We start from the raw sequence: 57,089 nt of genomic DNA on the forward strand, positions 1-57,089 counted from the left end.
TGCGCCGTTTCCGCCGCGGTCTGCGCATTGGTCGCCTTGATGGTCAGGGTCGCGATGCGCCGGCGTGCGGCGCTGAGTCGGTCGCCCGCCGCGGTGCCGTTGGCGCGCTCGCTGGCGAGCTTGCTGAGCACCCCGCCCTGTTGCCGCATCACCATGTCGGCGACCGACAGCTTCGAGGTGACGTCACCGTGGCTGGTCAGGATGTTCAGGGTCAGCTGCAGGTTGCCGAGGCCGCCGGACATGTAGCTCTGGCGGGCGATGCCACCGACCAGGATCTTGGACTTGGCCTGCTGGACCTTGTTGGTGGCCAGTGCGCTCTTGTTCTTGCTCTCGTCCGCCTTGGCGATCGCCAGCTCGGAGCGCATGTCCCGCAGGTGGTTGTTGGCCTTGGTCAGCCGGGTGTTGGCGGACTTCAGTTTCTGCTGGGCGCCGGCGACCTTCTTGTCGGTCCTCACCAGTGCGTTGTTGACCTTCACCAGCTGCGCCGAGGTGTCGTCCAGGTTCTGCTGGGTGGCGGCGACCTTGCCGTCGGCCTTCTTCTTCTGGTCGTCGACATCGGCCGAGGCGGGCGCGACGATCGCGGTGGTCATCACGGCGACGGCGCATGCCCCGGCGATCAGCCGCCCGCGGCGGAGAGAATGGTGGTTGTACGACGACATACCGACTCCTCAGACCCTCAGATAACGACGCAGGGTGAACCACGCGGTTGCCAACGCGATCACGATCGCGCCGGCAAACAGCCAGGGAGCGAAGTCCCACACGTCTGCAGTGCCGATCATGCTGACCAGCTCACCGTTGGTCGATCCGCTGCTGTTGAACAAGCCCTCCACGCCGTAATGCACCAGGGCCCAGAGCAATCCGACCGCGAGTCCTGCGCCGACGAGGGTCGCCAGCAGGATCTCCAGGACGAACGGCAGATAGATCACCGTCGACGACGCCCCGACCAGCCGCATGATGCTGACCTGCCGTCGCCGGGTATAGGCGACCTGACGAATCGTGGTGGTGATCAACAGGATCGCGCAGATGACCATCACCACCGCGAGCGCGACCGCGCCCACGCTGATCACCTTCAGCAACTTGAAGAAAGTGCCGAGCACGTTGCTCTGATCGCTGACCGCTTCGACACCCGGCTGGCCGTCGAAGGACGCCACGACCTCGTTGTACTTGTCGGGATCGGAGAGCTTCACCCGGTATGACGAGGGCATCGAGTCGGCGCTGATGTCCGACATGTAGGGACTGTGCCGGAACTGTTTCTTGAAGCGGTCGTAGGCCTGCTGCGCGCTCTCGTAGTAGACGTGCTGCACCAGCGGCTTCATGCCGTCCAGCTGACTCTTGACCTGGTCCTTCTGGGCCTGGGTCGCTGCGCCGTCGGCACAGGACTCGGCCTGCGTCGACTGCGGCGTGCAGAAGAAGATCGAGACCTGGACCTTGTCGTACCAGAAGCCCTTGGCCGTGCTGACCTCGCGCTGGGCGAGCAGGCCCGCGCCGAGGAAGAAGAGCGAGACCATCGACACGAGGATGACCGAGACGATCATCGAGGCGTTGCGGCGGATGCCGTTGCCGACCTCACCGAGCAGGAATGTCAAACGCATCGGATCAGTCCTTGTCCCGCTCGCGGGAAACGTGTGACGCGTAGCCGCCGCGGGCCTCGTCGCGCACGAGTTCGCCGTCCTTCAGCTCAAGCACGCGCTTCTTGAAGACATCGACGATGCCCTGGTCGTGGGTCGCCATGACGACGGTCGTGCCGGTCTTGTTGATGCGGTCCAGGACGCTGACGATCTCGTTGCTGGTCTCCGGGTCGAGGTTGCCGGTCGGCTCGTCGGCCAGCAGGATCGGGGGCTTCTTCACCACGGCACGTGCGATCGCGACCCGTTGCTGCTCACCGCCGGACAGTTCGTGGGGCAAGCGCCCCGCCATACCGTCCAGGCCGACGAGGTCGAGGGTCTCGGGGACAAGTTGCTTGATCTGGTGACGCTTGCTGCCCAGGACGCGCAGCACGAAGGCGACGTTCTGGTAGACGGTCTTGCCCTCCAGCAGGCGGAAGTCCTGGAAGACGACGCCGATGTCGCGCCGCAGCGCCGGAACCTTGCGCTCCGGCATCGGCACCAGGTCACGCCCGGCGACCAGGACCGAACCCGCGCTCGGAGTGATCTCCCGGGTGATCAGGCGCATCAGGGTCGACTTGCCCGATCCCGAAGCGCCGACGACGAAGACGAATTCACCCCGGTCGATGTCGAGGCTCACGTCGTCGAGAGCGGCGGAACCGCGTGCGGCATACCGCTTGGTGACGTGTTCGAAACGAATCATGTGAGACGGGAGGCCTTTTCGGGGGTCAGGTGACTGGCCGAAACACCGTATGTCGGTGCCCGTCATCGATGGGTCAGGCGCGCCCGGAAGTCACAAATTCCCCAGGAGTCACAGGGTTCGCGTCATACCCGTGCACAACTGACAACGGTCGCCGGTTCGGGACGCGAAACCGCCCGAGACGCGTGCACAAGTGACAACGGTCGCCGATTCGGGACGCGAAACCGCCCAAACCCCGTGCACAACTGACAACGGTCGCCGGAACGGCACACGATCACACCCGAGACCCGTGCACAACTGACAACGGTCGCCAGAACGGCACACCGGTTGGTCGTCCCCGGGTCAGCCTTCGGCGTTCGCCTTCTCCTGGTTGCGCTTCCAGCGGATGCCGGCCTCCATGAAGTCGTCGATGTCGCCATCGAAGACCGCGTCGGTCTTGCCGACCTCGTGCTCGGTGCGCAGGTCCTTGACCATCTGGTAAGGGTGCAGCACGTAGGAGCGCATCTGATCACCCCAGCTGGCCTTGATGTCGCCGGCCAGTTCCTTCTTCTCCGCGGCCTCCTGCTGCTGGCGGATCAGCAGCAGCCGGGACTGCATGACGCGCAGCGCGGCGGCGCGGTTCTGGATCTGCGACTTCTCGTTCTGCATCGAGACGACGGTGCCGGTCGGGATGTGCGTCATACGGACCGCGGAGTCGGTGGTGTTGACGCTCTGCCCGCCCGGCCCCGAGGAACGGAAGACGTCGATCTTGAGCTCGTTGTCGGGGATCTCGATGGAGTCGGTCTGCTCGATCAGCGGCACCACCTCGACGGCGGCGAACGAGGTCTGCCGGCGGCCCTGGTTGTCGAACGGGCTGATCCGGACGAGGCGGTGGGTGCCGGCCTCGACCGACAGGTTGCCGTAGGCGTAGGGCACGTTGACCTCGAAGGTCGCGGACTTCAGGCCGGCCTCCTCGGCATACGAGGTGTCCATGACCTTCGTCGGGTAGCCGTGCCGCTCGGCCCAGCGCAGGTACATGCGCATCAGCATCTCGGCGAAGTCGGCTGCGTCGACGCCGCCGGCGCCGGCGCGGATCGTCACGACAGCCTCGCGCTGGTCGTATTCGCCGGCCAGCAGCGTGCGGACCTCGAGCTCCCCGACAGCCTTGTGCAGGTCGGTGAGCTCCTTCTCGGCCTCGGCGAGCGTGTCGGCGTCGTTCTCCTCCTGCGCCATCTCGACCAGCACTTCGAGGTCGTCGATGCGCTGGTCCATGGTCTCCACGCGCTCGAGCTCGGCGTTGGCGCGCGACAGCTTGCTGGTCACCTGCTGGGCGTGCTCGGGGTCGTCCCAGAGGTCGGGCGCACCAGACTGCTGCTCCAGGTCCGTGATCTGAGCGCGCAGTGTGTCGAGGTCGGTCACCCCGCGGACGGTGTCCATGGTGGTGCGCAACGCCTTGATCTCGGCAGGAAAGTCAGTAGCCACAACGCCACAGCCTACGGCGTCACCAGCCTTCCCTCGTATGCCGGGAGCGTGGCCCACCACAGCCCGTCGTGGCAGGCGGTCACCCGACGTCGGCGTGAGCGCGTGACTGCACGGTGATGTGCACGTCGCCGAACATGCCGGACATGATGCCGCCGAGCACCGGCGGATGGACGACTGCCGCCACCCGCACGACTGCGGTGCGCGAGTCCTGTGCACCCGTGCCGTCGGAGATGCGCCAGCCCGTGACGTGCGCGGGGACGTCCTCGCGGGCCAGCGTGGCGCCGGCCGAACGCTGCACGGACTGATCGGAAAGCGTCAGGTCGGAGCCGAGTCCGCCCTTGTAGAGACTGCTCTCATCGACCGCATCCGCGGCGTTCGCCGCAGCGGCATCGGCCGCGTCGAGCACCTGCATCCGCGCGAGCTGTATGGCGGTGACGTTGACCCCGCCGACGATCAGGACCGCGAGGATGCCGAACAACCCGGCGATCAGCAGGACCACCCGGCCGCGCTCGTCATCGCGGTCCGGAAGCCGGGCGCGCAGGCGCTGCAGCGAACTCATCGGCGGGCCCGGTAGTGGTCGACGACTTCGGCGTGGCGGGAGTGCAGGTGGATGCTCGACGGCACCACCCCGCGCAGGAAGTCCGGGATCAACGGCAGCTCGACGTCCAGGTCGGTGACTCCCTCGATGACCGAGTCGGGGCTCAGGCACGGGTGCTTGCTGCAGCGCATCTGCACCTTTCCTTCCCCGCGAAAACCCTGGTCCGCGAAGGCCATGGCCGCAGCCGCCTGCGATCGGGTCTCCCCTGCTGCATCACCGTCAGCCGTCACGAACATCCGGGAGGACTCCCGTGCGGCGGCCGCGACGGCATACGTGCCGGCCTGCAGCCTGGCGAGCGTGATGACGAGGTAGAAGACGGGCAGTGTCAGCAGCAGCCCGATGACGATGAATTCGATCAGTGCGCTCCCCCGGTCGTCGGCACCACCCAGTCGCTCCCGCAACCGCCGGGCCACAGCTGTATGACGAAAGCCCCTCATTGCGCCTCCGCATACGCCCGCCCGGACACGGTCAGCGACTGCGACGGGCCGAAGGGTCCGACGATCGGCAGCGGTGCCCGTACGGTGACCTTGACGACCTGCGCGCCGCCTTCGAGCTCGGTCGTGGCCGAGACGTTCGAGGCGTACTTGTCGGCGAGGCTCGCGCGGATCAGCTCGGCAGCGCGCTGGGCGCCCATGGCCGGTGTTGCATCGGCGCGCGCGCCGTAGCGTGCGCCCTCGGCGGCGTTCTCGATCAGCGTGTTGCGGACGTAGAGCGAGAAGCCCACTTGGAACGCCGCGAGGAAGAAGATCACCACGAGAGCGCCGACGAGCGCGAATTCAGCTGTGGCTGAACCGCTTTCATCGCCCTTCCGCTGGTGTCGAACATCGCGCGGGCGGTCTGCCCGCACGCTCTACTTCTTTCCGGTGACGCCGTTGACCGCGCTGCTGAACAACGAGGTGAGGGCATCCTGTGCGGTCGCCCAGAGCACGGTGACGAGACCTGCGGTCATGATGGTGATCAGCACCCAGCCCGGCACGTCACCACGCTCGCTGCTCTCCACGCTGTCGATCCGCTGTTGGAGTGACTGCATCACTCGGATGATCCGCATCTGCAGTTTCGCGATGACGGTCATGGTTCCTCCTGAGGTTGAATTCTGTTGTGTGACGGGTCAAATGGACATGTTGAGGACCCCGAGTCCGGGGAAGATCGCGAACAGCACGGTCACGGGCAGCACGAGGAAGACGACCGGAACCATCATCATCAGCTCGCGGCGACCGCCGAGTTCGATGAGTTGCTGCTTGCTGGAGTCACGGGCATCCTGAGCTTGGGCGCGCATGACGTCGGCCAGGGGCGTCCCGCGCTCGACGGCGATCACGACACCGTCGACGAAGCGCGCGAGGCTCGGCACTCCCGAGCGGTCGGCAAGGCCCTGCAGCGCTTGCGGCAGTGACGAGCCGGCCCGCGCGTCGACCAGGCAGCGGGCGAGCTCTCCGGACAACTCACCGGAGGAGAGGTTCGCGACGCGTTCCAGCGCAGCGGCAGCGCCCTCCCCGGCTGTCACTGCGAGCGCGAGCATCTCTGCAACGGCAGGGAATTCGGCAAGAATCTGCTGCTCGCGCTGCTCTGCTGCACGGGTCAGCATCTGGTCACGCGCGACGACGCCGACCGCGAATGCGATCAACAGGATCATGATTGCGCGCACCGGCGAGCCGTCCCCGCCGACGAACGTCAGCGAGACATAACAGCCGCCCACCACCATCGCCACGATCCCCCACAGCGCCTGCTGGGCACGGAACCCCTCGAGGTCCGGCGGCTGGCCGGCCCGCTCGAGACGGACCCGGACGGACGTCGCGCCACCCAGGACCTGGTCGACCACGCCACCCAACCGCCGTAGCAGCGGTGCGAGGACGTGGTTGACGTCCAACCGGTCGGTCGGCGTCGACAGCAGTCGCGACGGCATCGGAGTGTCCCGGACATACGGCTCGATCCGGGAGTGCAGGTCGGGCTTGCGGTGCATCGGCAGCCCGACATAGACCAGCAGGAGTCCGACACCGGCGACGAGGCCGAGCAGCGCGCCGAACCACGCGTAGGTGGCGATCACCGCAGCACCCGCGCTTCGACCGGGAGTCGCCCGATACGCCGCATGACGCGGTAGGCGACGAGGGTGACCGCGGTGCCAATGATCAGCACGACGACGCCGCTCGGCTGACGGTATGCCGCAAGTGAGTCACCGCGAGTTGCCAGCATTGCCAACACGATCCACGGCGCCGCAACAGCGAGCCGGGCCGCGTTGACCGTCCACGACTGGCGGGCCTCGAGCTCGGCGCGCGTGCGTGCGTCCTCGCGCAGGAAGGTGGACAGAGTGCGCAACAGCTTGCCCAGGTCGGTGCCGCCGACCTCGCGGGCGATCCGCAACGACTCAACCAGCCGGTCCGCGACCGGGTCACTGAGCCGGGCCTTCAACGCGTCGAGGCATTCGTGGAATCGCCCGGTCGCGCGGTAGTCGTGGGCGAATTCGGCGAACGCCGGACGCAGCTCCTCCGGGCCACGAATCGCCAACTGCGAGAGCGACTCCGGCAGGGCCAGGCCGGCACGCACCGCGGACGCGATGTGGTCGACGACGTCGGGCCAGAGGTCGCGCAGTTGACTGCGCCGGCGGCGGGCCTTGCCGCGCACCACCGCGATCGGTCCGTATGCCGCAATCGCCGCGAACGCCACCGCAATGGCCGGCACGGCGGTCGCAGCCATCACGATCATCAGCACGACTGCCCCGAGGGCACCGGACATCCACAGCAAGCGCGTCAGGGTGAGTCCGTTGATGGCGGACTGCACGACCTCGTCCTCGAGCTGCTCGCGCAACGTGGTGCGCGACCGTTTCGTGGGTGTCTCGTCACGCGGCCAGAACGACCACCAGATGCACAGCAGCCCCGCGCCGAACATGAGCGGAAAGACTGTGTTCATTGCGGATTCACCGGTCCCCGAGCAGCTCGGCGACGTCATACCCGGCACGGTGGAACTGCTCCTCGTGCGTAGGGAATCCGCTGCCACGCACCAGTCGCCCGTCGCGCTGCACGAAGATGTCGGCCAGTTCGACGACGTCGCCTTCGACCCGTCCGGGCACAGCGACGATCTCACGCACCCGGCGCGTGCCGTCCCGGTCCAGGGCGATCTGCACCACCAGGTCGATCGACGCTGCGACGGTCGGCACGACGAAGGTCGAGCTGACGTTGGGCCCGGCCAGCAGCGGCAGCGTGCACATCTTGACGATCGCCTCGCGCGCGGAGTTGGCGTGCAGGGTCGCCATACCCGGCAGCCCGGAGTTGAGCGCGATGAGCAGATCCAGGCTCTCCTCCTGCCGAACCTCGCCGACGATGATGCGGGAGGGGCGCATGCGCAACGCTTCCTTGACCAGCCGGCGCAGCGGGATCTCGCCGGTGCCCTCGAGGCTCGGCTGACGACACTGCAATGCCGCCCAGTCACGCAGGCTCAGCTGCAGCTCGAAGACCTCCTCGCACGACACCACCCGCTCCATCGACGGTATGGCGCTGGCCAGGCAGTTGAGGGTGGTCGTCTTGCCGGCCTGGGTCCCTCCGGCGACCAGGATGTTGAGGCCGGACGAGACGGCCGCACCCAGGAAGCGGGCGGCCGGCGCGGTGAGGGTGCCGAGCCGCACCAGATCGTCCAGGTGGCGCGCACGTGCCACGAACTTGCGGATGTTGATCAGCCAGTGGCTGCGGGTGATGTCCGGGATCGCGACGTGCAGGCGGCTGCCGTCCGGCAGGGTGGCGTCGACGAAAGGCGACGAGAGGTCGATCCGCCGACCACTCGGCTTCAGCATCCGCTCCACGAGCGTGCGGACCTGCTCGGACGTCAGGATCGTGGCGGTCAGCTCGGGGACACCGTGCCGCGCCACGAAAACGCGCTCGGGCTCGTTGATCCAGATCTCCTCGATCGTCGGATCGTCCAGGTAGGGCTGCAGCGGCCCGTAGCCGAGCACGGCGTCGAGTACGCGCTGGGTCGCCTTCTCGCGGTCGCCGAGGGGCACCAGCCCGCCGTGCAGGCTGCGCTCCTCGTAGTCCTGCACCGCGTCCCGGACCAGGCCGTGCAACACCTGCTGGTCACGAGCCGGATCGAGGCGCTGCCGACGGATCAGCTCCCGAATCTCGTCCTCGATGACATCTGCGCCATCCATCGGACTCCTCCCCTGAAACTTGCGCCCACGTCCGCGGTGAACGTGCATATACAACACATGAACCGGCCGCGTATGGCGTTTTCGGCAAAAAGCTTTACCTACGCCATACCTTCACGACCAGCACCTGGACACCTGCACAGCACTGTGCGCCGGTCGATCTCCCCTGAGCATGTCCCATCCGTGCGGCCCGTGGAGGTTATCCACAGGCCGAAATGCCGGCACAGCGGGTATGCGCCCGGCGCTTGCGATCAGGCGAGGGGAGCACGTCCGGAACGTTCGTTATCCACAAGGCGCGCCTCTGCCACAGCGGTTTGCTCGGCAATCGGCAAACAATCAACTCATGCCGCCATCGACACCCGAACCGCATCGTGCTTCCAGCCGCGCACTTCGCCTGCACCTCGTGAGTGTCGCCTCCGAGCCCGTCATCGTCTGTGTCCGTGCCCCGGAAGGCACCACCTGGTCGGCCGCGCGCGACGCGATCCGCGGTTGCGGCATCGCCGTCCCCGATCAGCTGTATGCCGGCAACCGACTCCTCACCGACGACACGCTGCTGGGCCGGCAGCCGCTGCTCAACGGCGTGCAGCTCGGTTCACGGCCGACGGCCGCCGAGTCCCGCCACCTGCTCGAGCTGGTCGTCACCGAGGGGCCGGACGTCGGCGCGCGCACTGCCCTCGGCGTCCAGGTGCAGCGCATCGGTCGAGCGCCGGCCAACACGCTGACGCTGCACGACCCCGACCTGTCGCGCACCCACCTGATCGTCGGGCTGGACCAGGGCCGCGCGATGGTCTCCGACGCCGGCTCGACCAACGGCAGCCACATCGACGGCCGGTCGCTCGTCGCCGCGGAGCCGACCGAGCTGCGGGCCGGGCAACGCCTGCGCGCCGGCTCCACGACATTCGCGCTGGAACGCTCCCTCAGTGCCGATGACACGGTTGAGACGGACGAATCCTGCCGCGTGCCCTTCCAGCGCGCTCCGCGAATCCCGTTGCAGATAAACGAAACAACGCTCGAGCGGCCGACCAAGCCGACTCCTCCCGAGCGACACAAGCTGCCGTGGCCGGTCATCGTCCTGCCCGCCGTACTCGCGATCGCCATGGTCCTGGTCATGCACAACGCGATGTTCCTGATGTTCGCGTTCCTCGGCCCCGTGATGATGATCGGCCAGCACATCTCGGACCGGCAGGGCGGCTCCAGCAAGGCCAAGGCGCAACGGGCGGAGTATGCCGAGAAGCTGCGCCGCCTGCAGGAGGACAAGGCCTCCGCCGTCGAGACCGAGCTCGGCCTCCGGCGCCGCCTGGCGCCCCCGATCAGTGACACTCTCCGCGCTGCGACAGCACGTGATGGCCGGCTCTGGTCACGCTCGCCGTCGCACCACGACTACCTGCACTGCCGGGTGGGCACCGGTCGCATCCCGAGCAAGGTGCAGGTTTCCGGGGACGGCCGCAGCGTCGAGACGTTGTCGTTGATGGATGCGCCGATCACGTTCTCCCTCAACCACTCCCGCGTGATCGGCGTGAGTGGGCCGGCAGGTGAGCGGGCCAGGATGGTGCATGGGCTGCTGCTGCAAGTGGCGACCTGGCAGTCGCCGCACTTCGTGCGCATCGTGGTCGTGTGTGACACCGCCGCGACACGGAACCGGTGGTCCTGGGCGGCGGCGCTGCCGCACGTGACCGGTGCGCCCCATGCCGCGAGCACCATCGTCGACGTCGAGACCGACGAAAGTGCCTGCACCCGCATGCTTTCCGAGCTGCTCCCAGCGAAGGACGACCGGATCTCGGTGCGCAACGAGGACCCGCCGGTCGGCACTCTCGTCATACTCGATGACTGCGCGCGACTCGGCAACCGGCCGGAGGTGACTGCCCTGCTTCGCGACGCCGAACGCGCGGGCGTCGCACTGATCGCGGTCGGCGACGCCGCCGACCTCCCCGCGGAGTGCGACGTCTCGATCCATGTCACCAGCAGCACTGCCGTCACGGTCGCCGGAGCAGTCAATGCCGAGGGTTGCCCGGACCTGCCCGAGCTCACCGTCACGCGTGCCGTCGCGACGAAACTGGCCGGCATCCGCGATGCCACCCCCGACGTCGATTCCGGCTCGATCCCGGACCGCGCCGCGTTGCTGGACGTATGGCGCGCCGGCGGCTGCGACGCGACCGAAGCACGCAGCGTCGCCGAGCACTGGCGTATGGCGCCACGATCGACCGTCGCTCCGCTGGGACTCAGCGGCGACGGCGTGCTGCGGATCGACCTGGCCACCGACGGCCCGCACGGCCTGATCGCGGGCACCACCGGTGCGGGCAAGTCGGAGTTGCTGCAGAGCCTCGTCACGTCGCTGGCGCTGGCCAACCGGCCGGACGAGATGGTCTTCGTGTTGGTCGACTACAAGGGCGGCGCCGCGTTCCAGGACTGCGCGGGACTGCCGCACACGGTCGGGCTGGTCACCGATCTGGACGTCCACCTGACTGCGCGGGCGCTGACGTCACTGGGCGCGGAAGTACGTCGGCGGGAGCAACTGCTCGCCCGCGTCGGCGCCAAGGACATCGAGGATTATCAACGCATCCCGAGCGTCGCGCCGCTTCCTCGACTGGTGCTCGTCATCGACGAGTTCAGGGTCCTGGCCGAGGAGATGCCCGACTTCATCTCCGGGCTGGTCCGTCTCGCCGCAGTGGGTCGCTCGCTCGGCATACACCTCGTGCTGGCGACGCAGCGGCCGGCCGGTGTGGTGTCGGCCGACATACGCGCCAACGTCAATCTGCGGATCGCGCTGCGCGTGCGTGACGGCGCCGACTCGCAGGACGTGATCGATGCCGCTGATGCAGCGCAGCTCCCGGCCGCCCTGCCCGGACGCGCGATCGTGCGCACCGGTGGCGGGCGACCGGTCACCTTCCAGACGGCGCGGATCGGCGGTCGTAGTTCCGGCGACGGGGCCGAGATCGAGGTGTCCGTCGCCGACACCGGCGGCGGCGCGCCGATGCGACGTACCGCGACGGCCGAGCCGGACGGTCCGACCGACCTCCGTCGCGTCGTCGCGGCGATCACCGAGGCGACGCAAGAGCTCGCCGTCGCCGTGCCCGACTCACCGTGGCTGCCGCCCCTGCCGGCGGCGGTCACCATCGACGACCTGCGCGGAGCGCCATACAGGGTCGGCGGCGAGCCCTGTGGGGCCGAGGCGATTGCGTTCGGGCTGATGGATGTTCCGCAGGAGCAGCTCACCCGGCCGATCGCATGGGATCTCGATGCCGACGGACATCTGGCGATCGTCGGTGGCCCGCGCAGTGGCCGGACTTCCCTGCTGCGGACCATCGCCGTGTCGGCGGCGCAGCGCTGGCCGCACGGAGGTCTGGCGGTCTACGTGGTCGACACGGGATCGAACCTCGGCGCCTTGAACGCGCTGCCGCAGGTGGGTGCGGTCATCGAACGTGACGACGCCGGCCGGATCAACCAGTTGGTCCAGTGGCTCATCGGCGAAATACGCTCTCGTCAGCAGCAATTCGCCCGCGACGAGGCCAGTGGATTCTCCGAGCACGTGCGGGCCGGCGGCACGCTGCCACGCATCCTGTTGCTCATCGACGGCTGGGAGACGCTGACCGAGATCAGCGAGGAGACGACCCTGGGCCGGCTGACCGACGAGCTGCTCCAGCTCCTGCGGGACGGCTCCGCCGTCGGGTTGTATGCCGCCGCGACCGGCGGGCGCGCCCTGGCGACCGGCCGCGTGGTGAGCAGCTTCCCCCGCAAGCTCGTGCTGCGGTTGGCAGACTCCGGCGATGCAGTCCTGCTCGGCATGCGGGAGACGGATTTCCCCGAGTCGATGCCACCGGGACGCGCGCTGGTCTGTCCGGACAAGCTCGAGCTACAGGTGGCGACCCCCATTGCGAACCTCGCGGGAGCAGCTGTCGCACAACACATTTCGTCGCTGAGCAAGCAGATGGACGCCAGCGGCGTGCGACGATTCGCGGCCATGCCGGAGCAGTGTGGTCGCGACGAGCTACCGCGAACCGATGGCCAGCTGATGCTCGGCGTCGGCGGCACCGAGATCGGACCGGTGGGGCTGCCGCTCGGCAGCTTCCGGGAGCTGGCCGCCCTCATAGCGGGTCCGCCGCGCAGTGGGCGGAGCACCGCGCTGGTGACGATCGCGCACCAGCTCTCCGACCGGCCGGTGTGCTGGATCTCGGGCCATGGCACTCCACCGCCGCTGCCGCCGGGCACCGACGTCCTCGACCTGACCGACCCGAACGCGTTCGCGGCATGGCTCAACCAGCATCCGGGCGGTGCGGTGCTCGTCGATGACGTCGATGAGCTGATCGGGTCACCCGTCGACGACCTGCTGACCGACTACCTGCAACACGGCCGGCGGTACGGCGGGATCGTCTGTGCCAGTGGGCGGTCCGACACCCTCGCCAATGCCTACCGGGGCGCGGTCGCCGAGCTGCGCCGCAAGCAGACCGGCGTGATCCTGCAGCCGGGCCGCCGCGACGGTGACCTGCTCGGCGCGACCCTCGGGCCGGCCGGTCGCCCGGCGCCGGGACGTGGCTCTCTCGTCATACGCAGTCGGGCCGTGCCGATCCAGGTTGCGGCCTAACCTGGCCGAGTGACGGCAATGGGGGTCACAGTCCGAGCTTGAGCTCCTGACGGCGCTGCTGCACCAGCAACGCGCGCAGCCCGGCGTCACCGGCGCTGAAGCCGCGGGTCGCGCCGGCCGGTATGTGCACGAGAGCGCCTGGCTGCAAAGGGATTTGGCCGACCTCGGTGACCAGCGCGCCATCGCCGGAGAGCACGTGCACCAGCACGTCCGTGCCCGGGCCGCGGTGGGGCTCCAGCGCCACGCCGGGCTGCACCTCGAGCACGCTCGCGTCCAGGTCGCGGTCGCGCGCGCCGAGGCGCCATACGGCACCGTCGACGCCGGGCTCGCCGCCCAGCTCATCGGCCCGCCCGAGCAGGCGGGGCGTCGGCGCACTCGCGCGCCGGGTGATGCGGATCTGCCAGTCACGCATCTCCTGATTGAGGTATTCCCAGTCGTAGCCGCCCGGCCACTCCGCCTCGAACTCCTCGTGCAGGTGCTTCGGGTCGTGGTCGTTGACCAGCACGAAGGCATCGCCGACTGCGAGGTCCTTGAACGTCGCGAAGATCGTCGGGTGCTTGTCCGGCTTGCGCATACCGCGCACGTCGAGGGTCTGGGTGGTCGCGGCTTGGTCGGACATCGCGCTACTTTCGGTTCGAGGTTTTTCACAACAGGAGGTTGTGTAAATTCTAGGCATGACAGATTCCGCCCTCGCCCTCGGTGCGCTCGCCGATCAACTCCTCGCCCGCGCGGGCGAGGCCAGCAGTGGTCGCGCGACGCAGGCGATCCCCGCCGCTCCGGACGGCGGGGTGCTGACGACCGTCGCGCTCGCACTGCTTGCCGGACAACAACTGTCCGAGCACGAGAACCCGGGCGAGGCGTTCCTGCAGGTGATCCGGGGGCGCGTGCGACTCACCGCCGGTGACGCGCAGTGGGAGCTCGGCGAAGGTGACATGATCGCCATACCCCAGCGCCGGCACGGTGTCGTCGCACTCGCCGACTCGGTGGCGCTGCTGACGATCTCGAAAGGGACGTCATGAGTTCCACGCGTGCGCAGATCCTGCGCGTACTGCGTGCGAGCTCTGAGCCGCTCACCATCGCGGACGTGGCACGGCAGACCGGCGTGCACGCCAATACCGTGCGATTCCACCTGGATTCGCTGCTCGAAGCACATCAGGTCGAGCACGTCGTCATCCCGCCCTCGGGCCGTGGCCGGCCGGCGACCCGAGTGCGTGCCGTCGCTGCGATGGACCGCGGCGGGCCACGTGGCTACGAGTCCCTGGCCGAAGCGCTGCTGCTGGACATCAGGTCCCGCCGCAGCCCGGCCGAGCACGCGCGTCGTGCCGGACGCGCCTGGGGTTCGCGCCTCGCCTCCGGTCAGGAGTATGCCGAAAAGTCCTCTCCCGTCACGGGATTGCTCGACGCCCTTGATGAGCTGGGCTTCGCGCCCGAGCAGGACACACCCGACGAGATCAGCCTGCGGCACTGCCCGTTCCTGGAGCTGACCACGCCCGACGGCGGGCTCGTGTGCGCCATACATCTGGGGTTGATGCAGGGCGTGCTCGACGGCTCCGGAACAACCGTCGAGCGACTGGACCCCTTCGTCGAACCGGACCGGTGTTGTGCCCGCCTGACAACGGGACCCGTTCAGGCCGCGGTGTAACCGCCGTCGACCGGCAGCACCGCACCCGTGATGTATGACGACGCCGGCGAGCCCAGGAAGAAGATCGCTTCGGCCACTTCCGAGGGTTGCGCCAGTCGTTGCATCGGGATCGTCGCTGCGCGCTGGGCCCGATAGGCCTCCGGGTCCGAGTGTCGCTGGATGCCCGCCTCGATGATCGGGGTCTCGGTGAGCCCCGGAGCCGCGATGTTCACCCGGATGTTCCGAGGCGCGAGCTCGACGGCGGCGCCTTTGCCCAGCATGACGAGTCCGCCCTTGGCAGCGGTGTACATGGCTTGGCCGGGGATCCCGACCAGACCGAGCCGGGAGCTGACGAGCACGATCTGCCCGCCGCCCTCGCGGATCCGCGGCACTGCGTGCTTGAGCACGGAGAAGACGCTGAGGACATTCGCTTCGAGCAACTCGAGTGCCTTCCCCACCTCCATCTCGGTGAGTGCGCCATCGGCCTGCAGGCCGTGACAGGCAATGACCGAATCGATCGGGCCGAGCTCCGCAACTGCCTCGTCCATGACCTGGGCGACGAACGTCTCGTCATTGAGGTCACCGGCGAGGTACCGCTCCACCGGCCGCAACGTCGACGGGGGTTCGGCGCGCCGGCCGGTGAGGAACAGCTTCGCACCGGACGCCCGGAATCGCTCGGCCACGGCCTCGCCGATCCCGCTGGACGCACCGGTGATCAACACGTTCAACACTCGACCTGCCGAATCATGCTCTGCCGCAGCCGGATCGACACGCTCGCGATCCCGTTCCGTCCCGCTCATCGGCGCACCTCGCACACCAGCTGCACCTCAACGGGACTGTTCCTGGGTAACCCGGCGACGCCGATCGCCGTACGTGCGTGGCGCCCGTGCTCACCCAACACCTGGACCAACAGCTCGCTCCCGGCATCGGCGACCCTCGACTGGTCAGCAAAGCCCGGAGCGCTCAGGACGAACGCCAACATGTGCACGATCCGGAGCCGCTCGAGGGCGCCCGCCGCGTCGGCCCCGACAGCCAGGGCGTTCAAGGTCGCTCGCACCATCATCGCGCGAGCCGTGTCCACGTCGACCGTGTCTCCTACGGCCCCGGTGACGGGTAGTTTCCCGTCGACGTAGGGGAGCTGGCCGGAGAGGTGGATCCGGCCGTCGGCGGATGCTCGCCAGTCGAGGTATTTCGGGTCCTCCACGACCTCGGGCAAGGTCAGGCCCAGCGCCGCGAGGGCGGCCGCCGGATCTGTTTCGGTATCGGACAGCGAGTGCACAGTCATGTCGAGTCTCTCTTCGGACGGACGGGATGCGGGATCAGTTCAGCTGGCCTTGCGCGTCCACGGTCCAGCGACCAAGCAGCTCACCGGCCGTGTTCGAGATGATCAGTTCCTCGAAGCTGTTGACCACCGGGCAGACGTGATGCGGCACGACCGGGATCCGTTCACCGACGGCCGGCCGCGATCCGGTCTCGGGCAACTGCAGGAACCCGTGGTACTCGTTCAGCAGCCTGAGGTATCCGTCATACGCGGGCACCTGCCCGTAGCCGCGCTCCGGATTGCCTTCTCGCGCCAGGGCTTTGGTCCCGGCGTCGACGATGACATCTGAGTGGCCCTGGTCGCTCACGACGGTGCTCGCGACGAACAGGCCGATGTCCTCGGGTCCGCAATCCCCCAGTCGGACGTTGTCGTGGTCGTTGAACACATACTCGCCCGGCCTGATCTCGGTGATGACCTCGTCGGTGCAGAACTCGGCGGTGGGCGTCGAGCCGGCACTCACGACGGTGGCCTCGATACCGCGCTCGGCGAGCGACCCCACCGCCGTGCGCAGCGCGTCGGCCTGGTCCCGTGCTGCTCCTTCGCGCGCGCCGACCGTTCCGCCGTGGCCGGGATAAGTGAAGACGCCCAACACCGCGAGGCCGCGCTCGCGCGCCAGCGCCGCAAGACGGCCCGCATCATGTGGCGGCACGCCCGATCTCCGTGCACCGCAATCGATTTCGACAACGACACCGAGCCGGCCCGCCCGGTCACCCATCGCTGCCGCGAGCTGCTCGATCGCCCCGACGCTTTCGACTCCGACGCTGAGCCGGGTCCGGTCCGCGAGGGTGCGTAGCCGCTCGGCTTTGGCACCCGCCGCCCAGAGTGGATACGCCAGGAAGATGTCCTCGCACCCGGCGCGCGCGAAGATCTCCGCCTCGCTGAGATTGCCGGCGGTCAGGCCGGAGGCACCGGCCGCCAGCTGCATCCGGCCGATCTCCACACACTTGTGCGTCTTCACATGTGGGCGGAGCCGCTTCCCGTGGCTGTCGGCCCACTCCTGCATCCGGCGGATGTTCTCCTCCACCACATCGAGCAGGACGACGGGCGCGGGCGTGCTCACCCGGTCGCCCAGCGCATCGAGAACTGCCGAGAACCGTTCCACCTCGCGTCACCCACCGATCGATCGAGGCATCGCCAGATAGCGGGTCTCGAGGAATTCCTCGATGCCGGTGCGACCACCTTCGCGACCGAGCCCGGACTCCTTGACACCACCGAAAGGAGCGGCAGGGTTCGAGACCAGGCCGGTGTTGATGCCGAGCATGCCGACCTCGATCGACTCCTGCAACCGGAAGGCCCGATCGATGTCGCGAGTGAAGGCGTAGCCGACCAGACCCCAGTCCGTGTCGTTGGCCAGTTGCACGACCTGGTCCTCGTCCTCGAACGGGATGAGCGCAGCTACCGGACCGAAGATCTCCTGCGACATCAGGTCCGAAGTGGGTTCGACATCCGCCAGAACCGTTGGTGCGTAGAAGAATCCGTCACCTTCGAGCGGCGCGCCGCCACAGACGACTCGCGCGCCGCGGTCCACGGCGTCGGTCACCAGCGACGCGACCTTCTCGACCGCCTTGGGTTCGATGAGCGGTCCGACGTCGGTGCCGTCCGTCATACCGTCGCCCACGGTCAGTGCGCCCATCCGCTCGGCGAGCCGGCGCGCGAACTCGTCCATCACGCCGCGGTGCACGAAGAAGCGGTTCGCCGCGGTGCACGCCTCACCCATGTTGCGCAGCTTGGCGACCATCGCGCCCTCGACCGCGGCATCGAGGTCAGCGTCGTCGAAGACGATGAACGGCGCGTTGCCGCCCAGCTCCATCGAGGAGCGCATGACGTGCTCGCTCGCCTGCTCCAACAGCCGCACACCGACTGCGGTGGACCCGGTGAAGGACACCTTGCGTGCCTTGCCGCTGCGCAGCCACGGCTCGACCACCGAACCCGGATCCGACGAGCACACGACATTCAGCACGCCGGACGGCAGGCCGGCCTCCTGCAGAATCTCCACCAGCGCAAAGGAACTCAGCGGCGTCAGGTGTGCCGGCTTGAAGACCATGGTGCACCCCGCCGCGATGGCCGGGCCGATCTTGCGCGTCCCCATCGCCAGCGGGAAGTTCCACGGCGTCACCAGCACGCACGGGCCGACCGGTGCCTTGGTCACGATGATCCGGGTGCGGCCGTCACCGCTGACCGTGGCATCGCCGCCGATCCGCACGGCTTCCTCGGAGAACCAGCGGAAGAACTCCGCGGCATACGCGACCTCGCCGCGCGCCTCGGCGAACGGCTTGCCCATCTCGGTGGTGATGATCGTGGCGAGCTCGTCCTGCCGCTGCATCATCAAGTCGTACGCCCTGCGCAGGATCTCGCTGCGCGCTCGCGGCGCCGTGCGCGCCCACGTGTGCTGGGTCCGCGCCGCCACGTCGAGCGCCCGGTCGGCATCCTCCGGGCCGCCGTCCGCGATCGTGGCGATGATCTCCTCCGTGCTGGGATTGACCACGTCGCAACGCTTTCCGGACGCGGCGTCGACCCATTGGCCGTCGATGAACAGACCGGTCGGGACGGACTGGACGAGGTCGTGGACCTCGCTGGTGACGGTCATGCGGGCTCCTGGTGCGGTCGTCCCTGCGGTCGTGCGGGTGGTCATCGGGTCACCGCGTCGGCGAGTGCGAGCGCGAACCGCTCGAGTCCGAGGTCGATCTCCTGCGCGGTCACCACGAGGGCCGGGATCAGGCGTACGACGTTGCCGGCGGGCCCGCAGGTCAGGGTCAGCAGCCCGTGCGTGGTGGTGGCCTGCTGCACGGCCGCCGCCGTCGCGGGGTCCGGCTCGCCCGATGCGTCGGTGAACTCGATGCCCTGCATGAGCCCGAGCCCCCGAACGTCAGCGATGGCGTCGTACTTCGCCTGCAGCACGGTCAGGCCGTCCTGCAGTTGCTCGCCACGCACGCGTGCGTTCTCGACCAGTCCTTCATCGCGTATGACGTCCAGCGTCGCGCAGCCCGCGGCTGCGGCCACCGCGTTGCCGCCATACGTTCCTCCCTGCGATCCGGGCCAACCCTTCGACATGAGCTCCGTCGATGCCGCGATCGCGCTGATCGGGAAGCCGGACGCGATTCCCTTGGCAGTGATGACGATGTCGGGATCGCCGGAGGAGTACTGGTGTCCCCAGAACTTCCCGGTGCGTCCGCAGCCGGCCTGCACCTCGTCGAGAATGAGCACGATGCCGTGCCGGTCGGCGCGCTCGCGCAGGCCCTCGAGGAAGGCCGGTGGCGTCGGGATGTAGCCGCCGTCGCCGAGCACCGGCTCGATCAGGAAGGCAGCGGTGTCGTTCGGCGCGGTGCGGCTCAGCAGCAGGTAGTCCAGTTCGCGCAACGCGAACTCGACGGCCTCGGCCTCGTTCCACCCGTAGCGCAACGCATACGGGAACGGGGCCATGTGAACGCCCGACATCAACGGTGCGAAGCCCGCCGAGAAGCGCGTCCCCGCCGTCGTGAGCGAGGCTGCCGCCACGGTCCGCCCGTGGAAACCACCTTGGAAGACAACGATGTTCGGGCGCCCGGTCGCCATCCGCGCGAGTCGGATCGCGGCCTCGACCGCCTCGGATCCGGAGTTGGCGTAGAACACCGAGTCGAGCGCCGGCGGCAGCACCTCGCCGAGCTTGTCGGTCAGCTCGAGCAGCGGCTTGTGCATCACGGTCGTGTACTGCGCGTGGATCACCTTGCCGGTCTGTTCGCGCGCCGCCTCGACGACTCGCGGGTGGCAGTGGCCGGTGCTGGTGACACCGATGCCGGTGGTGAAGTCGAGGTAGTCACGATCGTCGGTGCCGTGGATCCAGCTGCCGGAGGCATGCTCGACGACGACCGGGGTTGCTTGTTTCAGAAGGGGACTCAGCGATGCCATGGGATTCCTTCGTAGGTTCCGGAAGAAGAGGGTCAGCGGTGGAAGAGGTCAGGAGGAGGCGATGGCCCGCAGCACGGCAGCGGTGAACTCCTCGGTGCCGGCCGAGCCGCCGAGGTCGGCCGTGCGGATCCCGGCTGCCATGACCTCGTCGATCGCCGTCATCAGGCCGGTCGCCGCGGTGCGCTCGCCGAGGTGGTCCAGCATCATCGACGCCGACCACAGCTGGCCGGTGGGATTGGCGATGCCCTTGCCGGCGATGTCCGGCGCGGAGCCGTGGATCGGCTCGAACATCGACGGGTGCTCGCGAGGCGGGTTGATGTTCGCGCTGGGCGCGATGCCGATCGAACCGGCGAGCGCGGCGATCAGATCCGAGAGGATGTCGCCGAAGAGATTGGACGCGACGATCACATCGAAATCGTGTGGCCGCAGCACCAGCGCCGCGGTCAACGCGTCGATGAGGACACTGGTGAGTTCCACCCCGTCGAAGTCCGCGACCACCGAGGTGACCACCTCGTCCCAGAACGGCATCGAGTGGATGATGCCGTTGGATTTCGTTGCGGACGTTAGTGATCCGTTCCGCGACGCGGCGAGCTCGGCCGCGTAGCGCGCCACGCGGGTCACGCCCGTGCGGGTGAACACCGCTTCCTGCAGGGCGAACTCCTCGGTCGCACCGCGATAGGCGCGGCCACCGATCGCGGAGTACTCCCCCTCGACGTTCTCCCGCACGACGACGATGTCCAGGTCCTCGACATCGCGCAACGGTGAGACGACTCCGGGCAGCACCCGGACCGGTCGCAGGTTGATGTACTGCAGGAACTCGCGCCGGATCGGGATCAGCAGTCCCCACAGCGTTTCGTGGTCCGGCAGCTCCGGATGTCCGACCGCGCCCAGCAGGATGGCGTCGCCGTCCGAGAGCTGCTCGATCCCGTCGACCGGCATCATCCGGCCGTGTTCGAAGAAGTATGCCGAGCCCCAGTCGCGATCCCGCCAGGTGACGTCGAAACCGTGCCGGTCGGCGAGGGCGTCGACGACGCGGGTGGCGGCGGGGACGACCTCCTGGCCGATCCCGTCGCCCGCGATGAGGTCGACCGTGTAGGTGCGTGCGTCCGTCATACTCCTGCTCCTTTCCCTGTTGTCCGCATCGGTGGCGCACTGCGCGCCATGAGCAACTGCTGCTCGTGCCTCACGCGCCGAGCACCCGAGGCAGGTCGGCTATATCGGTGATGCGTTCGTATCCCAGCCAGGGCTGGTCCGGTTCGAATCCACGATCGACGAAGATCTTCTGGGAGATCCCCATGTCATGAGCGGGTCGAAGGTCGTACTGCGGGCTGGACGACACGTGCACGATCTGGTCCCGCTCTACGCCGAGCCGGTCCAGCAGATACTCGAAGGCCCGCAACCTCGGCTTGTAGACACCCATCTCCTCCGCCGTGATGACGACCTCGAACGGTGCATCCAGGTGCTCGACCAACTGGTGGACGTGTGCGTCGTCGGTGTTGGTGATGATGACCAGCCGGAAGGCTTTCGCCAGGCGCTGTAGAGCGGCCGGCACGCCCGGGTGCGGTCCCCGGGACGGAAGCTGCTCGTAGACCGCACCGCCGTCACCCGGCCGATAGTCGAGACCGAAGATGCGGGTGGACCGGCGCAATGACTGCTCCACTATCTGGTGGAACGGCTTCCATTCGCCCATGCACTCGTCGATCCGGAGCTGTCCGGTGAGGCGGAGGAACGCGCGCTCCACCTCCTGGGGAATCCGGTCGGCCATCACTTCTCGGATGGCATCGTTGATCCGGAAATTGATCAGCGTCCCGTTCATGTCGAAGGTCACGAACTCGGGCTCGGCAGCCAGTTGCATCAGGTCTCCAGGTGTCGTGGTTGCTTCAGGGCCGCCTGCGTACGACGGTCGGTCGTGGTCGGTTCAGTCCGCCGTGGACAGCAGGACGCACTTCGGTGCCGTCAGCTCGAGAGTTGCCGAGCGGATGCCTTCGCGACCGATCCCGGAGTGCCCGAATCCGCCGAACGGCATGCTGTCGAGGCGGAAGTCGCTCGTGTCGTTGACGAGCACCGCACCAGCGATGATCCCCGCGGAGATGCGCGTCGCGTTCTCCAGGGACTTGGTGAAAACGCCTGCCTGCAAAGCGAATTGGGAGTCATTGGCACGACGTACGGCTTCCGCCGCCGACGCGACCGGCTCCACGATCACGACCGGCCCGAAGACCTCTTCCCGTAGGATCGGTGCGTCGGGCGCGACGCCGGTCAGCACGGTCGGCCGGTAGAAGTTGCCGTCCGCGTGCCCGCCGGTGAGGAGCCGGGCTCCGTGCTCGACCGCGTCGTCAACCAGGCCCGCAACCCGTCGGGTGGCTTGCGCACTGACCAGGGGTCCGACGTCGGTCGTGGCGTCGAGCTTGGAGCCGACCCGCAGCGACCGCGCACCCGAGACGACCCCGCGCAGCACCTGCTCGAAGGCCGGTTGCTCCACGAGGACACGCTGGACCGACAGACAGTTCTGACCGGCCACACCGAAGGCGCCGGACACGATCCGCTTCACGGCCAGATCCAGATCCGCGTCCGCGCAGACGATCGTCGCGTTGTTGCCGCCCAGCTCCATCAGCAGCTTCTTCACACCCGCGCTGCGGGTGATCGCTTCACCCGTGCGGGTGCCACCGGTGAAGGAGACGACGGCGACATCGGGATGGGCCACCAGCGCCTCGCCAACCTCCGGGCCGCCGCACACCACCGACAGTCGCGCGGGCGGCATACCCGCCTCCAGCAGGACCTCCGCCAGGTGCAGTGCTGTCAGCGGCGTCTGGTCGGAGGGCTTCAGCACCACGGCCGCGCCGGCGAGCACGACCGGAGCCAGCTTGTGCGCCACCAGATTCAGCGGATCGTTGAAACTGCTGATCGCGCCGACGACCCCGAGGGGCTCACGGGTGAACCAGCCGGTCCGGCCGGCGCCCCGCGCGCTCGCGTCGAGCTGCAGCACCTCACCGGTCAGCACATCACCCGATGCGGCAGCTGTCCGCAGCGTCTCGACACACCGGGCCACTTCGGCACGTGCCTCGGCGAGTGTCTTGACGCCCTCGGCACCGATGATCGCCGCGAAGAACTCGCTGCGCTCGAGTACGGCGTCGGCCGCTCGCGCGAGTGTGGCCGTCCGGGCGTGCAACGGCCAGTCATGGCACATAGATTCGGCTGCTGCGCGCACCGCAGCATCGACGTCCTGCGCCGAGCACCGCGCCACCCGTCCGACCATTCGCCCGTCCTGCGGATCGTGCACCGGCAGGTCGAGGGGCGCACTGCGCCATACACCTGCGATCAGGGCGCCTCCGAGCGGAGCCGTGTGCATCGCAGGCGTCTGCTCGCCGACCACGGTCATCCTTTGCCTCCACGCACCAGGTTCCACTTGTCCCTGACGTGGGCACCCGCACCGATGAGCGGCAGGAACCACGGAGGTCCGACATGCCCTGGTACTGCACGGAATCCGACCTTCTCGAACGGCAGGTCGGAGCGTTTGCCGAGCAACTTGCGGGCAACCTGCTGTCCCGAGTGGGTCGCCATCTGCACTCCGTGGCCGCTGTAGCCGAGGCTGTAGTGGACACCGTCGTGTTCGCCGACGTGGACCATCTGGTCCCGGCTGATGTCGACCAGGCCGCCCCACGTGTAGTCGATCTCCACCTCGGACAACTGCGGGAAGATCTCCGTCATCGCCTTGCGCAGGATGCGGGCACTGCGCAGGTCCGAATCCGGACTGGACAACGCGAACCGGGCACGACCGCCGAACAGCATCCGGTTGTCCGGGGTGCGCCGGAAGTAGTACGTCAGCATCTTGGCGTCGGACGCCATCCGGTCGTGCGGCAGCAGCTCGGCCGCCCGAGCCGCACCGAGCGGCTCGGTGCAGATGATGAAACTGCCGACCGGTATGACGCGCCGCTGCATCCAGGGTGTGAGCGCCGACGTGTAACCACTGGTCGCGACGAGCACGTCGTCGGCCAGGACCGGGCCACGAGACGTCTGCACCAGGTGGCGCCCGCCGTCGCGCTCGAGGGACAGAACCGGGGCGTTCTCACAGATGGTGGCGCCCGCCGCCAGCGCGGCCGACGCGAGTCCGCTCACGAACTTGCCGATGTGCAGCCCTGCTCCGAGCGGATCGACCATGCCACCGTGATAGAAGTCGGAGCCGATCTCCTTGCGGATGTCATCCGGCCCGAGCACCTGCAGTTCCGGCAGGTCGCCGATGGCGGCAACCTCCCGCTGGGTGGCGCGCATCCCCTCCACATCACGCGGGGTGAGCGCGAGGGACAGCTTCCCGCAGCGGGAGAAGTCACAGTCGATCGAGTGCTCTCGCACCAGTGCCTCGACGGTGCTGATGGCCTTGTCGTATTCGAGGTAGTACTCCACCGCCCTTGCGCGCCCGTAGCGCGAAACCGCTTGCCCGAAGCCGATGGCGAGCCCGGTCGTCGCCATACCCGCGTTGCGGTTGGAGGCTCCCCAGCCGACGTGATGGGACTCCAGCACGGCGACCCGTGCGCCACCGCGGGCAAGTTCGAGTGCGGCCGAGAGGCCGGTGAGGCCGGCACCGATCACCGCGACGTCAACCTGCTCGGGGACGGCTGTATGCCGGAAGTCGCCGGGCGGCGTGGCCGTGTCCTGCCAGTACGAGACGAGCTTCATCGTCGTCAGTCGATCCCGAGCATCTGGTTCAGCTCGTCGAGCGAGTCGACGTCGACGTACTCGTAGGAGTGGGCGGCGGGGTCGTAACCGCGGCGCAGCATCACCAGGTTGGGGAAGCCCAGGTCGCGCATCGGCATGATGTCGTAGCGCGTGTGCGAGGACACGTGCAGGAAGTCCTCCGGCTTCGCGTCCAGCTGGTCGACCATGTACTCGAACGCCTGGTACCGCGGCTTGTAGTAGCCGGCCTGTTCGGCGGTGAAGACCGCGTGGAACGGCGCGCCCAGCTTCGGCACCGACGCATCGAGAAATGCGGTGTCCGCGTTGGACAGGATCACCAACGGGTACTTCTCCGCCATCTTCGCCAGCGGTGTCGGCACGTCGTCGTGGGCCTCCCACGACATGACGGCGTCGCCGAACAGGTCGCCGGCGTTCGGGTCGGACTCCAGCTTCCACTTGCGGCAGGCACGATCGAAGGACTCCTGCAACACCTCGCGGTAGGGGTGGTAGGCGTCCATCACCTGGTCGTAGCGGTACTTGCTGAACGTGTGCCGGAACGCCGGCCAGTCGGCGTCACTGATCCGGTCGCCGACGATCTTCTTCGTCGTGGCGTCGATCTGGTAGTTGATGAGCGTGCCGTAGCAGTCGAAGGACACGTACTTCGGGCGGTAGTTGATCACGGTGAGCGCTCCCTGTTCTCAGTTCCGTTGGTGAGTGCGTTCTGGGTATGCCGACGCAGTGCTGCGTGGCGCGATGGAGACACTAGCGGGATTTTTCGTCATTGTCGACAATATTCAGCATACCGTTGACAGCATGCAGCCGACATCACTACATTTCTCGGAATCCACCGATGAGGAGCAGGAACTGTGGACTCAGAACTCCGGCTCGCGCCGTTGCAATTCACCTCGACCACCGAGCGCGTCTACACCGAGTTGCGGCGGCTGATCATTTCCGGGCTGCTCGCGCCGGGTCAGGCGCTCAACGAGAAGGCGGTCGCAGACCAGCTCGGCGTGTCCCGGTCCCCCGTGCGCGAAGCGTTCCAGCGGCTGGTGACGGAGCGGTTGCTGCTCGCCGAGCGCAACAAGAGCATGACCGTCAAGGAGTTCACCGATGCCGACATCCGTGAGATCTACGACGCCCGGATCGCCATCGAGAGCCATGCAGCCCGTAGGATCATCGCCGCCGGCCAGGAGCACATCGACCGCACCATCGAGAAGCTGGAGGAATCACTGCATGCCCTTCGGGACCAGCTCGATGACGGCGATCGGCTGGCAGTGGCGCAGGCTGACCTCGGTTTCCACCAGGCACTGGTGAAATGCGGCGGCAACTCCCGCCTCATGGCGGCATACGACCTCTTGTCGGCCGAAACGGTCACGTGCATGGCGTGGCTGGAGAACGTCCGCCCCTCGGGCGACGAATTGATGCAGGACCACCGCGACTTCATCGACGCACTCCGTGCGCACGATCCGAAGAAGATCACCGCAATCATCGCCCAGCACCTGTCGCGGGCGAATTCGAACCTCGCGGCCAGCACACCGGCCGAGCGAGCCATCACCAATCCGGCCGTCGGGCCGCACAGCTGATCAGGAGATCCCATGAAGAATCGAGTCATCTCACTTGTTGCCGTGACGTGTATGGCGCTCGGCACGGCCGCCTGCTCCAGCTCGAGCGGAACCTCGGCAGCGGGCTCCTCGGCCGGAGCCCCCGGCGGGGCCACAACCACCGCGAAGGGGACGATCGGCGACATCTCGAAGGGCGTGAAGCCCGATCCGGCCGCGGTGAAGCTGCTGCCTGCGGCGGTGAAGTCGAAGGGATCGATCTCGGTCGCCATGGATCTGCAGTATCCGCCGACCTCGTTCCTGTCCACCGACAACCAGCCGGAGGGCTACAACGTCGACATCGCGCGGCTCATCGCCGCGAAGCTCGGGCTCAAGCTGAAGATCAAGAACATCTCCTTCGACACGATCATCCCGGGACTGACCGGCGGGCGCTTCGACTTCACCACCACGAACATGTCCGCCAGCGCGGACCGGGTGAAGGTCCTGGACATGATCAACTACTGGAAGGACGGGTCGTCCCTCGCCACGAAGGCCGGTAACCCGTTGCACCTGTCGATCAACAACAGGTCCATCTGCGGCAAGAGCATCGCCGTGATGAAGGGCACGACCCAGGAACAGACCTACCTGCCGGCACTGTCCAAGAAGTGCACGGCCGCCGGCAAGACCGCAGTCACCTCAGTGGTGCTGCCCAACGTCAACGCGGCGCTGACCCAGCTGGCCTCCGGCCGGATCGACGGAATCTTCTACGACACCCCGTCACTCGCCTACGCCGTCCAGCAGCACGGCACCACCTTCGACGTCGCTCCCCAGCAGTACGACAAGCCCGCGTCGCTCGGCACCGACCTCGTGGCCATCGGCCTGGCGAAGCACTCACCGCTGACCAAGGCCATGCAGAAGGCGATGCAATCCGTCATGGACAGCCCGTCGTACAAGGAGGCTCTGAACAACTGGGGCCTGGGAGCCGGCGCCATCAAGACCGCGAGCATCGCCAAGTCCCCGGCGAGTTGATCGAGCATGGACGCCACCGACAAGCCCCGAGTCCATCGCCGCGGACCATATGAATACGCGATGTGGGCCGTGTGCCTGCTCATCACGGCCGGCATCGCCTACACACTGATCACCAACCCGCGCTACCAATGGCACACGATCGGGCACTACCTCACCGCCGGATCCGTGCTCAGTGGGTTGTGGTTGACGATCTGGCTGACCGTGCTGGTGATGGTGATCTCCACCGTCCTCGGGCTGCTCATCGCGGTCATGCGCGCCTCGAAGATCCTGCCGGTCCGCATCCTCGCGATGTGTTACATCAATCTGTTCCGCGGAACACCGGTGCTCGTCCAGCTCATCCTCTGGTTCAACATCGCCGCGCTCTACCCGAACATCCGGATCGGCATACCCCTGACGCCGATCGGTGGTCAGTTGAACACCAACGCGCTGATCAGCGCGACCACGGCGGCGATCATCGGACTGTCCCTGAACGAAGCGGCCTACATGGCCGAAATCATCCGCGGCGGCTTCAACTCCGTGCCCAAGGGACAACTCGAGGCGGCCGACACGCTCGGCATGAGCGAGGGGATGAAGATGCGCAAGATCATCATTCCGCAAGCCATGCCGAGCGTCATACCGGCGACCGGCAACCAACTGATCAGCATGTTGAAGGAGACCTCCCTGGTCAGCGTGCTCGGCGTCGCCGACCTCCTGCAGAGCGTGCAACTGATCTACGCCCGGACCTACGAGACGATCCCGATGCTGCTGGTCGCCTGCATCTGGTACCTCGTCGTGTCCCTCCTGCTGAACTACCCACAGTCGAAGATCGAGGCCCACTACGGCAAGTCGACTCGTGCCATCAGCCGCAAGAAAGTCCTGACGGAGGTGCCCGCATGAGCAACAGCAACGCAGCCACATCCGCCGAGCCGTTCCGCCCTGCCGGACTGGGCGAGGCCGACGGCCCCGGCACGGTGCACATCCGCAAGCTGGTGAAGTCGTTCGGGCCGCACACGGTCCTTCGGGACATCAACATCGACATCGCCTCCGGTGAGGTGTGCGTGCTGATCGGTCCGAGCGGGTCCGGCAAGTCCACCCTGCTGCGCTGCATCGACGGGCTCGAGCAGATCGACTCCGGTGTGCTGAAGGTCAACGGCGAACACCTCGGGTATGTCGAGGAGGCGACCCACTACCGGCCGCTCCCCCGTGCGGAGCTGCGCCGGCAGCGGACGCAGATCGGCATGGTCTTCCAGTCGTTCAATCTCTTCCCGAACATGACGGCACTGGAGAACATCACCGTCGGCCAGACGCTCATCAAGCGGACGTCCAAGAGTGAGGCCAAGAAACACGCACAGGAGCTGCTCGCACGGGTCGGGCTCGAGGGCCACGATGCGCACTACCCGTCCCAGTTGTCCGGCGGCCAGCAGCAGCGCGTCGCCATCGCCCGATCGCTGGCCATGGATCCCCAGGTGATGCTGTTCGACGAGCCGACCTCGGCACTCGACCCCGAGCTGGTCGGTGATGTGCTCGACGTCATCAAGCAACTGGCCGACGACGGTATGACGATGCTCGTCACCACTCACGAGATGGGCTTCGCCCGCGAGGTCGCCAACAGCCTGCTGTTCATGGCCGACGGCTACATCGTCGAGCGCGGCGATCCGCGAGAGGTCCTCGCCAACCCGCGCGAGCCACGCACCCAACAATTCCTGAAGAAGGTCCTGTGACCGTGACCGACGCACACATCGGCGTGATCGGCACCGGCAGCATCGGCAGTATGGCGCTGTGGCAGACCGCCCTGCGCGACTCCTCGGTGCTCGGCTTCGAGGCGAAAACCCCCGCGCATCCCCGCAGTGCTGTCGGCGGCGACTCCCGCCTGTTCCGGATGACCTATCGCGGCACCGACCCCTATTACCCGATCCTGGAACGCTCCCGGCAGTTGTGGGGCGAGCTCGAGGAGCAGTCGGGCCGCTCGGTGCTCGGTCGCTGCGGTGGACTGTCGATCGGACACCGCGACGGCGATTACATCCCGGCATTGCTGGACTCGATCAACGCCTGCGGCGCGGAGCATCGCGTGTTGAGCCGGGACGAGATGGCCGACCGCTATCCGCAGCACGACCTGGACGCGGATGAGGTCGCGGTGTTCGACCCGCACGCCGGCTACCTCAAGACCGACACGGCGGTGCTGTCGGCGCTGGAGTGCGCGGGCGATCGCGGCGCGACGATCCTGACCGACACCGAGATCACCTCGGTGACCGAGGTCGACGACCACGTCCGCATCACCGCCGGCGACCGGGTCTGGACCGTCGACCGGGTGATCGTCACCGGCGGTGCGTGGGCCGGATCGCTGCTCCCCTCCGCCCTGGCCGACAGCGTCTACCCGACGCGGATCCTGCTCACCTGGTTCGAAGCCCGTGATGCGGCGGACTTCGCTCCCGAGGTCTTCCCGATCTTCATCCGGATCGCCCGCGGCACCTCGATGTATGGCGCACCCTCACTGGACGGGACGACGGTCAAGGCGAGCCTCGACGGCCGCGCGACCCGGACCGAGGACCCGGACCGCCTGCTGCGGGTGCCGAAGGCAGCGGAGATGGAGGAGGTACGACACGCGGCCGCGAGCTACTTCCCGGGCCTCATCCCGTATGTCGTGCGGGCCGACACCTATCCCGATCTCTACACCACGGACAGCGCTCCGCTGCTGGGCTTCGCTCCGGGATCCGAACGCATAGTGCTGGCAACGGGTTTCAGCGGTGCGGGGTTCAAGATGGCTAGCGGGTACGGCGCAATCGCCGCCGACCTCGCGCTCACCGGCAACCCGAGGAGCGCGCCCGCGTTCACCGATCCGGCGCGATTCGTCTGAGCTGCGTTACAGCTTGTCGCCGCGCAGGCAGTTGCCCAGTGACACGATGAACCGGTCCACATCGTCCTCGGTGCTGTATGGCGCCAGGCCGATCCGCAGGCCGCTGTCGATCCCCATCCGACGGGCCGGCTCGTAGGCGTAGAAGGTGCCCGCGGGCGCGTCGATCCCGTCGACCTCGAGATAGTCGGAAACTTCGGTGGCAGAACGGTTTTCGAATGTCATGAAGAGCGTCGGCGTGCGCCGGCCGGCACGGGAGTGCACCGTCACCTGCGGCAGCTGCGCCAGACCCGCCTCCAGTCGCTGGCGCAGTGCGTCCTCGTGCTCGTGCAGGGCACCCAACGAGGCCCGCAGCCGGTCGCGCCGGCCTCCGTCGCCGGGGACGAGACCGGCGAGGAAATCGACCGCTGCGGTGGTTCCGGCGAGCAATTCGTAAGGGAGAGTGCCCAATTCGAAGCGCTCGGGCACGTCATCGGTCGACGGGCGCAGCTTGTCGGGCGCGAGATCGCGCAGCAGGTCGGCCCGGCCGGTCAGCACCCCACAGTGCGGCCCGAGGAACTTGTACGGCGAACAGACGTAGAGGTCCGCGCCGAGCGCCGGAACGTCGACGAAGTCGTGCGCGGTGTGGTGGACCCCGTCGACATACAGGAGTGCGGGTGTGCGGTGGACGGCCTGCGCGATCGCGGCGATATCCGGTTGCGTACCAATGAGATTCGACGCTGCGGTGACCGCGACCAGCCGGGTCCGTTGCGACAGCTGACCGGTGATCGACGCGAGGTCGAGCTCCCCGGTGGCCGGGTCGAAGTCGGCCCACCGCACCTGCACCCCGGCACGTTCGGCCGCGAGCAGCCACGGGCCGACGTTGGCGTCGTGGTCCAGCCGGCTGACGATGATCTCGTCGCCGGAGCCCCACTGCGCCGACAGGGTGCGAGACATCTCGAAGGTCAACGCCGTCGCGCTGCGCCCGAACGCAACCGTGTCCGGATCGACGCCGAGCAGGTCGCCCATCGCGGCGCGGGCGCCCCGCACGATGTCGTCCGCGTTGCGCTCGGCCGGAGTGCGGCTGCCACGGTTGGACAGCGGAGAGGTCAGTGCGTCATACATGGCCCGGGCGACCGGTTCGGGAGTCTGGGTGCCGCCGGGCGCATCGAAGTGCGCGCGCCCGCTGCGCAGCGACGGGAAGCGTTCGCGCACCGCCGTCACGTCATACCGCTGGGTCATCGTTGGTCGGTCCATGCCAAGGCCTTTCACGCTGCGGGTGCACGTCCTGCCCTCAGCATTCCAGCCGTTCAGGGCACCGCCGCACCTGGGCGGCGCTCCTCCCCGCTACGCTCCACCGGCTCCTCGCCAGCACGCGAGGTGGTCAGACTCGGTGGCTCGCTGTGGCCGTCGCGACCGAGCTGTGCTGCCAGCCCGCCTCGTCCGCGGTCGAGACGACCAAACCCCCGAGCATGAAGGCGATGAGTACGGCGACGAGCGCTCCGGTGGGGAGCGCCGGCAGCCACCGCCGCCAGCCGGTGGCCGCTGCCGTCATACCGTGGAATTCGTGGGTGAGCGCATGCCCCTTGCCTCGGCTGAGCAGCCACTGGTTCACCGGCACGGCGACGAAGAACGCTGCGGTCAGCGAGATCATCATGCCGACCCAGAAGACGACGTTCACCAACCCGGCGTTCATCGCTCCGGGCAACAACACCATGACCAGGTTGTCGGTCACCTCCATCGCGGCGATGGACAGCGTGTCGGCAGCCAGGACGACGCTCAGCGCGGCGAGCGGCGCAACGCCGACCTTGAGCAACGGCAGTGTGGAGAGCGAGTACCCGAAGACGAACGCCAGCCCGATCGAGATCGCGACCGACCAGCCGTTGCCCAGGCCCGCTGCCTGGGCGATCATCATTCCGGCGATCTCCCCGATGGCGCACCCCGTCAGGCAGTGCAGCGTCGCCGCTACCGCCATCGACAGGCTCGCGCTCGGGTGATGCCCGTGGCTGTCTGCGGGGTGGTGATCATGCTGGTGCTGCTCACTCATCGGTGTCTCCTCCGCCTGCGACTGCATGACAACAACGGACAACGCATACCCCATGGGGGTATATTCCGCCGAGGCGCCCGCAGCCCCGGTCAGGTGGGCTCGACCGTCTTCACCATCACGCAGTTCTTCAGCCCCTTGGGCCGGTCGTAGGTGAAGCCGAGTCGTTCGTAGAGCCGACGGGTCCCGCTGTAGAGGAACGACGACGACATCTTCTTGGTCTGGTTCGTCAGGTCGTGCGGGTAACTTTCGACCCGCCCGCCGCCGGCCTGCGCGATCAGGTCGAGTGCGCCTTGGATCACCAGCTCCGACATACCTTTTCGTCGATAGCGCTTGTCGACGAAGACACAGTCGATGCGGTAATCCGGGTCGACCGTCGTGGTCGCTTCGTATTCCTTATTGTGCTTCATCGCGGGCAACTCGACGGGTGTGCCGAATTCGGCCCACGCGATCGCCTCGTCGCCGTCCATCACCAGCGCGGCGTGCGCCACGCCCTCGTCGACCAGGCGTTTCTTGATCGCCCGGTTCCCCTCGTAGGTCTCGCCCCTGCCCTCGCAGCTCGGGTGACCGCCGTGGAACCACGTGCACCAGCATCCGCCGAAGATGCCGTTGTGCCGCTCCACCAGCGCTTCGAAGGCCGGCCACGTCTCAGGGCTCAGCGGCTCGATGCGGTATGACGACTCGGTGGTCATGCAGAAAAAACGTAGTGCGTTGCAGGGTCGGCCGCAGGTGGTCGCATGGAAAAAGTCCCTGACCGGCATTCCTGCCGGTCAGGGACTTTCATTTTGTAGCGGGGGCAGGATTTGAACCTGCGACCTCCGGGTTATGAGCCCGGCGAGCTACCGAGCTGCTCCACCCCGCGTCGGTGAACACAACACTACGCGACCGCGGCCGGAGCGCCAAATCGAGGACTCGGCGGGCCGCTCGGCGGGCTTGCGCCGGGCCGAACGTGCGCCATACAGCCCGATCGGCATGGCGGAACTCCCTACTTGCCGTCGGTCGACTTGGGCGCGGGCGAACTCGATGGTGCCGCGCCGCCCTGTGCCTCGATGGCGCGCTCGATGGCCGCCTTCAGCTTCTTCTGGTCCTCGCCGTATGCCGCGAAGTCGCCGTTCTTGAGGTCCTTCTCACCCTGCGAATACCACTTGTTCGCAGCTGCGAGCGCACTCTTGAGCTCGGGGTTGTCGGTCTTGGAAGACTTCGACGGTTTCGAGGACGGCGAGCTCGACGGTGACGGCGACGGCTTCTTCGACGGAGTCGACGACTGCCCCGAATCCCCCGCACTGGCACCGGAATCCCCGCCGAACAGTTCGTTCAGTGCCCCGTCCAGCGTCGTGTCCCAGGCCAGCTTGTCGCCGAAGCCGACGACGACGGCCTTCAACAGCGGGAACGACGTGTTGCCCGCCGCACGGACGTAGATCGGCTCGACATACAGCAGCCCACCGCCGACCGGCAGGGTGAGCAGGTTGCCCTCCTGCACCTCGGAACCGACCTGCTTGTTGTAGGTCAGGAACTGCGCCAGGGTCTGCTTGGTGGTCGGTGAGACGGCCTGCGAGGAGTTGATGTCGTTCTGGAACTGCCCCGGGCCCTTCACCGTGACGTTGCGGGGCATCTCCAGGATGCGGAACGTGCCGTAACCAGCGCTCTTCTTGCCCGGTGTGGATCCGGCATCCGCGTCGACCGTCATGAACGCCGCGAGGTTCTGCCGGTCACCGGTCGGGATGAAGGTCGAGGTCAGCGAGAACGTCGGCGACTTCTGGTCCGGCATCGCCACCGACAGGTAGTAGGGCGGCTGCTGTTCGCGGTTGCCGCGCGCCGGGTCGGTCGGGATCTGCCACTGGTCGTTGCCCTGGAAGAACTGCCCGGCATCGGTCACGTGGTACTTCGTCAGCAGCTCCCGCTGCACCTTGAAGAGATCCTCCGGGTAGCGCAGGTGCGACATCAGCCCCGCCGGGATCTTCGACATCGACTTCACCGTGCCGGGGAACGCGCTCATCCACGCCTTCAGCACCGGGTCCTTCTTGTCCCAGGCATACATCGTCACCTTGCCGGTGTAGGCGTCGACCGTCGCCTTGACCGAGTTGCGAATGTAGTTGACGCGACCGCCGGCCAGCCTGCGCAGGTTGTCCGAGGACGAGGTGAGCGCGTCGGTGGTCGCGTTGCCGAGCGACTGCAGTTGCGAGTTGGGGTAGTGCGCGGAGGTCGTGTAGCCGTCGACCACCCACTGCACGTGACCGCCCTCGACGACCGGGTAGGGGTCCCCGTCGACCGTCAGCCACGGGGCGACCTTCTTCACCCGGTCCACCGGGTTGCGGGTGTCCAGCACCCGCGACTCGGAATTGATCCCGCCGGAGAAGAGGAAGTTCAGGTCGTGGAACTTCACGGCATACGCCAGCTTGCGGTTCCACGAACCGACGCCGACACCGCCGTCGCCGGTGTAGGTCGTGCGCTGCTCCCCGCCCGAGGAGGTGCGCGGGTAGTCCAGCTCCCGCTTGGGCCCGCCCGCGGGCCCGCCGACGATCGAGAAGCGCGGCGACGACTCACCGAAATAGATGCGCGGCTCGAAGTCGCCCAGCTTGCCGACCGGCGGGATGTCGGACTCCATGAAGACCGGCTGGCCGTCGTCCGTGCGTTCGTTGCCGTATGCCGCCACGACGCCGAACCCGTGCGTGTAGACCGTGTGGTCGTTGACCCAGTTTCGTTGCGAGGCGGGCACACCGTCGAGGTCGAGCTCGCGCACGCCGACGACCGCGTCGTCGATCTGTCCGTCGACCTTGTAGCGGTCGACATCCAGCGTGTTGCCGAACTGGTAGTAGTTGCGCTGCCCCTGCAGCTGCCGGAACGTCGGTGACACGATCGAGGGGTCCACCAGCCGGATGCCCGGCACCGTCTCGGCATCCTGCGCGAGCTGCCCGGCACTGGTCTTCTTGGTCGGCGTGTAGGACGTGACCTTCACCTTGTCGAGGCCGTAGGCCTTCTTGGTCGCCTCGATGTTCTGGGCGATGTATGGCGACTGCAGCGACTGCTCCGTCGGGCGCACCTTGAAGCGCTGCACCAGTGCCGGGTAGATGGCGCCCAGCACGATCGCGCACACGATCAGCAGCACCAGCCCGACGACCGGCAACCGCCAGGTCCGCGTCCAGATCGTCGCGACGAACAACGCCGCGCAGATCACCGCCGCACCGGCGAGCATCGCCTTGGCCGGGAGCACGGCGTTCTGGGCGGTGTAGTCGATACCGGTGAAGAGTGAGTTGTCCGTCGTCGTCAGGTTGTAGCGGCCCAGCCAGTAGGCGACCGCACGCACGAGCACCAGCACCGCCAGGAGCAGTGACAGGTGGATCCGTGCTGACCCTGTGGTGCGAACTCCCTTGTCGCGCAACGCGATCCCGCCATACAGGTAATGCATGACGACCGCTGCGATGAGCGACAGGATCAGTGCCATGGTGACGAAGCCGATCACCACCTGCAGCCACGGCAGGGTGAAGACGTAGAAGCCGATGTCCTTGTGGAACTCCGGGTCCTTGCTGCCGAAACTCTGCCGGTTGAGCCAGAGCAGCGCCGTCTTCCACTGGCCGATCGCCGCGGATCCGGTGAACAGCGCGAAGACCAGCGGCACCAGCCAGAACGCCGCCTTGCGGAAGGGCTCGATCGCCTCGCGGTAACGGTCCATGCTGTCCAGCTCGGCGGTGACGGGTGCATAGATCGGCCGCTGCCGGTAGGCCAGCCACATGCTGACCCAGATCAGCCCGCCGGTCAGGGCGGCGCCGACGATGAACATCGTTGTCTTGGTGAGGTATTCGGTCCGGAACACCGACGAATAGCCGATGCTCTTGAACCACAGCTGGTTGGTCCACACGTTGGCCCAGACCTGCGCGAGCACGAGGACGGCGATCACCGCCGCGGCGAGGATGATCACCCGTCGCGCTCCGACGGGTCCGAAGCGGCGCACCATCATGCCCGCGTGCTGGTCGCGCTCGCCGCTGTCGGCCGGCTCGTCCGAAGAAGTCAACGTGGGCCTCGTGTCCAAGGGTGCTGGGGTGATGCTGGGTTGAAAGGACAACTTAACCCGCGGACTTATGAACCGAACTGTCCGCCGGGCAGATACGGCAGATCGTCACCGTGATGACACCATGAGAGGCATGCCGTCCGACGAGTCCGCACCCAAGGCCAAGCACGTCCTCAGCCCGCTGGGCGAATGCGCGATCGACACCGAGCGACACGTCGCGTCGGCCGGATGGGATCAACCCCCGAGGCTCTTCGCGATCGCACGCAACGGTGATCTGCTGGCTCGCGAGCCGGGCCTGGCCGGCCAGTTGCACGGCGCCGACCCCTCGGCATACAGCACCATCGAGCAGGAGGGGCTGCCGCAGACCTCGAACATCGAGAGCCTGCTGCGGCAACTCGCCTGGCCGGCCGAGGTCGACGGTGTGGCGCTGGCCCTGGAGCGGATCGTCGTCCCGCCGGAGGCGGAGCAGGACCTACCGCAGAACCCCGAGGCCGCGGCCGAGGCGCTGGCGGCCCACCCCGACCGCGCCGACGTGCGGTTGCTGGTGGCGGTGCTGCGCGACGGCGAGTCGATCTGCTTGCTGCGGCAGCGTTCTCATGACGCCGACGACCAGGTCGCCGTCGGACGGGACATCGCTCCCGGCCTCGTCCACGCACTGCAGGTCACCCTGGAGGAGTAGGCGCCGCGCGTCAGCAGCCGGGGAAGCCCGAGGTCTTGCCCGCAGCGATCTTCTTCAGCGCGGCGAGCGCGTCCTTGAGGTTGTCGATCTTGATCACCGTCAGGCCCGACGGGACATGACCCTTGGCCTCGGTGCAGTCGCTGTTGGGGGCCAGGAAGAACTTCGCGCCGGCCCGCTTGGCGCCCAGCATCTTCTGCCGGATCCCGCCGATCGGGCCGACCGAGCCGTCCTCGCTCATCGTGCCCGTGCCGGCCACCTGGTGGCCGCCGGTCAGCGCGCCGGGCGTGAGCAGGTCGTAGATCGCCAGGGTGAACATCGTGCCCGCCGAGGGACCGCCGACGTTGCCGGCGTTGACCTTCACGTCATACGGGAACTTGTATGACGGTGAGATGGCGATGCCGAAGACCGCGTGACCGTCGTCCCCCGCGCTCGTCGGCACCTTCAGGTGCAGTGTCTTCGAGCCACGCTTGACGGTGACCGGCACGGTGTCGCCGGCCTTCACTTTTGCCATCACGGTCGAGACGGACTTCAGGCTGGTCACCTTGTGCCCGTCCAGCTCGACCAGTACGTCCTTGGCCTTCAGCTTGCCCTCGGCCGCGGCACCTGCCTGCAGCTGCACGACCTTGACCGACTCCGGCACGGTGACACCCGCTGCCCGCATCGCCACGACCTCGGCGGTCTGCTGCGAGTTGGTCATCTCCGCGGTGCTCTGCTGCTCGACCTGCTTGGAGGTCACTCCCTTGGGGAACCACATCTCCTCGGGGTAGATCTCGGCATCGTCGTCGAGGTACTTGGCGCGCAACCACTCCATGACACTGACGGGGTACTGCGGGCCGCCGGCCATCGACACCGTCGTGAAGTCGAGGGTGCCCGACGTCGGGTAGGTCTTGGCACCCTTGACCTCGATCACCGGCTTGTCGCCCGCCTTGCCCAGGGTGTTGGTGACCGGGCCGGGACGCATGATGACCTTGGGCACGTGGATCAGGTTGAGCGCCGCGATCGCGACCACCAGCACCGCTCCGACGACCAGCAACCCGATGTTGCGGCCGCTCAACGACTTCTTGGTCCCGATCGGGTTGCCGCCCTGCACGTCGGCTGCGGGGGCCGGCCCCGCTCCCGGACCGTTCGCCCCCGATTCATTCGCATCTGTCATCGATCTACAGCCCGACCCATTCGTCACTTCCGTCGCGGAACACCTGGTGCTTCCAGATCGGCACCTGTGCTTTGAGGGTGTCGATCATCTCCTTACAAACTGTGAGCGCCGCACCGCGGTGCGGGGCACTGACCGCAACCACGACCGCGGTGTCGCCGATCGCCAGGCGCCCGACGCGATGGACCGCCGCCAGCGCGGTGATCTCGTCGGTCAGCACCGATTCGGCGACGTCGCGCAGCGTGTCGACCGCGCTCGGATGTGCCGAGTAGTCCAGCAGCTCAACGGCTTTGGCGTGGTCCTGCTGGCGGACCGTGCCCACGAACAACGCGACGCCGCCGGCCGCCGGGTCGCTGACGGCGGACAGCGCTTCGTCCACCGACAGCGCGGTGTCGCGCAGGTCGACGAGACGCACCCGTGGGTCTGGCACCGTCATACGTCGTCTCCTGATTCTGCTTCGAGCGAACACGTGCCGGGCGGCGGAACCACGCCGGCCGCTTCGTGGTTGTCTAGTGCAGAGCCTATTCACCGCTTCCGGCGCGCACACGCCGCGTGCCGCATCCGGGCATCGGCAGGACGGAGAAGACGATGTCGAACAACCCACCCGAGCTCCCTGATGACCAGTCCGGCGACGACGACCAGCAGCCGGACCTGTCCGAACTGTTGCGGTCGATCCTCGGCGGCGACTCCGACAACGACCAGCTCGCCGGTGCCCTGGAACAGATGGGTGTGCAGGGCATGAACCCACAGATGATGGAAGCACTGCAGAACCAGCTGCAGGCGATGATGTCCGGTCCCGTCGACGGCCCCGTCAATCTGGAGCTGGCGACCGACGTTGCCCGCAAGACCGTCTCCGCCGCCGGTGACTCCAGCGTCGGCGCGGCGACCGTGCGCGATGTGGAGCAGGTCGTCCAGGTCGCCAACCTGTGGCTCGACGAGGTCACCGAGTTCGCGGCGGTCGGGCCCGCCAAGGCGCTCAGCCGCGCCGAATGGGTGGAGCAGACGATGCCGATGTGGCGTCAGCTGGTCGAGCCGGTCGCGGGCGGTGTCAACAGCGCGATCGAGCGTGCGATGGGCGAGCAGTTGCGCCGGCTGGACCCGCACGACGCGGAGCAGATGGGCCTGCCGCCGGGCATCGACCCCTCCGCGATGATGGGCCAGATGCAGCCGATGATGGCGCGGATGAGCGCAGGCATGTTCGGCGCGCAGATCGGCCAGGCCGTGGGTGCACTCGCCGGCGAGCTGGTCAGCGGCACCGAGGTCGGGCTCCCCCTCACCGACGGCATCGCGATGCTTCCGGCAAACGTCAAGGACTTCGCCGAGGGCCTCGAGGTCGACGGCGGAGAGGTCCACCTCTACCTCGCGGTCCGCGAGGCGGCGCGTGCCCGGCTGTTCGCCGCGGTGCCGTGGCTCGGCCCGGCCCTGATCGCCGCCGTGCAGTCGTATGCCGGGGACATCTCGATCGACAGCGAGGGCATCGAACGCGCCGTCGCCGACGCCGACACCTCGGATCCGGCAGCGATGCAGGAGGCCCTGCAGGGATCGCTGTTCAGCCCCGAACCCTCCGAGGCGCAACAGCGCGCGCTCGCCCACCTGGAGACCCTGCTGGCCCTCGTCGAGGGCTGGGTGGAGGTCGTCACCAATGAAGCCGCCGGCAAACACCTGCCGCACACCGTGCAGTTGTCCGAGGCCGTGCGCCGCCGTCGTGCGTCCGGCGGTCCGGCCGAGCGCGTCTTCGCCTCCCTGGTGGGTCTGGAGCTGCGCCCGCGTCGATTGCGTGATGCCGCAGCGGTATTCACCGAGTTGGAGAAGGCCCTGGGCGCGGTCGAGCGGGATGGCGCGTGGAAGCACCCCGACTTCGCGCCGGCCACCGCGGATCTGGACGACCCGAGCGGATACGTCCGGCGCCGCCAGTCCCCCGACGCACCCGCCGCGCAGCCCGACGAGGTCGACACCGCCCTCGAGGCGCTGCTGGCCCAGGGCACCGCGGAGTTGGATGCCGAGCGCGGCGACACCAGGGACCACCGGGACGGGAACGACGACACCGACGACGACACCGACGATGACACCGGCGATGACAGCCAGCACGGCCCCGGCAAGGACGACGCGTGACCTCAGCCGACCCGCGTCAGGCCCTGCGGTCCGACGCGTTCGCGCTGTTGCGCGCGGCCGCGCCGGGGCCGGCGCGGGACGCATTCGAGGCACACCTGGCGGCATACGAGGACGGGCTGTGGCGTGACGGCCCGCCGGAGCATTTCACCGCCAGCGCCGTGGTCTTCTCCGCCGACGGGAGCCAGGTGCTGCTGGTGCTGCACAAGAAGGCGAGGCTGTGGCTGCAGCCGGGCGGGCACTTCGAGCGGGGCGACCGGACGGTTGCCGGCGCCGCGCTGCGTGAGGCGGCCGAGGAGTCCGGCATCGACGGGCTGACACCGGTGCCCGGTGCGCTGTTCCTGCACCGGCACGACCTGGCCGCGGCATTCGGGCGCTGCACCGCGCACTGGGACCTGCGGATCGCCGCAGTCGCCCCGGAGGGCGCCGCGGTCGTCGTCTCCGACGAGTCCGACGACGTGCGCTGGTGGCCGGTGGACTCGTTGCCCGAGCCGACCGACCCGGACCTGGCCGACTGCATCGTGGCGCTGCGGGAGCAGCTCGTCTCAGCCTGACTCGCCCTCGGAGCCCGCCGGCAGCACGTCCGAGTCGTCCTCGCGCGATGTGTCGAGGCCGGCGCCGAAGGCCACACCGTCGAGATATCCGCGAGCCCGCTCCAGCCGCGGGTAGGCCTCCAGCAGTGACCAGAAACTCTTGCCGTGGTCGGGTTGCAGCAGGTGGGCCAGCTCGTGCAACAGCACGTAGTCACTGACGTATTCGGGCATCCCCTGCAGGCGGTCGGAGAGCCGGATGGTGCCGTTGGCCGGCGTGCAGGAGCCCCAGCGCGCCTGCTGGTTGGTGACCCAGCGCACCGACACCGGGTGGGCGAGGCCGCCGAGGTAGCGGGTCGACAGCTGCACCGCGCGCTGCATCAGCTCGGAGTCGGTGCTGCGACCCCGATCCGCGGCAGCCTGGACCTTGCGGACCATGTCGGCGACGAGGCGCTCCTCGTCCTTCTTGGACAGTCGGGCGGGCACCATCACGACGATGCGATTGCCGTCACGGTATGCCGACACAGTGCGACGCCGGCGCGCGGAGCGCCGCACTTCCACTTCGGGTGTCGCCGACGTCATACGTCGAACCTAAGCGATGGTGCCGACAATGGCGACCATTTCAGCCGCCGCCACACCCGCTGGGTGCCTCCTCTCACCCGGGCAGGCGCAGCACACAGCCGCCGGGCTCGGAGAACGGCTCGATGCGACCGTCGTCGGCGGTGCCGCCGAGCGCCTCGGCCGCGCCCTGCACCATGCCGAGGTGCACCTGGCAGATGACCTCCGGGCGGGCGCGGGCCGCGTCCAGCAGCGGACAGGTCCGCAGGATCACCTCGCCACCGTCCCGCTCGGCCGGTGAGAAGCCCAGCCGGGTCAGCAGCGCCAGCAACTCCGCCCGGCGACGGGCACGCGAGCGCTGCGGTCCGGTGGCCAGCTCGGCGCCCCAGGCGCGGCCGACCCGGCGCGCATCATCCGATGCGTTCTCGCTGTGCGCAGCCAGGTGTGTCGCGAATACCGTTGCGAGTGTTCGGTAATCGTCGGCCAGCTCGCCGACCGCACCGGCGAGCGCGCTGCGACCCGCCTCGTTCAGCGTGTATTCCACCGCCGGCCGGCCGCGCCCCGACTGCCTGGTCGACTCCGTCACCAGCCCGCGCTCCGCGAGCGCCTTCAGGTGCCGGCGCGTCATGTTCGCGTGCAGCTCGACCTGACCGGCGACCCGCGCAACATCCAGTGGCCCCTCGTCGAGCGCTCGCAGACAACGGATCTGGGGATCGCTGAGGTCGTCCTCGGGCAGGACGGGTGACGGTCCGTGACCGGCAACGATTGCCTTCGGGAGACCGTCGGCTGTATTTTTCACACTGTCAGTGTATTAAGTCGGGACCACGTACGAGAGACATCGCGATGACTGAACTGCCGATCACCGAGGTCCACAGCTGCCGCTGCGGCTGCTCCGACAACGCCGACCTGCCCGAACTCGACACTCGCACCATCCCGCACGCGCTGCGGCACGGAGCCGTCTTCGGCGCCCTCGCCACGCTGCGCCCGGGGCAGGGCCTGGTGCTGATCGCCTCGCACGACCCCAAGCCTCTGGTCGCCCAGATCGCCGAGGGCACGGACGGCGCCATCGCCGTCAGTTACCTGGTCGAGGGCCCGGAAGCCTGGCACCTGCGGATGATTCGCCGCTGAGCACGACCGCGGAGTGACGCGGCCCGGCGGGCCTGTGGACAAGTTCTGCGCGAGACAGTCGTCCGGTGACACGGTGTCTCCTTTCGCCGACAGCGGCGATCGAAGGAGGACGTGTCATGACCATCCCGCGAAGTTCTCCCCCGCTGCGCTCCGCCGATACGTCGCAGGGACCCCGCTCGAGTGCTCGACCGCAGGTGGTGACCCGTCCGGAACTGCCGCCGGAGCTCGCGCTGCACCGTCGGAGCACCGGCGCCGTGCTCGTGCGGGGTCCCGGCGCCGGCTCGCTCGTGCTGAACGGCCTCACCGAGGCCGAGACGACCGCGGTGGTCGGGCTGACCGCCGCACAGCGGGCACACGGGGCGGTCGACCACCGTGCCGCGCCGTCGGTGCGCTGGTCCCAGGTGTTGCACTTCGTCCACGAGGCGGCCGCACTGCTGGCACCGGTCGGTTCGGCCACCGGGCAGGTCGTCGTCCTCGGCGAGGGGCCGCTGCCGGATGAGATCCGCCGGGCCCTGGACCCGATCGTCGCTCGGGTCATCACCGAGCCCGAGGCGATGCTCGCCCCCGAGTTCGATCCCGCCATACACACCCCGGACCTGGTGATCCTGCCCGCGGTCGACGCCGTCATCCCGCTCGCCGGACGCGCCTGGCACGGGCGTGGTGTGCCGCAGCTGCCGGTCGTCGTCTCGGGCGGCCGCCTCAGCGTCGGTCCACTCATCCGCCCCGGGTCGGGCCCGTGCCTGACCTGTCTGGACCTGCACCGTGGCGCACGCGACCCGGGCTGGGCCCCGTGGATGGCCTCACGTGCCCTCCGGTCCGACGTCGACGACGAACTCGACGCATTGCCCGAATTACGTGTCGCAGCAGCCGCACTCGCGGCTTTGGTGGCCCGCGGGCTGTTGGACGACCAGCCCCTGCCGACCGGCGTCGGTCTCAGCCTGGAGCGCCCGCAGCCTCGCGTCCATCACCACTTGTGGACTCCGCACCCATCCTGCTGCGCTGTCGCAGACACGCGGGTGACAATGGACGCATGAAGTTGATTCAGCACGAGTGCAGGGATGCTCGCAATGCGTTGGCGTTGCAAGGAGCTCGCGACTCGCAACGCCGTCGCACGGTGAGCCCGTCATGAGTGAGTTGCCGCGAAAGTCGGTGACGCGCGCTGCGCGACTGGCGACGCTTCCCCTCGGCATCGGCGCACGTGCTGCGGTCGGTCTGGGCAAGCGCGTCGGTGGACGCCCGGCCGAGGCGGTCACGGCCGAGTTGCAGGCGCAGACCGCCGAGCAACTCTTCAAGGTCCTGGGCGGCCTCAAGGGCGGCGCCATGAAGTTCGGTCAGTCGATGTCGATGTTCGAGGCGGCGTTGCCGGAAGAACTGGCCGCGCCATACAGGGCGACGCTGACCAAGCTGCAGGACACCGCTCCGGCGATGTCGACCACGTCGCTGCACGCGGTGCTGGCCGACCAGATGGGGGTGCGCTGGCGGTCGAAGTTCCGTGAGTTCGACGACAAACCACGAGCGGCCGCATCGATCGGCCAGGTCCACCACGCCGTATGGCGGGACGGGCGTGAGGTCGCCGTCAAGGTGCAGTACCCCGGAGCGGCCGAGGCACTGATGTCCGACCTCAACCAACTGTCCCGGGTGGCCCGGATGAGCACCAGCTGGGTGCCCGGGCTCGACGTCGTGCCGATCCTGCGCGAGCTGAAGGGCCGGATGGCCGAGGAGACCGACTACAGCCTCGAGGCGGCGATGCACGAGCAGTTCGCCGAGGCGTTTGCCGACGACCCCGATTTCCTGCTGCCGGAGATGGTCTTCGCGACCGAGCAGGTCATCGTCAGTGACTGGCTGGACGGGGTGCCGCTGTCCCGAATCATCGAGTCCGGTACCCAGGAGGAGCGCGACCTGGCCGCGGCGCGCTATTTCGAATTCCTGGTGAGCGGACCCGAGCGAGCCGGCCTGCTGCACGCCGACCCGCACCCGGGCAACTTCCGGCTGCTGCCCGACGGACGGTTCGGCGTGCTCGACTTCGGGGCCGTCAACCGACTTCCCGACGGCCTGCCGTCGGCCATGGGCGAGCTGATCACCGCAGCGCTGCACGGCGACGAGCTGACGCTGCTGGACGGCCTGCGCGAGGAGGGCTTCGTCAAACGCTCGATCGACGTCGACGCCCAGGACGTGCTCGATTATCTCGGCGTGTTCCTGAAACCGTTGCGCAGCAACGAGTTTCGATTCGATCGCGACTGGTTGCGCGGCATCTTCAACTACCTCAACGACCCGCGCAACGCGACGTTCACCGTCGGCCTGCGACTCAACCTGCCGCCGAACTACGTGATGATCCACCGCGCCTGGCTCGGTGGCATCGCGGTGCTGTGCCAGATCGGCGGCACCGTGCCGGCCCGGGAGGTCTTCGACCGCTGGGTCCCGGGCGCAGACCTGCCACCGCTATCGCGACAGTGACTGTCCGTCACGAAGCCCCTCGGTGCGTGGCCCGCCGAGTCGGGGTATGGCGCTGAGTAACGTCCTCGTGTAGTCGTCCCGTGGGTCCGCGAACAGCTCCGCGCAGGGTCTCTCCTCCACGATCTCACCGCGGTAGATGACGTTCACGCGGTCGCACAGCGTCCGCACGATCGACAGGTCGTGCGAGATGAACAGGATGGACAGGCCGACCTCGTCGCGCAGGTCGGACAACAGGTTGACGATTCCTGCCTGCACCGAGACGTCGAGCGCAGCCACCGGTTCGTCGGCCACGAGCAGCCGCGGCTCGATGGACAGCGCGCGTGCGATGGCCACCCGTTGCCGCTGCCCTCCCGACATCCCGGCCGGGCGCGACCCGAGCAGCGACGAGGGCAGTCGGACCATGTCCATCAGTTCGCGGCAGCGCGTCTCGATCGCCTCGCCACGCAACGCGGTGTGCCGGCGAAGCATCTCCGCCAGGGTGCCGCGGATCGTCATACGGGGATCGAGCGAGCCGTACGGATCCTGGAAGACCATCTGTATGCCGCGCCGGTCCGCCCGGCTGCGCCGAGCGCCGAAGGCCTTGCCCTCGAAGGTGATGGTGCCGGAGTCGATCCGTTGCAGGCCGACCACCGCTCGCGCGAGAGTCGACTTCCCGGAGCCGGATTCGCCGACCAGTCCGACGATTTCGCCGGCACCGACATCCAGCGACGCCGACTTGACCGCGTGTATGACGGTCCGTGCCTGCTTCTGCCGGAAGGTCACGACCACGTCGGAGCAGCGCAGCTGCGGAAGGTCGGTCGTCATCGCGACTCCTTGGCGAGCCGGACCGACGAGGCATCCTGCCGTACCGGGTGCAGGCAATGGACTTCACGGCCGTCGATCGGGGAGGTGTCGGGCACGCGTTCGTGCTCGCAGTCGTCCTCGCGATACTCGCAGCGGGGCGCGAACGGGCACCCGGGAGGGCGGTCCCCCAGCGCCGGTGCGCTGCCCGGTATCGAATAGAGGCGGCGGCCGATCCGATCGACGTCCGGTGTCGACCGCAGCAACGCCTCCGTGTAGGGGTGGGCCGGCTTCTCGAACACCGCACGCAGGTCGCTCGATGCCTCCATGACGTTCCCCGAATACAGCACCGTCACCGAGTCACACAGCTGCGCGACCACCGCAAGGTCGTGGGTCACGTAGAGGACACCCGCACCCAGCTCGTCCCGCAGATGCGTGAAGAGGCTCAGGATCTGTTGCTGCACAGTCACATCCAGCGCCGTCGTGGGTTCGTCACACAGGATCAGCTTGGGCCTGCCCGCCACTGCGGCCGCGATCATCACCCGTTGTTTCAGGCCCCCGGAGAGCTCGAACGCGTAGGCGTCGACGGTGTGCTCGGCGTCGTGGATCCCCACCAGTCGCATGAGGTGTATGGCGTAGTCACGCGCTTCAGCCCGACGCATGCGATCACGACGCATCACGGCGTCCACGATCTGCTCGCCGACCGGTATGACGGGGTTCAGTGCGACGGACGGCTCCTGGAAGATCATCGAGATGCCAGCTCCGCGAACGCGTTCCAGTTGCCGTCGGGCGCTCTTCGATCGCTGGGACAGGTCGAAGGCCTGACCGTCGAACTCCATCAGCCCGGACACGACCGTCGCGTTCGGTGGCAGCAGGCCGAGCATCGCCCGCAAGGTGAGGCTCTTGCCCGAACCCGACTCACCGACGAGCCCGCGTGCCTCGCCGGGTCGCAACTCGAACGACACGTGCTCCAGAACGGTGTGCTGCGCCCCCGCGACCTGCAGGTTCACCGTCAGGTCGTCCATCGTCAGCAGCGGACCGCTGTCGTCCATGGTGCTCCTCATCGGTCGATCCGCAGGGCATGGGCCAGACCGTCGCCGATGAAGGACAGCGCGAGGCTCGTCCAGATCACTGCTGCAGCAGGGAACAGGGTCACGCCGTAGTAACCGCCCGCGAGGAACTGCTGCCCGTCGGCCATCATCGAGCCCCAGTCGGGTGTCGGCGGGACGATGCCGAGGCCGAAGTAGCTCAGCGTCACGATGACCCCGACATTCATGACGATGTCGCTCATCGCATAGACGATCGCCTGCGTCGCGACGTTCGGGGCGATGTGCCGCCACAGGATCCGGCCGGTCGAGATGCCGCCCGCTTCGCAGGCGGACACGAACTCCTTGTTGCGCAGGACCATCGCCTCACCGCGCACCAACCGGGCGTAGGCGACCCACGAGACGCAGGTGATGGCCACGAAGATGCTCCAGGCCCCGTTGCCGAGCACGAAGACCAGGGCGATGACCAGGATGAAGAACGGGAAGGCAGTCACGATGTCGGCCAGGCGCATCATGATCATGTCGACCCAGCCGCCGAAATAGCCTGCAACTATTCCGAATACGAGGCCCAGTAGGAACGGTGCGATGACCGCCACGACGGCGATCGTCAGGTCGCTGCGGGCGCCGTACACGACACGGGAGAAGACGTCCCGGCCGAGATTGTCGGTCCCGAACCAGTGGCTGCCGGACGGCCCCAGCAGCGTGTGGAGCGCATCCGGCTCGGTCGGACTGTGCTGGGTGATGAGCGGGGCGAACACGGCTGCCAGCGCCAGCAGTCCGAGCATCGCGCCGCCGATCCAGAGTTGCAGGTTGTGGCGCCGCAGCCAGGCGGGCGCCCAGCCGGCACTCCGACCGATCGGCTCGACGACCGGTGGGGTCAGCACGGTGGTTTCGCTCGTGGTCATGAAAGCCTCGCCCTCGGGTCGAGTCGTGCGTAGACGAGATCAGTGGCGAGGTAGACGACGACCACCAGCAGACCGAACACCAGCGTGCAGGCCTGCACGAGCGCGTAGTCGCGGTTGAGGATTCCGGTCATCAGCATCGAACCCATTCCGGGTATGGCGAAAACCTGCTCGATCACCAGGGCGCCACTGGCCAGCGCACCGACCTGGATGCCGAGAATGCTGACGCCCGATGTCGCTGCGTTCCGCAGCACGTACCGACGCCGAATAGGCCCGACTCCCAAGCCTTTCGACTGAGCGAAGGTGACGTACTCGCTGCCGTACGACTCGATCATCGCGGCGCGCAGACCGCGCACGAGAAGGGGCACGATGCTCAACGCGATCGTGACGGCCGGGAGCACGAGCGCCCAGGCCCGATGGCCGAATCCGCTGGGATAACCGCCGGCCGGAAAGATCGCGACCCGGACACCGAGGAAGAGGATGAGCATGCTCCCGATGAAGAACGTCGGCGAGCCCTGCATGACGGCGTTGAAGATCCGGACCACGAATGCCGCCCATCCGTTCGGCCTGGTCGCGCTGCGGGACGCGAGCGGGACCGAGATGAGCGCCGCGAGGATCGCACTGAGCACGATCAGGATCAGGGTGACCGGCAGCCGCTGCGCCATCAGCGAGGTGATCGAGGAGTGGTAGTAGAACGACGTCCCGAGATCGCCACGCGCCAGGTTGCCCAGGTACGAGAGGTATTGCATCGGCAGGCTCTGGTCGAGGCCCCACTGGTGCCGAAGGGCGGCGACCGATGCGGCATCGGCCTTCTCCCCCAACGCTGTTCGCGCCGGGTCGCCCGGCGCCAGATGCATCAGGATGAAGGAGATCGTGACCACTCCCCACACCACGGGTATGGCGAGCAGCAACCGCCGGACGAGCCACCGCAACACGGAGGACTCCTTTCGCTCGGTGACCGGGGCGCTACTTGGACAGCCAGACCTTCTCGAGGAAGTAGTTGCCGGTCGCGCCGGGATGGAACCCGCCGACCTTCGTGGAGTAGGAGTAGGTGCCGGGGACATAGAAGAGCGGGATGTACGGCACGTTCTGGTCGATGATCTGCTGCATCTGGTCGTAGGCCTTCTTCCGCGTTGCCTGATCGGAGGCGCTGCTCGCCGATGCGGCCAGCTTGTTCATCTGCGGATTGTTGAACCAGGTGTAGACCGTGTGCACACCACCGGTGAATGTGCCTGCGAACCGTGCGATTTCGTCGGGGTCGACGATGTCGGTCGTATAGAGACCAAATGCCATGTCGTAGTTCCCGGCATGCTTCGCTGTCACGATGGCCGACGGATCGAGGGGCTTGATCTTGAGCTTGATGCCGATCTTGGCGAGGTTGCTCTGCACGAGTTGGGCCTCGCTCGAGGCGTCCTGATCACCCGAGGCGATGGTGATCGTGGTGGTGAAACCGTTGGGCTTGCTCGACTTCGCGAGCGCGGCTTTCGCCGCCTTCAGGTCGAAGGGCGTCGGCTTGATCGATGCGTTGTGTGCCCAACTGGTCGGCGACAGATAGGAACCCGCGACGGTGCCGTGCCCGTTGTAGACCGACTTCAGGATCGCGTCCTTGTCGATCGCGAGCCGGATCGCCTTGCGCACGTTGAGGTCGTTCAGCGGAGCGTGCTTGGTGTTCATACCGAGGTAGTCGACCTCGCTGGAGGGGAACGTGCTGACCTTCAGCGTCGGCTGTTTCTGCAACGACTTGATGCTGGAGCTCGGCGGATATTCGTTGATCTGGATCTGGCCGCTGGCCAGCTGGGTGCTTCGGGTGTTGCTGTCGGGTACCACCGTGAAGTTCACCGAGTCCAGTCGCGGTGTCCCCTTGCGCCAGTAGCCGGCGTTCTTGACGATCTTGAGACTGCTGCCCTTGGTCCAGCTCTTGAACTTGAACGGCCCGGAGCCGATCGGGTGCTTGGCGAACGCTTGTGCCGACTTGCCGCCGTAGTCCTTGGGCACGATGGAGTTCGCGTAGAGCGCCATGTCGGAGGGCAGCGGCGCCCATGCTTTGGCCGTGTGGAAGACGATCGTGTGGGCGTCGGGGACGTCCATCCGGGTGATGATGGAGTCGATGAAGGAGAACGGCGCGTCCTTCTTCTGGTTCTGCTCGATGGAGAACTTCACATCGGCCGAGGTCACCGGCCGGCCGTTGGTGAACTTGGCGTCCTTGCGCAGGTGGAACGTCCAGCTGAGCTTGTCGGCGGACTGCTTCCATGAGGAGGCGAGCGACGGCTGCACCCCCTTGCCGTCCGGAGCGGGCACCGTGAGCGTGTCGTAGATCTCCTCGATGATCCAGATCGACGAGTTGTCCGTCGGGACCGAGGGCAACAGGCTGGTTGCCTCGTCGGCGCGCGCCATCACCAGATTTCCGCCGGAGGTCGGCTTCCCGGCACCGGTGCCTGCGCCCGACGATCCGGACGAGCACGCCGCCATCGATGCAGCGGCCGCCACGACCACCACGCTGCTCAGGGTCTTCCTGCGTGTCATGACCGTCAGAGTAGGTGCGAGTCGGTAGTGCCAGGACTGGTCATCAGAACGAAAGTTCCGCCCGAACTTGGTGCGGTCGAACGGTTTTCGCCGCGGGGCCAGCAGCTACCTTGTGGACGTCCCGTGCCGGCACCCTCATTGCCCTCGGGTCCCGTGAACCCGAAGGAGTGCTCAGTCACGATGTCGAACGAGACGATCCGGATCCCGATCGAGACGGAGCTCGACGCGTTCTTCGCGCAGCACGTCACGGCCGACATGTACAAGGGACTCACCTACGGCATCACCGGGCCGGACGGCCTGCGCCATGCCGCAGGCTTCGGCGTCGTCACCGACGACGGGCTCGTGCCCGATGCCGACACGGTCTTCCCGATCGCGTCGATGTCCAAGAGTTTCATCGCCTGCGCCGCGCTCATCGCGCGCGACCGGGGACAACTCTCCCTCGACGATCCGATCACGAAGTTCTTCCCGCAGTTCATCGCGTCAGGCACCGTCGAGGATCCGTGCGATCCGCCGACGCTGGGGATGCTGTTGTCGATGTCGGGCGGACTGACCGAGGACAACTCGTGGGTCGACCCGTTCATCGATGCCACCGAGGAGGTGCTGCTGGACCACATCAGCAAGGGCCTTCGATACAGCCATGTCCCGGGCACGGTCTACGAGTATTCGAATCTCGGGTACACGCTCGCCGGTCTCGCCGTCGGTAGGGCCGTGGGCCGGCGGATAGAGCACTTCGTCCGAGACGAGATCTTCGTGCCACTCGGGCTCTCCTCCACCTGTTTCGACAGCGCGGCGCCGGCCGACATCACTCGCGCCACGGGCTACCACCTCAACCCCGACGGGGACTGGATCGGTTATCCCTACGTGGCATCCGTCGCGTTCGCCGCGGCCGGCGGCATCATGAGCACGGTCCGGGACCTGTCCCGGTGGATCACCTGGCTCGGCGCGGCATTCCGCTCACCCGACGAGCGCGACACACCCGTCCTCAGCCGATCGTCCCGACGGGAACTGCAGCGTCTGCACATCCTGGACGCGCCGTCGCTGTCCTTGGCATCGGACGGGTCGCTCCGCCCGACGGTCACCGGCTACGGACTGGGTTTGCGCATCGACGTCGACCTCCGTCACGGGACCGTCGTCGCACACGGTGGCGGGCTGCCGGGTTTCAGCCTCTTCATGTGCTGGCATCCCGACTCCGGCCACGGCGTCGTCGCGCTCACCAACAGTCACCGAGGCAGCGCGGGCACGCTGTGCTCGGCCGCCCTGGCCCGGCTGTTGTCGTATGACGACACGCCTGCGGAAACCGTCCGATTGTGGCCGGAGACAACGCAATTGCGCGAGTCGGCCGAGCAATTGGTGCGTGCCTGGAACGACGACGTGGCGGCGGAGATCTTCGCACCGAACGTCGACTTCGACCGCCCGCTGACCGAACGTCGCGCCGAGATCGACGAACTCGTCGCACAGGTCGGTCCACTGGCAGCACCCCGGCCGCGGGAGGACGTCGTGTCGGCCGTCACGGCTGCCGACGTCACCTGGTCGATTCCCGGCGCGCGCGGCGAGCTGATCTGCATGATCCACCTGACACCGGTGGAGCCCGCGCAGATCCAGGAGTTCGTGATCCGGGCGGTTCCCACGGGCCGGCCACGGGCGGCCGCGCCGGTGGACATCTCGCCGCGGCGGGCGCATCTGGGCGACAGCGCCTTCTCGCCGGTGCGCAACGTGCGGGTCGAGCTGGGCTGACGCCGCCGCGCGAACGTCAGACGAGCGCCATCTCGAGCAGATAGAAGCCCGCACGGTCGAATCCGGTGACCTGCCAGCCGTTTTGGATCAGCCCGAGAAAGGCGTCACGTGTCGCGTGCCGCCACGACTCGGCCAGTTCGACGTCATACGTGCGCAGTGCCGAAATGTCATCGGGTATGGCGAGCCGACATACCGACGCGGTATCCGGCAGGTCCACGAGGACCGGTTGGCGTGCTCGACCGACCTCGAGAACCGGTGGTACCTCGAGGTTTTCGGCAGGTTCAGGTGGCGGCCACCGGGCGATGTCCCACTGGACCACCATGCGATCACTGTGCTGGCCCTTGTTGAGTCCGTCGCTCATCGCACCGTAGAAGTCCGGGATGTAATCGACGGCGTCGGCACCGAGGCGCCGTAGGTTGAAATACGCATTGCGGGCCACGAGGGGGTCATAGGTCCACGAGACGGTGGAGATCCCCCGACCCAGCGCCCAGGCGCGCTGGTGCAGCTTGAGCGCCAGTCCGACGCCGTGTCCGCTGTGTGCCGTCCGCACCCCGGCGATGTGCGAGTGGAGTCCCGACGCCGCCGGCGACGTGCAGAAGCCGACGCATACGCCGACCAGGTGCTGCCGCGCGAACGCGCCCGCGACGTAGTTGTCGGAATGCAGGAGCGCGATCAGCAGACTCGCCTCCAGCGGCGGACGCCCCTTGCCGGGCGCCCAGATCTCGGTCAGCAGCGCACACGCAGCCGGTGTCTCTTCCACCTGCAGCCGACGCACCACCACCTGACTGGAGTCGGCGTGAGCCACCGCGATACGCCGTGCGGCGTCCATGCGGTCCGCCAGGGACCTGTCGGTCGAGGTCACGTCGCCCAGCATCCGACATGTGCCCGCCCGCTTCCTCATCCGAACGGACGAACTTCGCGGCAGCGCTTGTCCGGTCGCACGAACGGCGGAGCGCTCCGCGCAGCGTGCGTCACGCCGTGAGTCGGAACTGCAACATCAGCCGGAATCTGACCTCCGGATCGGTCAGGTCCACCCCCGTCAGCTCGACGACCCGGCCCAAGCGGTACCGGAAGGTGTTCTTGTGCACGTGCAGGGTGGTGGCCGCCGTTCCCACATCACCGAAATGATCGAGCCACGCGCGCAGTGTCTCCTCGAGGGCGGACTGGTGCCGTTCGTCATACGAACGTAGTGCGGCGATCGGCCCGGACAGGGTGGCTTCCTCCCGAATCAGCAGATCCGACATCCGCATCAGCAGACCCTGCACCTGTACGTCGGCGGCCAGCACGACCTGGTCCGGCACATCGTTGGTCGCCCGCAGCACGCGCAACGCGAGGTCGGCGTCCCGGCGGGACCGGTCGAGTGCGGCGGCAGCTGCGACGGTCGTGCCGATGCTCACCACCACCCGCTCGCAGCCCCGGCCCGACCGGCGCGCGAACTCCGTGGCGAGCCGACGAAGCTGGCCGACGTCGACCGGGCGGTGCTCGTGCGCCGGCACCACGGCGTAGACGGTGTCCCCGAGCACGGCGGCCAGGGCCGTGGGGATCTCCGAGTGGAGCAACATGCGCAATGCCCCGGCAAGCCGCTCCAACTCCGCGGAGGCGGCCGCGTCGTCCATGGTCTCTTCCCGCAAACCGACGGCGAGGACGCAGCCACCCGTCACGGCGTTGCGCATCTTGGCGACCGCCTCCTGTGCGGCCGCGCCGCCCTCGATCAGGGCGCTGACGGCTGCCGCCCGCCAACGGCTCGACGCGTCCGCCGCCATCCGGTTGCGCAACATCGCGATCGCGGCCGTGCTCGCCGCTTCGCTCATCGCGGCCGCCCTGCGGGCCGACAGCGGGGCATCGACCACGGCCCAGATCGATCCGAGCACCTCGTCGCCGGCGCAGATCCGGACAGCCGAGCGCGGTCGGATGCCATCGCCGATCGACGTGATGTAGATCGGCTCCCTCGAAGCGTAGAGACGACGGAAGGCACCTCGTTCGATCAAGCGGTCGTTGTAGCGGCGCGGGACCTGGTGACCCAACACGCTCGCCTTGCGTGCCTCGTCGGCGTCGCCCTGGTCGGCGGAGAAGGCGAGGATGTGCGAACCGATGTCCTCGACCGTCACGGGTGCATTGAGCAGCTCCGACAGTGCGTTGGCCACCTCGAAGAGGTCCAGGCCGTCGTTCGCCGGCGCCATCACCCCGTCGCCCTCGTGCCGGCTGCCGTCCAGAATGCCGGCGACCTGGATCCACGAAGCGCCCCGAACAAGGCCGAGCAACGCGACCTCGCCGGCCGTCGCGCGCTCGACGATCCGCTCGGTGAGGTGCACCGGCTCCCGGACCACGAGCGCGGACGCCCGATGGTCCATCAGCAGTGACAGTAGCTCCTCGATCGCGTCCGCGCCCTGCACCCCGACGCCGAGAACCACCGAATCTTGAGGGATGTCAGGAGGATCCGTCGGATCGAACAGGACGACGCCGGAGGTGCGCCGCTCACGATCGAGGACTCCGGCATGCGTCGTCAACAGGGTCAGTCCCAGCCGTTCGACGATTGTGCCCAGGGTGGTGCGGTCAGCCATCGGAGACCCTCCGGAAGACGGGCCGGTTCGCCTGGGCGTGCACGAGCGGACGTCGAGGCGGCCGGCAGAACTGTGATCCTCTGATCGTCTGCCATCCGCGACGCCGGTGCAGCGAAATATCGCGCCCGGCTCAGAGTGCGAGCATCGGTCAATGACAGGGGCGCGCACGGTCCTTGCGGGACACACGCTGCCGGACATGGCAAAGCCGGCCGCGGTAAGCCGCGACCGGCTTTGCGATCGGACCGCCACTGAGGGGCGGCTGACTGACGTTCATCGACGTGGTGTGGTTGGCGGGGGAAGCACACGCGTCACGTGTTTGCTTCGCCTTACCGCCATCTGCCCCGTCGGTGGGCGCGGTCGGGTCGGTTCGACCCGCAGCAACTGAAACATGATGGAAGCTCTTTCGGGATGGGCATCCCGACATGACCGGTGTTGCCCGGAAGGGACACACCGGTCATGCGGCATACCGGTGTCATGAAGTCGGAATGTGGTGCGCATGGTCGTCACGCGGCCACGGTCTGCTTGCGCGGACGGCCACGCGGCCGCTTCCGCGGAATGACGACGCCCTGGGCGAACAGCTCGCCGCCCCAGACTCCCCACGGCTCGGAGCGGTCCTTCGCTCCGGCGAGGCACTCGGCCCGCAGCGGGCAGCTGCCGCACAGCGCCTTGGCGAACTCGACGTCCTCCGGGCGCTCGGCGAACCACAGCTCGGGGTCGTTCTGGTGGCAGGGCAACTGCTCGCCGCATTCTGCGGCCAGGCCAGTCGCGTCTATGAGATCGGTCAACATCATCGGTGGCACCTCCTTGTCGCGGTGACCCCGGGTGCGGGGCCCCTCCTGCTCGGTCGGCGCGTGGTTCGCGCCGGCCGTTCGTTCCCTGGTGTTGTTCGGCATGGAGCTCGGTCTTCCTGCTGGTGATGGAAGCCCGCGACACAAAAAGGCCGCGGACCCTGGTGTCGGGTTCCGCGGCCTTCGATGAGGACCTTGTCGTCTGAATCAGACGGGTGGCCTTGCAAGGACGGAACGCCGGACACCGCCGGCAAACTTGGAGTTGTAGGTCTGGACATCGCGCATGAGGCCGAGATCGGTGGCGTCAATCGCGCTGACGGCGGAGCCGTCGACGGAGCGCTCGCGCACGACCAGGCCATTGATGCCATTGATGCTGCCGGCGGCGAACGCACTGATCCCCTGGACCCGACCGCGGGAGGCAGCGAGGTGAACACTGGTCACCATCGGAAGGGCAGACGTCATCGCGGCGTGCTCGTCACACGGCTGCGTCATCTGAATGTTTCCCACGTCGAACCCCTCCTCTCGCTTTCGCGGACCTCGTCGCGCCGCCTGGGCGCGCGAGCTGAACATCCAACAGGTTACGGGGTGCATATGCACCCCGCAACTGAATTAACGAGAATTCTTTGCAGGATTCTCTCCATCAACGAAAAAGCTTGCACCACAACGAGATTCGGCCACAGAAATTTGTATGGCGCCAGCCCGCGGCCGGCTGGGCAGGCCCGGGCCAGGTGCTCAGACGGGGTGCTCGCGCCGGGTGCTCAGGCGCTGCCCTGCGCCGCGACACACTCCGCGGCCGCCGCGACCGGGTCTGCACCGTCGAGGACGGAGAGCACGGCGTCGCCGTAGGTGTCGCGCTTGTGCTTGCCCACGCCGGAGACGCCGGCCAGCCCGGCGATGTCGCTCGGCCGGCTCTCGGCGATGGCGATCAGGGTCGCGTCGGTGAAGACGACGAACGCCGGCACCTTGGCGCGGGTGGCGACTTCGAGTCGCCACGCCCGCAGGGCCTCGAACTGCGCCTCGTCATAGGTCGCCGGACAGTCCGCACACCGGCCGATCTTGCGCTCGGAGGCGGTGTCCAGGGTCGCGCCACAGGTGCGGCAGGTCTTGGGCTTGGCGGGCTTCTTCGGGACGGCGCCGGAGCGGGTCTTCGGCGCGCTGCGTGCGCCCGGACCGAGCACCGCGGCCGCGGCGTCGAGGAAACGTGACGGGCGCCGGGATGCGCGGCCGCCGGGGTTGCGCGCCGCGGCCCAGCTGAGCAGGAGGTGCTTGCGCGCGCGGGTCAGCCCGACATACAGCAGACGGCGCTCCTCCTCGATCGCCTGCGGGCCCTCGGCCATGGAGATCGGCAGCAGGCCGTCCGAACACCCGATGAGCAGCACGGCGTCCCACTCCAGGCCCTTGGCGGCGTGCAACGAGGCGAGCGTGACGCCCTCGACGGTCGGCGCATGCTGCTCGGCCGCGCGCCGATCGAGCTCGTCGACCAGCTCACGCAGCCGGAAGCTCTCGTCGGCACTGCCCATGTCGTCGGCCAGCTCGACGAGCGCGTTGAGGGACTGCCAGCGCTCGAGGACCGCACCACCGGACGGTCGCTGCGGGGACCAGCCGGCGCCGGTCACGATGTCGCTGACCAGCTTGCTCAGCGCGACGCTCGCGTCATCGCTGCGCACCGCACCGCGCAGCAACACCAACGCTTTTCGGACTTCGTCGCGCTGGAAGAAGCGTTCGCCGCCGCGCACGAGGTAGGGGATGCCGGCAGCGGACAGCGCCTGCTCCACGGCCTCGCTCTGGGCGTTGATGCGATAGAGGACGGCGATCTCGCTGGCCGGCACGCCCTGCTTCAGCAGCTTGCCGATCTCCTGGGCGACGTATGCCGCCTCGGCGTCGTCGTCGGACAACTGGCTGAGCACCGGCGCCGGACCACCGTCGCGCTGGGCCTGCAACCGCACCGTCTCCGCGTGCCGCGTGCCGGCCTGCAGGACGAGGTTGGCGAGGTCGACGACCTGCGGTGTGGAGCGGTAGTTGCGAACCAGCCGAACCGTCTGCGTGCCGGGCCGGCGGCTCGCGAAGTCGAGCAGGTGACGCGGCGAGGCACCGGTGAACGAATAGATGGTCTGCGCCGGGTCACCGACGACACACAGGTCCGGACGGTCGCCCA

At 67.8% G+C, this 57,089-nt stretch carries 55 protein-coding genes and 1 tRNA gene (2 of these 56 only partly in view); 15 read left to right on the top strand and 41 right to left on the bottom strand.

What is annotated here, in order from left to right; genetic code table 11:
- The 11 genes from VG502_RS03625 to VG502_RS03675 form a co-directional block, all read right to left on the bottom strand.
- Positions 1-659 carry the 5' portion of a peptidoglycan DD-metalloendopeptidase family protein gene (locus tag VG502_RS03625; RefSeq protein WP_325548661.1) on the bottom strand. 667 nt of this gene lie to the left of the window's left edge, so the window shows 659 of its 1,326 coding nt (coding positions 1-659); it begins with the start codon at positions 657-659; its stop codon lies off the left edge, out of view.
- Positions 660-668: 9 nt separating this feature from the next.
- A complete protein-coding gene (ftsX, locus tag VG502_RS03630) occupies positions 669-1,592 on the bottom strand; it encodes a permease-like cell division protein FtsX (RefSeq protein WP_325548662.1) in 924 nt (307 codons plus the stop codon).
- A 4-nt stretch (positions 1,593-1,596) separates the two neighbouring features.
- A complete protein-coding gene (gene ftsE / locus VG502_RS03635; protein WP_325548663.1) occupies positions 1,597-2,307 on the bottom strand; it encodes a cell division ATP-binding protein FtsE in 711 nt (236 codons plus the stop codon).
- A 339-nt stretch (positions 2,308-2,646) separates the two neighbouring features.
- A complete protein-coding gene (gene prfB, locus VG502_RS03640; protein WP_325548664.1) occupies positions 2,647-3,765 on the bottom strand; it encodes a peptide chain release factor 2 in 1,119 nt (372 codons plus the stop codon).
- A gap of 79 nt (positions 3,766-3,844) precedes the next feature.
- Positions 3,845-4,324 (bottom strand): hypothetical protein, encoded by a 480-nt coding sequence (locus VG502_RS03645; protein WP_325548665.1) that lies wholly within the window; start codon positions 4,322-4,324, stop codon positions 3,845-3,847.
- Positions 4,321-4,800 carry a pilus assembly protein gene (locus VG502_RS03650; protein ID WP_325548666.1) on the bottom strand — a complete coding sequence of 160 codons (480 nt, stop codon included), beginning with the start codon at positions 4,798-4,800 and terminating at the stop codon, positions 4,321-4,323. The genes VG502_RS03645 and VG502_RS03650 overlap by 4 nt, the downstream gene beginning before the upstream one ends.
- The gene (locus VG502_RS03655; protein ID WP_325548667.1) at positions 4,797-5,210 is read right to left on the bottom strand and encodes a TadE/TadG family type IV pilus assembly protein; all 414 of its coding nucleotides are present in this window, start codon (positions 5,208-5,210) and stop codon (positions 4,797-4,799) included. The genes VG502_RS03650 and VG502_RS03655 overlap by 4 nt, the downstream gene beginning before the upstream one ends.
- A 3-nt stretch (positions 5,211-5,213) precedes the next feature.
- A complete protein-coding gene (locus tag VG502_RS03660; protein WP_325548922.1) occupies positions 5,214-5,393 on the bottom strand; it encodes a hypothetical protein in 180 nt (59 codons plus the stop codon).
- 78 nt (positions 5,394-5,471) lie between these two features.
- Positions 5,472-6,404, bottom strand: coding sequence for a type II secretion system F family protein (locus VG502_RS03665; RefSeq protein ID WP_325548668.1), 933 nt, complete (start codon positions 6,402-6,404; stop codon positions 5,472-5,474).
- On the bottom strand, positions 6,401-7,264 hold the full coding sequence (locus tag VG502_RS03670; RefSeq protein ID WP_325548669.1) for a type II secretion system F family protein: 864 nt from the start codon (positions 7,262-7,264) through the stop codon (positions 6,401-6,403). Before VG502_RS03670 ends, VG502_RS03665 begins: the two co-directional genes overlap by 4 nt.
- Positions 7,265-7,271: 7 nt before the next feature.
- Positions 7,272-8,495, bottom strand: coding sequence for a TadA family conjugal transfer-associated ATPase (locus VG502_RS03675; protein ID WP_325548670.1), 1,224 nt, complete (start codon positions 8,493-8,495; stop codon positions 7,272-7,274).
- Positions 8,496-8,895: 400 nt separating this feature from the next.
- Between VG502_RS03675 and VG502_RS03680 the strand changes: the two genes are divergently transcribed.
- Positions 8,896-13,071, top strand: a complete 4,176-nt coding sequence (locus VG502_RS03680) for an FtsK/SpoIIIE domain-containing protein (RefSeq protein WP_325548671.1) — start codon at positions 8,896-8,898, stop codon at positions 13,069-13,071.
- Between the two features lie 25 nt (positions 13,072-13,096).
- On the opposite strand, the gene VG502_RS03685 is transcribed toward VG502_RS03680, so the two are convergent.
- Entirely contained in the window at positions 13,097-13,690 is a 594-nt protein-coding gene (locus VG502_RS03685; protein ID WP_325548672.1) for a DUF2249 domain-containing protein, read from the bottom strand.
- Positions 13,691-13,745: 55 nt separating this feature from the next.
- Between VG502_RS03685 and VG502_RS03690 the strand changes: the two genes are divergently transcribed.
- Together VG502_RS03690 and VG502_RS03695 are read left to right on the top strand one after the other, a co-directional pair.
- On the top strand, positions 13,746-14,090 hold the full coding sequence (locus VG502_RS03690) for a cupin domain-containing protein (RefSeq protein WP_325548673.1): 345 nt from the start codon (positions 13,746-13,748) through the stop codon (positions 14,088-14,090).
- Positions 14,087-14,713: a helix-turn-helix transcriptional regulator gene (locus VG502_RS03695; RefSeq protein ID WP_325548674.1), complete on the top strand. Its 627-nt coding sequence runs from the start codon at positions 14,087-14,089 to the stop codon at positions 14,711-14,713. The genes VG502_RS03690 and VG502_RS03695 overlap by 4 nt, the downstream gene beginning before the upstream one ends.
- Here VG502_RS03695 and VG502_RS03700 read toward each other — a convergent pair.
- The 10 genes from VG502_RS03700 to VG502_RS03745 all read right to left on the bottom strand — a co-directional run bounded on the left by VG502_RS03700 (position 14,698) and on the right by VG502_RS03745 (position 25,246).
- Positions 14,698-15,492, bottom strand: coding sequence for an SDR family NAD(P)-dependent oxidoreductase (locus tag VG502_RS03700; protein WP_325548675.1), 795 nt, complete (start codon positions 15,490-15,492; stop codon positions 14,698-14,700). The two genes, VG502_RS03695 and VG502_RS03700, sit on opposite strands and share 16 nt — an antisense overlap.
- The gene (locus VG502_RS03705) at positions 15,489-15,977 is read right to left on the bottom strand and encodes a RidA family protein (protein ID WP_325548676.1); all 489 of its coding nucleotides are present in this window, start codon (positions 15,975-15,977) and stop codon (positions 15,489-15,491) included. Before VG502_RS03705 ends, VG502_RS03700 begins: the two co-directional genes overlap by 4 nt.
- Positions 15,978-16,011: 34 nt before the next feature.
- Positions 16,012-17,115 carry an alanine racemase gene (locus VG502_RS03710; protein ID WP_325548677.1) on the bottom strand — a complete coding sequence of 368 codons (1,104 nt, stop codon included), beginning with the start codon at positions 17,113-17,115 and terminating at the stop codon, positions 16,012-16,014.
- A 6-nt stretch (positions 17,116-17,121) separates the two neighbouring features.
- Complete coding sequence (locus VG502_RS03715) at positions 17,122-18,600, bottom strand: NAD-dependent succinate-semialdehyde dehydrogenase (RefSeq protein ID WP_325548678.1); 1,479 nt, start codon at positions 18,598-18,600, stop codon at positions 17,122-17,124.
- Positions 18,601-18,641: 41 nt separating this feature from the next.
- On the bottom strand, positions 18,642-19,898 hold the full coding sequence (locus VG502_RS03720) for an aspartate aminotransferase family protein (RefSeq protein ID WP_325548679.1): 1,257 nt from the start codon (positions 19,896-19,898) through the stop codon (positions 18,642-18,644).
- Positions 19,899-19,946: 48 nt separating this feature from the next.
- The gene (locus VG502_RS03725; protein ID WP_325548680.1) at positions 19,947-21,011 is read right to left on the bottom strand and encodes a tartrate dehydrogenase; all 1,065 of its coding nucleotides are present in this window, start codon (positions 21,009-21,011) and stop codon (positions 19,947-19,949) included.
- Between the two features lie 70 nt (positions 21,012-21,081).
- Positions 21,082-21,753: a haloacid dehalogenase type II gene (locus tag VG502_RS03730; protein WP_325548681.1), complete on the bottom strand. Its 672-nt coding sequence runs from the start codon at positions 21,751-21,753 to the stop codon at positions 21,082-21,084.
- A 63-nt stretch (positions 21,754-21,816) separates the two neighbouring features.
- Complete coding sequence (locus VG502_RS03735; RefSeq protein WP_325548682.1) at positions 21,817-23,274, bottom strand: aldehyde dehydrogenase family protein; 1,458 nt, start codon at positions 23,272-23,274, stop codon at positions 21,817-21,819.
- A complete protein-coding gene (locus VG502_RS03740) occupies positions 23,271-24,569 on the bottom strand; it encodes an NAD(P)/FAD-dependent oxidoreductase (protein WP_325548683.1) in 1,299 nt (432 codons plus the stop codon). The genes VG502_RS03735 and VG502_RS03740 overlap by 4 nt, the downstream gene beginning before the upstream one ends.
- Positions 24,570-24,574: 5 nt before the next feature.
- On the bottom strand, positions 24,575-25,246 hold the full coding sequence (locus tag VG502_RS03745; protein WP_325548684.1) for a haloacid dehalogenase type II: 672 nt from the start codon (positions 25,244-25,246) through the stop codon (positions 24,575-24,577).
- Positions 25,247-25,432: 186 nt separating this feature from the next.
- On the opposite strand from VG502_RS03745, the gene VG502_RS03750 reads away from it, so the two are divergent.
- The 5 genes from VG502_RS03750 to solA are packed head-to-tail and all read left to right on the top strand — an operon-like array spanning position 25,433 to position 29,966.
- Positions 25,433-26,149, top strand: coding sequence for a GntR family transcriptional regulator (locus tag VG502_RS03750; protein WP_325548685.1), 717 nt, complete (start codon positions 25,433-25,435; stop codon positions 26,147-26,149).
- Between the two features lie 12 nt (positions 26,150-26,161).
- Positions 26,162-27,133, top strand: a complete 972-nt coding sequence (locus tag VG502_RS03755) for an ABC transporter substrate-binding protein (protein WP_325548686.1) — start codon at positions 26,162-26,164, stop codon at positions 27,131-27,133.
- 60 nt (positions 27,134-27,193) lie between these two features.
- Positions 27,194-28,009, top strand: a complete 816-nt coding sequence (locus VG502_RS03760; RefSeq protein WP_325548687.1) for an amino acid ABC transporter permease — start codon at positions 27,194-27,196, stop codon at positions 28,007-28,009.
- Positions 28,006-28,833, top strand: a complete 828-nt coding sequence (locus VG502_RS03765) for an amino acid ABC transporter ATP-binding protein (protein ID WP_325548688.1) — start codon at positions 28,006-28,008, stop codon at positions 28,831-28,833. Before VG502_RS03760 ends, VG502_RS03765 begins: the two co-directional genes overlap by 4 nt.
- 2 nt (positions 28,834-28,835) lie before the next feature.
- Positions 28,836-29,966 (top strand): N-methyl-L-tryptophan oxidase, encoded by a 1,131-nt coding sequence (gene solA, locus VG502_RS03770; protein WP_325548689.1) that lies wholly within the window; start codon positions 28,836-28,838, stop codon positions 29,964-29,966.
- A 6-nt stretch (positions 29,967-29,972) separates the two neighbouring features.
- On the opposite strand, the gene VG502_RS03775 is transcribed toward solA, so the two are convergent.
- The 5 genes from VG502_RS03775 to VG502_RS03795 all read right to left on the bottom strand — a co-directional run bounded on the left by VG502_RS03775 (position 29,973) and on the right by VG502_RS03795 (position 35,995).
- Positions 29,973-31,199, bottom strand: coding sequence for a cysteine desulfurase-like protein (locus VG502_RS03775; protein ID WP_325548690.1), 1,227 nt, complete (start codon positions 31,197-31,199; stop codon positions 29,973-29,975).
- A 127-nt stretch (positions 31,200-31,326) separates the two neighbouring features.
- Positions 31,327-31,989: a DUF4396 domain-containing protein gene (locus VG502_RS03780; protein ID WP_325548691.1), complete on the bottom strand. Its 663-nt coding sequence runs from the start codon at positions 31,987-31,989 to the stop codon at positions 31,327-31,329.
- Between the two features lie 89 nt (positions 31,990-32,078).
- Positions 32,079-32,678, bottom strand: coding sequence for a GNAT family N-acetyltransferase (locus tag VG502_RS03785; protein ID WP_325548692.1), 600 nt, complete (start codon positions 32,676-32,678; stop codon positions 32,079-32,081).
- Positions 32,679-32,774: 96 nt separating this feature from the next.
- Positions 32,775-32,848 (bottom strand) — tRNA-Met (locus VG502_RS03790).
- Positions 32,849-32,971: 123 nt separating this feature from the next.
- The gene (locus VG502_RS03795; RefSeq protein WP_325548693.1) at positions 32,972-35,995 is read right to left on the bottom strand and encodes a UPF0182 family membrane protein; all 3,024 of its coding nucleotides are present in this window, start codon (positions 35,993-35,995) and stop codon (positions 32,972-32,974) included.
- A 130-nt stretch (positions 35,996-36,125) separates the two neighbouring features.
- Here VG502_RS03795 and VG502_RS03800 point away from each other — a divergent pair, with 130 nt between their 5' ends.
- Positions 36,126-36,671, top strand: a complete 546-nt coding sequence (locus tag VG502_RS03800; protein WP_325548694.1) for a PPA1309 family protein — start codon at positions 36,126-36,128, stop codon at positions 36,669-36,671.
- A gap of 10 nt (positions 36,672-36,681) precedes the next feature.
- On the opposite strand, the gene VG502_RS03805 is transcribed toward VG502_RS03800, so the two are convergent.
- Both VG502_RS03805 and VG502_RS03810 read right to left on the bottom strand, forming a co-directional pair.
- Complete coding sequence (locus tag VG502_RS03805) at positions 36,682-37,824, bottom strand: YlbL family protein (RefSeq protein ID WP_325548695.1); 1,143 nt, start codon at positions 37,822-37,824, stop codon at positions 36,682-36,684.
- Between the two features lie 4 nt (positions 37,825-37,828).
- Positions 37,829-38,257: a molybdenum cofactor biosynthesis protein MoaE gene (locus tag VG502_RS03810; protein ID WP_325548696.1), complete on the bottom strand. Its 429-nt coding sequence runs from the start codon at positions 38,255-38,257 to the stop codon at positions 37,829-37,831.
- 152 nt (positions 38,258-38,409) lie between these two features.
- On the opposite strand from VG502_RS03810, the gene VG502_RS03815 reads away from it, so the two are divergent.
- Positions 38,410-39,933, top strand: coding sequence for a zinc-dependent metalloprotease (locus VG502_RS03815; RefSeq protein ID WP_325548697.1), 1,524 nt, complete (start codon positions 38,410-38,412; stop codon positions 39,931-39,933).
- A complete protein-coding gene (locus tag VG502_RS03820) occupies positions 39,930-40,484 on the top strand; it encodes an NUDIX hydrolase (protein ID WP_325548698.1) in 555 nt (184 codons plus the stop codon). The genes VG502_RS03815 and VG502_RS03820 overlap by 4 nt, the downstream gene beginning before the upstream one ends.
- On the opposite strand, the gene VG502_RS03825 is transcribed toward VG502_RS03820, so the two are convergent.
- Together VG502_RS03825 and VG502_RS03830 are read right to left on the bottom strand one after the other, a co-directional pair.
- Complete coding sequence (locus VG502_RS03825) at positions 40,476-41,042, bottom strand: M48 metallopeptidase family protein (protein ID WP_325548699.1); 567 nt, start codon at positions 41,040-41,042, stop codon at positions 40,476-40,478. The genes VG502_RS03820 and VG502_RS03825 overlap by 9 nt on opposite strands.
- A 73-nt stretch (positions 41,043-41,115) precedes the next feature.
- Positions 41,116-41,817, bottom strand: coding sequence for a helix-turn-helix transcriptional regulator (locus tag VG502_RS03830; protein WP_325548700.1), 702 nt, complete (start codon positions 41,815-41,817; stop codon positions 41,116-41,118).
- Between the two features lie 44 nt (positions 41,818-41,861).
- Here VG502_RS03830 and VG502_RS03835 point away from each other — a divergent pair, with 44 nt between their 5' ends.
- The 3 genes from VG502_RS03835 (at position 41,862) to VG502_RS03845 (ending at position 44,600) form a co-directional block, all read left to right on the top strand.
- Positions 41,862-42,146 carry a DUF2249 domain-containing protein gene (locus VG502_RS03835; protein WP_325548701.1) on the top strand — a complete coding sequence of 95 codons (285 nt, stop codon included), beginning with the start codon at positions 41,862-41,864 and terminating at the stop codon, positions 42,144-42,146.
- 116 nt (positions 42,147-42,262) lie between these two features.
- A complete protein-coding gene (locus tag VG502_RS03840) occupies positions 42,263-43,180 on the top strand; it encodes a TOMM precursor leader peptide-binding protein (RefSeq protein ID WP_325548702.1) in 918 nt (305 codons plus the stop codon).
- Positions 43,181-43,271: 91 nt separating this feature from the next.
- Positions 43,272-44,600: an ABC1 kinase family protein gene (locus tag VG502_RS03845; protein ID WP_325548703.1), complete on the top strand. Its 1,329-nt coding sequence runs from the start codon at positions 43,272-43,274 to the stop codon at positions 44,598-44,600.
- Here the strand turns inward: VG502_RS03845 and VG502_RS03850 are convergent.
- From VG502_RS03850 to VG502_RS03870, 5 genes are read right to left on the bottom strand one after another with little or no spacing between them, the layout of a single operon-like run.
- Positions 44,586-45,404, bottom strand: coding sequence for an ABC transporter ATP-binding protein (locus VG502_RS03850; RefSeq protein WP_325548704.1), 819 nt, complete (start codon positions 45,402-45,404; stop codon positions 44,586-44,588). The genes VG502_RS03845 and VG502_RS03850 overlap by 15 nt on opposite strands.
- Positions 45,401-46,444: an ABC transporter ATP-binding protein gene (locus VG502_RS03855; protein ID WP_325548705.1), complete on the bottom strand. Its 1,044-nt coding sequence runs from the start codon at positions 46,442-46,444 to the stop codon at positions 45,401-45,403. Before VG502_RS03855 ends, VG502_RS03850 begins: the two co-directional genes overlap by 4 nt.
- On the bottom strand, positions 46,441-47,331 hold the full coding sequence (locus VG502_RS03860) for an ABC transporter permease (protein ID WP_325548706.1): 891 nt from the start codon (positions 47,329-47,331) through the stop codon (positions 46,441-46,443). The genes VG502_RS03855 and VG502_RS03860 overlap by 4 nt, the downstream gene beginning before the upstream one ends.
- Positions 47,328-48,263 carry an ABC transporter permease gene (locus tag VG502_RS03865; protein WP_325548707.1) on the bottom strand — a complete coding sequence of 312 codons (936 nt, stop codon included), beginning with the start codon at positions 48,261-48,263 and terminating at the stop codon, positions 47,328-47,330. The genes VG502_RS03860 and VG502_RS03865 overlap by 4 nt, the downstream gene beginning before the upstream one ends.
- A gap of 31 nt (positions 48,264-48,294) precedes the next feature.
- Positions 48,295-49,851 carry an ABC transporter substrate-binding protein gene (locus VG502_RS03870; RefSeq protein WP_325548708.1) on the bottom strand — a complete coding sequence of 519 codons (1,557 nt, stop codon included), beginning with the start codon at positions 49,849-49,851 and terminating at the stop codon, positions 48,295-48,297.
- Positions 49,852-50,031: 180 nt separating this feature from the next.
- On the opposite strand from VG502_RS03870, the gene VG502_RS03875 reads away from it, so the two are divergent.
- A complete protein-coding gene (locus tag VG502_RS03875) occupies positions 50,032-51,585 on the top strand; it encodes a serine hydrolase domain-containing protein (RefSeq protein WP_325548709.1) in 1,554 nt (517 codons plus the stop codon).
- 16 nt (positions 51,586-51,601) lie between these two features.
- Here VG502_RS03875 and VG502_RS03880 read toward each other — a convergent pair whose 3' ends face one another.
- The 5 genes from VG502_RS03880 to VG502_RS03900 all read right to left on the bottom strand — a co-directional run.
- Complete coding sequence (locus VG502_RS03880; protein WP_325548710.1) at positions 51,602-52,447, bottom strand: hypothetical protein; 846 nt, start codon at positions 52,445-52,447, stop codon at positions 51,602-51,604.
- 109 nt (positions 52,448-52,556) lie between these two features.
- Positions 52,557-54,146, bottom strand: coding sequence for a PucR family transcriptional regulator (locus tag VG502_RS03885; RefSeq protein ID WP_325548711.1), 1,590 nt, complete (start codon positions 54,144-54,146; stop codon positions 52,557-52,559).
- Between the two features lie 503 nt (positions 54,147-54,649).
- On the bottom strand, positions 54,650-54,937 hold the full coding sequence (locus tag VG502_RS03890; RefSeq protein ID WP_325548923.1) for a WhiB family transcriptional regulator: 288 nt from the start codon (positions 54,935-54,937) through the stop codon (positions 54,650-54,652).
- Positions 54,938-55,141: 204 nt separating this feature from the next.
- A complete protein-coding gene (locus VG502_RS03895; protein ID WP_325548712.1) occupies positions 55,142-55,441 on the bottom strand; it encodes a hypothetical protein in 300 nt (99 codons plus the stop codon).
- Positions 55,442-55,692: 251 nt separating this feature from the next.
- Positions 55,693-57,089, bottom strand: partial view of an ATP-dependent DNA helicase UvrD2 gene (locus tag VG502_RS03900; RefSeq protein WP_325548713.1) — the 3' portion only. The gene runs 721 nt beyond the window's last position; 1,397 of the gene's 2,118 nt are visible here — the last part of the coding sequence; the start codon falls outside the window, past its right edge; the stop codon is at positions 55,693-55,695.

It is taken from the genome of Flexivirga sp., from assembly GCF_035551235.1.
GTDB lineage: Bacteria > Actinomycetota > Actinomycetes > Actinomycetales > Dermatophilaceae > Flexivirga.

Bases quoted from the DNA above. Each gene is read 5' to 3' on its own strand.
- VG502_RS03720 (WP_325548679.1), bottom strand. From the start codon at position 19,898: ATGGCATCGCTGAGTCCCCTTCTGAAACAAGCAACCCCGGTCGTCGTC.
- VG502_RS03765 (WP_325548688.1), top strand. From the start codon at position 28,006: ATGAGCAACAGCAACGCAGCCACATCCGCCGAGCCGTTCCGCCCTGCC.
- VG502_RS03705 (WP_325548676.1), bottom strand. From the start codon at position 15,977: ATGACTGTGCACTCGCTGTCCGATACCGAAACAGATCCGGCGGCCGCC.
- VG502_RS03780 (WP_325548691.1), bottom strand. From the start codon at position 31,989: ATGAGTGAGCAGCACCAGCATGATCACCACCCCGCAGACAGCCACGGG.
- VG502_RS03810 (WP_325548696.1), bottom strand. From the start codon at position 38,257: ATGACGGTGCCAGACCCACGGGTGCGTCTCGTCGACCTGCGCGACACC.
- VG502_RS03840 (WP_325548702.1), top strand. From the start codon at position 42,263: ATGACCATCCCGCGAAGTTCTCCCCCGCTGCGCTCCGCCGATACGTCG.
- VG502_RS03800 (WP_325548694.1), top strand. From the start codon at position 36,126: ATGCCGTCCGACGAGTCCGCACCCAAGGCCAAGCACGTCCTCAGCCCG.
- VG502_RS03875 (WP_325548709.1), top strand. From the start codon at position 50,032: ATGTCGAACGAGACGATCCGGATCCCGATCGAGACGGAGCTCGACGCG.
- VG502_RS03785 (WP_325548692.1), bottom strand. From the start codon at position 32,678: ATGACCACCGAGTCGTCATACCGCATCGAGCCGCTGAGCCCTGAGACG.
- VG502_RS03885 (WP_325548711.1), bottom strand. From the start codon at position 54,146: ATGGCTGACCGCACCACCCTGGGCACAATCGTCGAACGGCTGGGACTG.
- VG502_RS03890 (WP_325548923.1), bottom strand. From the start codon at position 54,937: ATGATGTTGACCGATCTCATAGACGCGACTGGCCTGGCCGCAGAATGC.
- VG502_RS03845 (WP_325548703.1), top strand. From the start codon at position 43,272: ATGAGTGAGTTGCCGCGAAAGTCGGTGACGCGCGCTGCGCGACTGGCG.
- VG502_RS03730 (WP_325548681.1), bottom strand. From the start codon at position 21,753: ATGCAACTGGCTGCCGAGCCCGAGTTCGTGACCTTCGACATGAACGGG.
- VG502_RS03870 (WP_325548708.1), bottom strand. From the start codon at position 49,851: ATGACACGCAGGAAGACCCTGAGCAGCGTGGTGGTCGTGGCGGCCGCT.
- VG502_RS03700 (WP_325548675.1), bottom strand. From the start codon at position 15,492: ATGAGCGGGACGGAACGGGATCGCGAGCGTGTCGATCCGGCTGCGGCA.
- VG502_RS03685 (WP_325548672.1), bottom strand. From the start codon at position 13,690: ATGTCCGACCAAGCCGCGACCACCCAGACCCTCGACGTGCGCGGTATG.
- VG502_RS03835 (WP_325548701.1), top strand. From the start codon at position 41,862: ATGACTGAACTGCCGATCACCGAGGTCCACAGCTGCCGCTGCGGCTGC.
- VG502_RS03760 (WP_325548687.1), top strand. From the start codon at position 27,194: ATGTGGGCCGTGTGCCTGCTCATCACGGCCGGCATCGCCTACACACTG.
- ftsE (WP_325548663.1), bottom strand. From the start codon at position 2,307: ATGATTCGTTTCGAACACGTCACCAAGCGGTATGCCGCACGCGGTTCC.
- ftsX (WP_325548662.1), bottom strand. From the start codon at position 1,592: ATGCGTTTGACATTCCTGCTCGGTGAGGTCGGCAACGGCATCCGCCGC.
- VG502_RS03815 (WP_325548697.1), top strand. From the start codon at position 38,410: ATGTCGAACAACCCACCCGAGCTCCCTGATGACCAGTCCGGCGACGAC.
- VG502_RS03755 (WP_325548686.1), top strand. From the start codon at position 26,162: ATGAAGAATCGAGTCATCTCACTTGTTGCCGTGACGTGTATGGCGCTC.
- VG502_RS03690 (WP_325548673.1), top strand. From the start codon at position 13,746: ATGACAGATTCCGCCCTCGCCCTCGGTGCGCTCGCCGATCAACTCCTC.
- VG502_RS03660 (WP_325548922.1), bottom strand. From the start codon at position 5,393: ATGCAGTCACTCCAACAGCGGATCGACAGCGTGGAGAGCAGCGAGCGT.
- VG502_RS03850 (WP_325548704.1), bottom strand. From the start codon at position 45,404: ATGACGACCGACCTTCCGCAGCTGCGCTGCTCCGACGTGGTCGTGACC.
- VG502_RS03650 (WP_325548666.1), bottom strand. From the start codon at position 4,800: ATGAGGGGCTTTCGTCATACAGCTGTGGCCCGGCGGTTGCGGGAGCGA.
- VG502_RS03715 (WP_325548678.1), bottom strand. From the start codon at position 18,600: ATGACCGTCACCAGCGAGGTCCACGACCTCGTCCAGTCCGTCCCGACC.
- VG502_RS03645 (WP_325548665.1), bottom strand. From the start codon at position 4,324: ATGAGTTCGCTGCAGCGCCTGCGCGCCCGGCTTCCGGACCGCGATGAC.
- VG502_RS03805 (WP_325548695.1), bottom strand. From the start codon at position 37,824: ATGACAGATGCGAATGAATCGGGGGCGAACGGTCCGGGAGCGGGGCCG.
- VG502_RS03725 (WP_325548680.1), bottom strand. From the start codon at position 21,011: ATGACGGACGCACGCACCTACACGGTCGACCTCATCGCGGGCGACGGG.
- VG502_RS03675 (WP_325548670.1), bottom strand. From the start codon at position 8,495: ATGGATGGCGCAGATGTCATCGAGGACGAGATTCGGGAGCTGATCCGT.
- VG502_RS03740 (WP_325548683.1), bottom strand. From the start codon at position 24,569: ATGAAGCTCGTCTCGTACTGGCAGGACACGGCCACGCCGCCCGGCGAC.
- VG502_RS03735 (WP_325548682.1), bottom strand. From the start codon at position 23,274: ATGACCGTGGTCGGCGAGCAGACGCCTGCGATGCACACGGCTCCGCTC.
- VG502_RS03670 (WP_325548669.1), bottom strand. From the start codon at position 7,264: ATGAACACAGTCTTTCCGCTCATGTTCGGCGCGGGGCTGCTGTGCATC.
- VG502_RS03825 (WP_325548699.1), bottom strand. From the start codon at position 41,042: ATGACGTCGGCGACACCCGAAGTGGAAGTGCGGCGCTCCGCGCGCCGG.
- VG502_RS03775 (WP_325548690.1), bottom strand. From the start codon at position 31,199: ATGGACCGACCAACGATGACCCAGCGGTATGACGTGACGGCGGTGCGC.
- VG502_RS03695 (WP_325548674.1), top strand. From the start codon at position 14,087: ATGAGTTCCACGCGTGCGCAGATCCTGCGCGTACTGCGTGCGAGCTCT.
- VG502_RS03860 (WP_325548706.1), bottom strand. From the start codon at position 47,331: ATGACCACGAGCGAAACCACCGTGCTGACCCCACCGGTCGTCGAGCCG.
- VG502_RS03855 (WP_325548705.1), bottom strand. From the start codon at position 46,444: ATGAGGAGCACCATGGACGACAGCGGTCCGCTGCTGACGATGGACGAC.